The sequence below is a fragment of the Nocardia sp. NPDC050412 genome (genome assembly GCF_044458825.1).
In the GTDB taxonomy this organism is placed as follows: Bacteria; Actinomycetota; Actinomycetes; order Mycobacteriales; family Mycobacteriaceae; genus Nocardia.
On record NZ_JBITIJ010000002.1, the window covers coordinates 268,532 to 324,632 of the forward strand.

The window sequence follows — 56,101 nt, forward strand, 5'->3', positions numbered from 1 at the left end:
TCATCGAAGCCTGCGGCCGCCCAGCAGCGGATACCGTCGGCCACCAGCGTCTGCGCGATGCGGGCCGTGCGCACGACATCGACCTCGGCGGGGATGCGGCCGTCGCGGTGGGCTTGCCGGAAGGGTTCGAGAAAAAGGTAGGCGATGTCGGCCTGGGTGGCGCCCTCGGCGAGGGCCTGTCGTTCGAGCCGGTAGGTTTCCAAGACCGCTTCGAAGACCAGCTCTGGAGGGTAGTGGCGGGCACGCTGTTCGAGGGTGCCGATGACCGCGGTGATCACGTCGACCAGTTCGTAAGGGCCCGAGAAGACGGCTTCGGCGGCCAGATGCGCGTCGCGCATGGTGAACACCTCCACTGCGAGGAGTACGTCCTCTCGCCGTGAAAAGTACACGTAAAACAGCGCTTTCGACACACCAGCGGCTTTGCAGATGTCGGTGACCGTGGTCTCGGCGAAACCCTTGGTGCGCCACAACGCCATGGCCGCCTGCATGATCGCTTCCCGGCTGGCATGGGATCGAGCCCGTAGCGGCGTCGCCCTTTTCTGACGATCGTCACCTCTTGGCCTGTGTGAATCTATCGCCATAGCAGGGATTTTAGCGCACCACAATTATTGACCATAGTCAGAAAACTTGCGATGCTGCTCCCCATGAGCCCCAGCGGCGCAATCATCGGCCAGCGCCGCCGCACGGTGGCCGGTCCGACCTCGACAACCCATTCATCCGACGGGAGTCAACGACATGCAGACACTCACCGAGGACGAGGAGCAATCGACTGCCACGAATCTGAGAGCCCACCAGGTGATCCTGTGGTCGACCCCGGTGGTCGCCCTGGTGCTGCTCGCGCTGTTCGTTGCGTTTCCCGGCTTTTTCCCACCGATGTCGCCGAACATGACAGCGACGGAGGTAGCGCAGTTCTACGCCGACAACACACCGCTGATCCGATTCAGCATGGTCGGTTTCAACCTGTGCGGGGTCATGATCGTGCCGTTCTTCGTGCTGATAATGGGTCAGATGCTGCGCATGAGGGGCCAGAGCCACATCTTCGCCTTCTCCTACCTCACCGCGATCGTCGCCGGAGTGACCTTGTTCGCTTTGTCGAACATCTTCTTCGCCGTCGCCGCTTTCCGCGCCGACCGGGGTGTGGAACTGGTTCAGGTACTCAACGACCTCGCCTGGATCGTCTTTATCGCGCCGATCGGCATGCTGGTCGCCCAGTTCGTATTGCTCGCTCTGGCAGTGTATTTCGATGAACAACCGCAACCCATCTTTCCGAAATGGGTCTCGCCCTACGCACTTCTGACGGCGCTGGCCATGGCCCCCTCGGCCGGTGCCGCGGTGTTCCGGGACGGGCCGCTGGCGTGGGACGGCTTCGTCTCGTTCTGGCTCCGCAACGGCGCCTTCGCGCTGTTCGTCGCGGTGATGTTCTTCCTCGTGCGATCCGCGCTCCGACGCCAGATCCAGCAGGAGGGGATCGCGTCGTGACCGCCGTGACCAACACCTCTGGTACAGCAAGAAGCGCCACCCCGAAAAGTGGAGCGGGGCTCGATGTCTGGATCATCTACTGGCTGTTCGCCGCCTTCTACACCGCCCTGTCGGTAGGGGTCGTATTCTTCGGCAGGGCAACACCACCACCGCGCCCGGACGTGACTGATCTGCAAGTGGCGCAGTGGTTCGACAAGCATCAGTGGGGAATCCAGGCCGGTTTCGCGGTGCTACTGGTCCTCGCGGGCGGAGCGGCAGTCTCCAACGGCATCATCGGCTACTTCATGAAACGCATGTCCTCGGGATCGCTGCTGGCCTACGCCTACATCGCTGGAATGGGAGTCGGCGCAATCCCCGGGTTCCACGTGCTGCTCATCTGCTGGCTCACCGCGACTTTCCGCCCCGACCGCGATCCCGGGATCCAACACCTGCTCTACGACCTGGGCATGTTGTCCTACAACGGATCCCTGGGCTGCTTCACCGCTGCCTACACTGTGCTGGCGATCGCGATCCTCTACGACCGTAACCACATCTTCCCCAAATGGTTCGCCTACATCTCCATCTGGCAGATCGTCACCGAAGTCCTTGCCACCCAGATGTGGGTCTTCCGCTCCGGGGCGTTCTCCTGGAACGGAATGATCACCTTCTACATCGCGGTAGTCGTCTTCGGACTGTGGGTCGTGTGCCTGCTACCAATCCTGCGCAACGCCACAAAAGCCGAGAGCACACATACCCCACCCCTCTACCCCGCCGAGGCCACGCGATGACCATCTCCGATCAAGGCATCTCCCCGGAGACCGAACCACTCTCGGCCGAAGCTGAACGGGCACGACACATGCCGGGCGATATCGACATGTGGGTGATGATCCTGGGCGACCTGTTCTTCTTCGGCTGCTACTTCGTCGTCTACATGGTCTTCCGCGCGAGATCGGCCCAAGAGTTCTCCACCGCCCAGCAACACCTCGACATCGGCATCGGTGTCACCAACACCGTCGTGCTGCTCAGCAGCTCCATGTTCGTCGCCCTGGCCGTCATCTCGACCCGACAGGGAGCAATCCGGACAGCGCGACGACTTGTATTCGCCGCAGGCGCATGCGGACTGGTATTCATCGCCCTGAAAATCTATGAATGGCACCACGAGCTAACCAACGGCTACACCGTCGCCAACGAATTCTTCAGCTTCTACTACGCCCTCACCGGCATCCACCTCGCACACCTACTACTCGGCATGCTCATCCTCGGAATCGTCGTCCAAGAGCTACGCAACCCCCGCAGGCAACGGGTGAGCATCGTCGAACAAGGCGCCCTGTTCTGGCACATGATCGATCTGCTCTGGGTCGTCATCTTCGCCATCATCTACCTCATGAGGTAACCCAATGACGACCCGAACCGCCACCGACAAAACACGAATCCGAGACAACAAACGCATCATCTACGCATGGATCGCACTCACGGCGATCACCCTGCTCGCCTGGCAACTCGCCCCCGGCCACGCCGACAGCACCAGGCTCGATACCGGACTCATCATCGCCGTGGTTGTCCTCGGACTGATCAAATGCCGCCTGATCATCCGCTACTTCATGGAAATCCGACACGCCCCGACCTGGCTGAAAATCACCACCGACACTTGGCTAGCTGTTATCTGGACAACCATGCTCGCCATCTACCTTTACTGAATTGTGGCTGCCCGTCTCGGCGATTCCACGGAACAGCCCACAGCCACCCCTGGATGAATCGACAACGCGCCGCACGCGGTCGGTCAAGGGGGCCTCGCCGTTTGGCTATGCTGTCGGCTCGACCAGTACGCCCATGGCTTGGTCGAGGAGTTCGGACAACGGAGTGGTCCCGTCGGCTGCCCTCCAGGCGTCGGTTGCGGCGTCGAGGCAGGAAATCGCCGACGCCACAAGGGCCTGGGCGCGGAGGTTGGTCGTGGACTCCGGGTCACCGCCGAGCCGGCGGGAGATCTCTGGCACCAGGAGGCTCTGCCAGCCCTGCGTCTTCTCCCACTGACGGGTCATCAGGGCGCAGGCGTCGTCGAGCAACCGCATCAGGTTCAGAAATGGCTGAGGCTCGTCGGTATTCGACTCGGTGATCACGTCGAACGAGCGGCGCAATGCTTCCCAGGACCGCTCGTCGGCGGGCCGGGCGGCGAGCGCGGCGGCCATCTTATGGCCGAACTCACCCATCCTGCCGAGGACGAGCTCCTCCTTGGTGCCGAAGTACCGGAAGAAGGTGGTGCGCGACAAGCCCGCCTCGGCGGCGATCTGTTCGACCGTCGTGTTGTCGAAGCCCTGCTCGGAGAACAGCCGGAACGCGACCTCGCTGACCTCATCGCGCATCGCGGCTCGTGTCCGCTCCCGCAGCGTGGAGGCCATGGTCCTGGATGTCTCAGCCATGCCATGAGTGTAGTACACAGACCCTATGTGGTACTCCATCCCATATTGGTATATGGTCTCATAAGTTGTCTTCGTATCCCTTTTGAGGAGTGCTTCCCATGAGCAAGATTTGGTTCATCACTGGTTCCTCGCGCGGCCTGGGCCGCCGGTTCACCGAGGCCGCGCTATCGCGTGGCGACAAGGTCGCAGCGACCGCCCGCAACACCGACGCACTGGCCGACCTGGTCGCCGCCCATGGCGACGCGATACTGCCGCTGCCCCTCGACGTCACGGACAAAACCGCCGTGACGGAGTCCGTCCAGCATGCCCACGAGCACTTCGGACGCCTGGACGTCGTCGTCAACAACGCCGGCTACGGCCTGTTCGGCATGGTCGAAGAGCTGACCGAAGACGATGTCCGCGCCCAGTTCGAGACGAATATGTTCGGCACCCTGTGGGTCATCCAGGCGGCACTGCCCTACCTCCGCGCTCAGGGCAGCGGCCACATCATCAACGTGTCCAGCCTGCTCGGCCTCGCCGCTTTCCCCACAACGGGCGGCTACACCGCCACCAAGGCAGCCGTCGAGGGACTCTCGGACTCCTTGGCCCAGGAAGTAGCGGCCTTCGGCATCAAGGTCACTGTCGTCGAGCCCGGCCCCTTCGGCACCGAGTTCAACACGTCCTCCGCCTATTCCGCACCGCTGTCCGCCTACGACAGCTTCCGGGAGGCAGTCAACGCCAGCTTCGCCACCCTCCCGAATCCCGACCCGGCGGGCGTCGGCCCCGCGCTGCTGAAGGTCGTCGACGCCGACACCCCACCGTCCCGGATCTTCTTCGGCACCTTTCCCCTCCAGGTCGTCCCGCAGATCTACGCCGACCGGCTCGAGGGCTGGCAGGAGTGGGCCGAGGTATCCGCCGCGGCCGAGGCCAGCCCGGCCTGACCGGCCCCCGTCCGGCGCTTCCGGCACTGGGGGCCGTCCACCTCGAGCATTGCCCGCCAGGCTTGCAAGTCGACCGGCAGCAAGGACAAAAGGATCATGAAACTCTCAGGCGGTCGACGAGTTCGTCTGCCTTGGCGCACCTCACGCGTCGACGACTTGCCCCTGACACCTGACGTCACGTCTTAGCCATCTGCCCGGTGGCCTATCCGCCCACGGGCGTATGGCTCTGGGCGACCCGCAACAAGGAACAAGGAAGAGGAAATACGATGCCGACACTGGGAATCATCGGAAGCGGAAATATTGGGTCCGCGGTCGCGCGGCTGGCGGTCGCGGCGGACATCGATGTCGTGATCGCCAACTCGCGGGGGCCGCAGAGCCTGGCCGATCTCGTCGAGGAACTGGGTTCGCGAGCCACGGCAGGCACCGTGGAGCAGGCTGCCAGCGCCGGGGAGACAATCCTGCTCAGCATCCCGCTGACCGCGTACAGCTCTCTGCCTGCTGAACTACTGCGGGGCCGGACCGTGCTGGATACCGGCAACTACTATCCTCACCGCGACGGTCGGATCGGCGAACTCGACGCCGAAAAGATGACCACGGCTGAATTGGCCCAGCAGCTCTTGCCGGGCGCCCTGCTGGTCAAGGCATTCAACAACATCCTGGCCCACCATATCCCGCAGCTCGCCCGCCCAGCCGGGGCGCCGGACCGCAGCGCTCTACCCATCGCGGGCGCGGACCAAGGGGCGAAGACTCGGGTGGCAGAGCTGATCGACCGGCTCGGATTCGATACCGTCGACGCCGGAACGCCAGGTGAGACTTGGCGTTTCGAGCCCGAGGCCGGTGCATACACCCGGATCTACCTTGCCGACCCCAGCGTGCCGGTCGAGCGCATGCTCGAAGCTCCGGCCGCGCCGCTGTCGGCCGACGAACTGCGCGCCGCGTTGCAGGCGAGCGAACGGGTAAAGGTAGCCGAGCGCACCTTCTGAAGTTCGCAACGAGCCGTCAGCCGGAGAACCCGACGATAGAGGCCATTCACCCGAAACGCGCGATGACCCTCATACGGACCGGTAGCCGAACCCTCGCACTCGTAGGCTCACGGTGCAATGACGACCCCGCTACTCATGATGAGTTGCGTAAGGGTTGTGTGTCTGGTCACGATGGGTACTATATCGAATACGCTGGTACCCAGTTAAGTTTCTTTCGGGCCGTCGTGATGGAGTGTCCGAGTGATCAGTGAGGATCCAATGAGTCAAGTGGCTATCGAGTTCGACGTGTCCGTACCCATGCGTGACGGGGTGATTCTGCGGGCCGACGTCTACCGGCCCGTCGGTGCGGGGCCGTGGCCGGTTCTCGTGCAGCGCACCCCCTACGACAAGGCTTCGCCGCAGGGGACCGCCCAGCTCGACACGCTCAAAGCTGTTCGGCGCGGTTACATCGTGGTGCAGCAGGACACGCGAGGAAGGTTCACATCCGACGGCGAGTGGCTGCCGTGGGCGTATGAGCAGCAAGACGGTTACGACACCATCGAGTGGGCCGCTGCGCTGCCCGGTAGCAACGGCAATGTGGGAATGTTCGGTGCAAGCTACACCGGCAACACCCAATGGGCTGCGGCCATCGCGGGGGCGCCGCACCTGCGCGCCATCGCGCCGCAGGTCACCTGGTGCGAGCCCGCCGACGGAATCTTCTTCCGTGGCGGAGCGATCGAACACGGATTGAATCTGTGGTGGTCGCTGATGGTCTCGGCGGGCCAGTATGCGAAGGTGGCGGCGGATACCGAGGAGCTGTTCGCCAAGCTGGGTACCACGATTCGCGACTTCGACCGGCTCGCCGAGGTGACATATAGGGAGTTGCCCTCAGGCGCGTCGCCGGCATTGGTGCGCACGAACCTGCCGGATATCGGCGTGCAGCGCGGCTTGCGTGATCCCGCCTCGATGGCCCAGGCCCGGGTCGCGGGCAGGCACGGTGAGGTCACTGTCCCGTCCTTGAACGTCGCGGGCTGGTACGACGTGTTCTCGCAGGGCTCGATCGACAACTACATCGCCGCACGCGAACAGGGCCACACGACTCGACTGATCGTCGGGCCATGGGAACATCTGAGTCTCCTCAGCCCCAGGCCAGAGCATGTCGGTGCGGTGAACTACGGGCTGGCCTCGGTGGCGCCACCGAGTTGTGACGGGACCATGACCGGTATTCAGCTGGACTGGTTCGACCAGTTCCTGCCCAGCGAACCGGTCGACGCGGAACCAGACCCGGGCGTGGACATCTTCGTCATGGGTCTGAATCAGTGGCGACACGAGCCGCAATGGCCCCTCGCCCGCGCCCGCGACACCGAGTTCTTCCTCCATCCCGACGGTCATCTGTCGACTTGTGCCCCGGCAGAGAACGAGGCGCCTTCGTCCTACGTCTACGATCCCGCCGACCCTGTGCCGACCACGGGCGGCGCGCTCATCATGGCGAGTGATTTCCGCCCCGGAGCCCTCGACCAGCAGGCAGTGGAGTCCCGTGTGGATGTGCTGGTGTTCACCAGCGACCCGCTCCCTGAGGACCTCGAGATCACCGGCCGGGTCACCGCGACCCTGTTCGCCGCCACCGACGGGCCCGCTACGGACTGGGTCGTGCGGCTGTGCGCTGTCGACGAACGAGGAACCTCGCTCAACATCGTCGACGGCATCACCCGCGTCATCACAGAGCCCGGACGCATCGATGAACACGAGATCGACCTGTGGTCGACCAGCATCGTGATCAAGGCAGGGCATCGGCTCCGGGTCCAGGTCACCTCCAGCAACTTCCCGCGCTGGGACCGCAACCTCAACACCGGAGAGGATCCGACCGTGGCCATCGAGCACCGTGTCGCCCACCAGAAGATCTTCCACGACTCCACGCGGCCCTCCCGGCTGATCCTGCCGGTGATCCCCGCCACCTAGAATGCCGCCGCGAAGGTCAGCGGTCAGCCCCAGACCTTCGCGGCATACGGGACCGAGTCGGCGTGGCTAGGGGGCTCGTGTTGCGACTCGGCCGCCCTCGCGCCCGCTATCGCGCCGCTCACGACCCCGCCAGCGCCGAGGTTGCTCGGCGAGAGCGCCCACGCCGGCAGATTGTGCACGGCAACGGGTCAGTCAGGGCTGTGGAGTAACCCGTTCAACAGTAGGGCCGCCAGTTCGTTGAAGGCGTCTGCCGCCGACAGGCCGGTGCGCTCGAGCAGGACGCCGGACTGGACTCCCTCGATGGCGAGTGCGACGAGTTGGGAGGCGAACCTGCCGTCGGTGGCACGGAAACGACCTGTCCGTATCCCATCATCGATCAGTTCATGGACACGTTCGGCCGCGCGGGCGGTGTTGCGCGCGTAGATCTCGGCGGTGGGAGCGAAAGCGACCATGTCCTGGTAGAAGGCATTCGAGTTGCGCCGCATGGCATTCGCGATACCGCCGAGGTACGCGAGGATCTTGGCCTGCGGGTCGGTCTGGGTGGCCACATCGGCTTCGATGAGTTCGGCCGATTCGCCGAAGAACTGTTTGGTCGCCAGTACCACCAGCTGTTCCTTGGTCGCGGCGACGCTGTAGAGGGTGGCCTTGGAGCAATGCAGGCGCTCGGTGAGCTCGCCGATGGTGATGGTGGTGAAACCCTCGCTGAGAAAGATCTCCTGGACCTGACGCAGCAGGTCGTCACGCCGCGCCACATCAACGCGTCGCTTACGGGGGGTGTTGACCGTCGTTTGACGCGCCGAGGCCGTACGAGGCATGAGATCGAGTGTTTCACACCCCTCCTCGGGCAGCTGCGAGCAACGGGGTTTATTCGTCACCGTTCCTGCGGTACCCTTTTGGGTACCAATGAACTGTTTAACGTACCCAATTGGAGCGGTAGTGAGTCCTGACTATGCAATACGTGTCGGTGAGTTCCTCGAACAATTCGGGACGCCGGATGCGGATGTGGCCTGGTTGCTATGCGACCGTCATCCGGCATCGGCTCGAGCGCTGATGATCGTCGACGAGCACTTGGCCGCGATCGAATACACCTACGGCGAGCTCGCCGAAGCGTCACGACGAGCGGCCGCGGTTCTATCCGCGGCCGGTGTGGGGCGCGGGGATCGGGTCGCGACCGTGATGGGCAAGAGCGCCGAATTGGTCGCGGTCGTGCTCGGTATTTGGCGCTTGGGCGCGGTCTACGTGCCGTTGTTCACCGCGTTCGCCGAGGATGCGATCCGATCCCGCCTCGCCCACGCAGAGGTCGGGCTCGTCGTGGCCGATGAGGATCAGCGGGCGAAAGTGCCCGCAGGTGACTGGACGCTGATCGTCGCTGGTACCGATTCCCCCGACGGGTTGAGCGCCCGCCTTGTCGCGGCCTCGTGGCAAGACATCGGCTCGACACCGGTCGGTGGAGACGGGGCGCTGGTGCACATGTTCACCTCCGGTACCACCGGCAAACCCAAGGGTGTGGTGCATCCGGTGCGCTATGCCGCCGGGTGGCAAAGCTACCTGGAGTTCGGTCTGGGCGTCGGGCCCGACAGCGTTTTCTGGTGCGGCGCCGACCCGGGATGGGCTTACGGGCTCTACACCGCGATCGTGGCTCCCCTGGCGGCCGGTGTGCCGACGCTGCTGCTGCGCGGCGGATTCTCGGCCGCCGACACCTGGACGGTGTTGAAGGATCGCGCGGTTACCGATTACACCGCTGCGCCCACGGTCTACCGCGGCCTGCGCGCCTCCGGCCTGCCAGTTCCCCAGGGGCTCGCGCTGCGCCGGCTGTCGAGCGCGGGGGAGCCGCTGACCCCGGAGGTCAACGACTGGGCCCGCGACGCGCTCGGGCTCGAGGTGCACGACCACTACGGCCAGACCGAACTCGGCATGCCGATTGGTTTCCCACACCACTCCAGCCTGCAACGGCCGGTGCTGGCCGGTGCGATGGGAACTTCGCTGCCGGGCTGGGAGATCACCGTCCTGGGCGAGGACGACGACGCACCGGTCGAGTCCGGTCAGACCGGGCGGCTGGCGATCGTGGTCGCGGGCAGTCCGTTGATGACCTTCCGCGGCTATGTCGGAGGGCGCGGCGGCGACCGATTCCGCGCCGGGGGCGCCTATTTCCTGACCGGTGACATCGCATCGATCGACGCCGACGGGATCGTGCGGTTCTCCGCGCGCGACGACGACGTCATCATTATGGCCGGCTACCGCATCGGCCCGTTCGACATCGAATCCACGCTCCTGCAGCACCCCGCTATCAGCGAAGCCGCAGTGGTCGCTGGTCCCGATGAGGTGCGCGGCGAGGTCGTGGAGGCGTTCGTGGTCCTCGCGCCCGGCGCCGCCGTCTCCGACGATCTCGTCCAGCAGCTACAGCAATGGGTCAAGAAGAACTACGCCGCGCATGCCTACCCGCGGCGTATCCATTTTGTGCAGAGCCTGCCCAAGACGCCGAGCGGCAAGATCCAGCGCGCACAGCTGCGGCAGCGGCGCCGCGAGGACGCCGGCCTGGGCGCGGGTGCCCGATGAACCTGCCCGCACCGGTCCTGGTTACCCGTACCGGTCCGATCCGCACCCTGACACTCAACCGCCCCCACCGCCGCAACGCATTGGACCCCGAGTTGATCGATGCTCTGGCTGCCGCGGTGACCGAGGCGGAACAAGATCCGCACACCCGGTGCCTTGTCCTCGCCGGAGCGGGCAAGAGCTTCTGCGCCGGCGCCGACCTGCGGTACTTTCTGAGCCTGGCCGACACCCCGGGTGGGCCGACGCAGTTTCTGCGCCGGGTTTCGGCCGTGGTCACTCGGCTCGAGACCAGCCGCCTGCCGGTGGTGGCCGCCTTGCACGGCCACGCTGTGGCCGGTGGTCTGGAGCTTGCACTGGCCTGTGACGTGGTGGTCGCCGCCGACACGACACTGATCGGCGACGGGCACATCCGCAACAACCTGCTCCCGGCCGCGGGCTCGAGCGTGCGACTGCCACGCAAAATCGGCGACTCCGCGGCACGGTGGCTGGCCCTGACCGGACAACTGGTCCCCGCCCAGCGGCTCGCCACCACCGGCTGGCTGCACGCGGTGGTGCCGGCCGAGGAAGTGCACGCCTGCGCACGAGCCGCCGCGATCGAACTGGCCGAAGCCGGCGGTCCGGCCCAAACCGCGTTCAAAGCCCTCCTGCACACCCTGACCACTATGGACGAAAACCAAGGACTGGCCCGAGAACTCGCCGACTTCGAACAGCACTGGAACACCAATGACGTACCGGCCTCGCTGACCGCATTCCTGCAACGCCGATCGGCCTGAAGGCATGCCGAGCCGCTATCACATTCCTGGAGTGCAATGAACCGCTACACCGATCAAGTCGTCCTCGTGACCGGCGGAGCCCAAGGGCTCGGCGCGGGTATGGCCGAGCGATTCGCGGCCGAAGGAGCAATCGTAGCCATCGGCGACGTCAACGACGTCGCCGCCCGAGACCTCGCTGACCGCCTGGAAAAGGAATTCGGGCGCACCTGCCTGGCCCATCCGGTCGATGTCACCTCCTCGGACGATGTCAACGCCTGGATCGAAGCCGTCGTCGGTGCGCACGGCCGTATCGATGCCCTGGTCAACAACGCCGGAATCATCCGCGACAACCGGATCGAGGACATCGACGACACCGACTGGCACTCGGTATTGGATGTCTCCCTCTCGGGGGCCTTCTTCTGCGCCCGAGCGGTGTTGCCGCACATGCGATCACGCAACTACGGCCGGATCGTCTCGTTCTCCTCGATGAGCTGGCGCGGCAACTTCGGCCAAGCCAACTACGTCGCCGCCAAAGCGGGCATCGTCGGACTCACCCGCACCCTCGCACTCGAAACCGCCCGCCAGGGCATTACCGCCAATGCCATCGCCCCCGGCCTCATCGAAACACCCATGCTCGCTTCGATGAACACCGCGGCCCGCGAAAAGCTGATCGCCAAAGTGCCCCAACGCAAGACCGGACAGCCCCAAGACATCGCCGAGGCCGCCGCCTACCTGTGCTCCCCGGCCGCCGGATACGTCAGCGGAGTCGTACTCGACGTCGACGGAGGCTTGGGTATCGGCTCATCGATCCGGTAGCGGAAACCGACCGCAGCGGCGGTTCACACTCCGATGGCCTGGCCGATGATGACCTTCACGACCCGGCTGCTGGCAGACCGGTGGAGCTGCCGCGGTTTCGGCCGGAACCGGTATCTCGCGAGACCATCACGCGGGTTCTCGATCTGGCCCGTCGGTCGCCGTCATGGTGTACGTCGGAGATGAACCGGCGTCAGGGCAGTTTGATTGCCGACATGTACATTTCGAGGGTTGGTCTGTAGAGGTCGACGTCATCGAGTTGGGTTCCCAGCGCGACCGAGTCGGTGGTGGCGATGAGCACGCGGGCGAACGTCAGTGGGGGAATCAGCAGGGTCGCGCCGATTCGATCGAGGCCTTCGACGATGAATCGTGCCAGGGCTTCGGCGACCTCGACTCGTTTGGTTGCGACTCGTTCCCGGGCCTCGGGGTTGCGCAACAGGTACAGAGTGAATTCGTAGCCCAGCGCGGCGGACTCGGCGCCGCGGTCTTCAGCGAGTTGGCGCCACCGCTGGGCAACTTGGTCGAGTTCGTACGCTCCCACCTGGCTCGCTGCCGATAGCAGCTCGGAGAACGTATCGAAGTAGCGCTGCCAGTACCGGTCGCTCACAGCCAGGAAGAGTTCTTCCTTCGTGGGGAAGTGCTTGTATATGGCGCCCTTGGTATATCCCGCCGCATGAGCGATGTCATCGAGGGTTGCCGCTGTGAACCCCTTTTCGGCAAACACCTCTTGCGCGGCATCCAGCAGGAGCGACCGGGTGCGCTCGAGACGTCGCTCCCTCGTCCATCGCTCGGCCATGTCAGCGAGTATGCCATGAATCTGAGAAACTATGCCGAAGGTTAGATTCTTACTGGTATATTTTCGGACGACAGGCTACTGAAAGAGGGTGACGATGACTGCCCCATCGACGACAGACCGATACGCCGACACCGAGGTGACAGCTGAAAGGTGTCCGCTCTTCGAGCGGATCCGCGTGGGTTGGACCACGACGATCCCGAAGGAGGCTGTGCGATGAGCGGGCCGTTGGACAGGAAGAAGGCGGCCACCGTCACCGAGGAGATCGGCGGAGTCGCCTCATTGGGTGCCAAAGCTCAGTCCACGAGCAAGCCCGTCCGGATCTGGGCGATCGTCGGGGGCTTGATCCTGGCGTTCCAGGTGTACGTGTGGATCCGCTGGGTGTCGGGACCATTTTTCGTCCGGGTGCCCACGGGGCCCAGTGACCCGCCGACGTGGATGAAGACGATCCTCATCACGTGGACGGCTGTGATCTTGGTTGGCTGGCCGATCGGCGTCTACTACTTCATCATCAGGCCCTGGCGGCGTGAGCGGCGGATCACGCTCGACGGCATGCTCCTGGTCGCCTGCGGCCTGCTGTTCTTCCAGGATCCGCTCCTGAACTACTTCAACACGTGGAGTACCTACAACACCTGGATGTTCAATCGGGGATCATGGGTGGCCCACATTCCGGGTTGGCGCTCGTATGCCGAACCGGGCCAGATGATGGCCGAACCGTTGTTGATGAATGCGGCGGGTTATTCCTACGGAGTTCTGCTGTGCACGATCCTCGGATGTTGGATCATGCGCCGTGCGAAGTCGAAGTGGCCGGATATCAGCAACTTCGGATTGATCGGCGTTCTGATCGTGTGGACGTTCTTCTTCGATCTCGTCATCGAGGGCCTCTTCCTGATGCCGATGGGACTTTTCACCTACCCCGGCGCAATTCGATCCCTGTCGATCAATGCCGGCACCTACTACCAATGGCCGATCTATGAAGGACTCATGTGGGGAGGTGTCCAGGCAGGTCTGTGCGCGCTGCGTTATTACACCGACGATCGGGGCCGGACCTTTGTCGAACGAGGACTGGAACGGATCCAGGGCGGGGCCGTGAAGCAGCAGGCTACGCGTTTCCTGGCCATTTTCGCGGCGTGCAGTCTGTTCTTCTTCGTGTTCTACAACCTGCCCGCGCAGTGGTTCGCCATGCACGCCGATCCCTGGCCTGAGGACGTCCAGAAGCGTTCGTACTTCGACATGGGCATCTGTGGTGAAGGGACAGGGCGGCTCTGTCCTGATCCTGTTCTGCCGATCCCCGGCAAGAACACCGGCTACATCAATCCGGAAGGCCGGCTCGTTCTCCCTGAGGGCGCAGAGCTTCCGGAAGTCGTTCCATTCGAGCGAGGAAATTAGTATGTCGACCAGTCAATCCACCGCTGTACTCCCGGTTTTGGAAGCACCGTTCTACCGGCCGGTCGGCGACGAGGTAGCAGTCTTTCGGGCCGCGGCCCGACGCGGTTCGCCAGTACTGTTGAAGGGCCCCACGGGATGCGGGAAGACGCGTTTCGTGGAGGCCATGGCCCACGAACTCGGGCGCGAGCTGATTACCGCTGCGGGCCACGAGGACATGACCTCGGCGGACCTGGTTGGCCGTTTCCTGCTAAAGGGTGGGGAGACGGTCTGGGTGGACGGGCCCTTGACCCGGGCCGTGCGCGAGGGCGCCATCTTCTATCTGGACGAGGTGGTCGAGGCGCGCCAGGACACCACCGTGGTCATTCATCCGCTCGCCGATCACCGCCGTGAACTGCCGATCGATCGACTCGGCACGACACTGCGGGCGGCCCCCGACTTCCAGCTGGTCATCTCCTACAATCCCGGCTACCAGAGCGTACTGAAGAGCCTCAAAGAGTCGACCCGCCAGCGTTTCGTTGCCATCGAACTCGACTTCCCGCCCGCCGAGGTCGAGACCGAAGTGGTCGCCTTCGAAGCCGGGATCGGATCGGAGACCGCGACAGCGCTGGTCGAACTCGGTCACGCCATTCGAAACTTGGATGGCTCACCGCTGCGTGAAGTGGCCTCCACCCGGTTGTTGATCCTCGCGGGCGGTCTGGTCGCTGAAGGGCTGAGCCTGCGCAGTGCGGTGCGGTCGGCCGTTGTCCAAGTGCTCTCGGACGATCAGGATGTCGTCCGTGCCCTCGGCGAACTCATCGACGCCGTCCTGCCGCGACCATGAACGTTTCCAATCCGAACAGCCACGACCGGTTTCGCCTCCTCGCCACCTTCATCGCCGGCCGGGCTGTCGAAGTTGCGGAGGCACCGGCTGGTCAGCCTGCTCACACCAACGGCCAGATCATCTTCGTCTCAGCGGGCCGCTCGGTCGCCGAGCAGCGCCGCGAGATGCTGCTCCAGACCGCGCTGCTCGGTGCGGGGAGTCTGGATCAGCGATTGGTGAAGGCGCTTCGGGCTCGTCCGGTGGTGGCGCGGCGCTACCTGGCGCTGGAAGGTCGACGGGTAATCGTCGACCTCGCCGAGCGGATTCCACTCGCAGCTGGGCTCGGTCCGCACGAGCCTCCGGCCACCTCGAGCGCCGAGGAGTCGCTCGAGGTGGCCGCAGGCCGAGTACCGGTGGCCGACCCACCGGAGTGGTTCGGTGCCATCAAGCCCTCCCGATTGCTGGCACGCAGTGCCGCACCGGGCGCGCGGGCCACGAACAAAGAGCTGCGCTTGGAATTCGATCCGATCGACTTACCCGAGGCCGACGACGACGATGACGATGGCAGTGAGCAGTCCGGGAGGAGCAAGATTCTCGCACTGTTCGAAAATCCGCTGTTCAACTCGCGGGCGCTGTCGGACAAACTCCGCAAGCTGTTCGGCAACTCCCGGGCACCCGGGGATGGCTCCGCTGGTGCGGAGATGCAGGTTCGTGCCGTTCGACGGGTGTACCAGGTGGGAGTCGATGCCCGGCCGCTGCCAACACGGATCCAGTTCACCGATGACGGCAAGCCCGGCGCCACGCTGGGCGTAGGTGGAGCGCTTTATCCGGAGTGGGATGTCCACAACCATCGGTATCGGCCCGAGTGGTGTCGGGTCATCGACTTCCCGCTGACAGTCGCCGCCGATATCTCCGCGGCCGGTGTTCCGCTCGACGACGTGCTCCGGCGACGCTTGTCGCGAATCGGCCTGGGCCCCAAGGTTCTGCGCGGCCGTCCCGATGGCGACGAGCTCGACATCGAGGCGCTCATCGATATGTTCGTCGACTTGCGTTCGGGCTACTCGTCGCCGGAAAACATCTACCTGGAACGCCGCAAACTCGAGCGTAATCTCGGCGTCCTCATCCTGCTCGATGCCTCCGGGTCTGCCACCGATACCGATACCGAAGGCCTCGCTGTACACGACCACCAGCGGCGGGCAGCCGCGACGTTGGCCGTTACGCTCGAAGAGCTCGGCGACCGCGTCGCGGTCTACGCGTTTCGCTCACAGGGGCGCCACGCTGTTCATCTACCGGCGATCAAGACGTTCGGACAGCGTTTCGGCGCGGTCGGGCGAGCCCGGCTCAACCAGCTCCAACCATCGAACTACACGCGCCTGGGTGCAGGCATCCGCGGTGCGGGCGAAATCCTCAAAACTGAAGCAGGCACTGAAAACCGGCTGCTGGTGGTCCTTTCGGACGGCTTTCCCTATGACGATGGCTACGAGGGTCGCTACGCCGAAGCCGATGCCCACAAGGCACTCGAAGAACTCCGCGCCGACGGTGTCGGCTGCCTGTGCCTTTCGATCGGCGCCACCACCGGTACCGATGCCCTCGAACGCGTCTTCGGTTCCGTCAGCTATGCCAGCGCCGCGACCCTGAGCGAGCTGAGCCCGCGGATGGATGAGTTCTTTTTGTCTTCCCTTCGGGAACTCGCCGCACCGAAACCGCGGTAGCGATGAGAGGAGTTCGAGTCACGGTTGGCGTCGTTCGCCTTCGACATCACGCAGGAAGGATTCGATCAGCTCGATTGCCTCGTCGTGTGCGGTATCGACGTCGAAAGCTTCCTCCATACGCAGGAAGCGCGACACGCTGGACATGAGCAGGACCAGTGCTCCCGGGGTGTAGGTTTCGGCGGCGGGGCCGTAGTCGCCGAGAACCTTGGTGACGGCGTCGAGTTGCATGGCGCGGAAGCGTCGGGAGGAGTTGGCGATCTCGGTGCGGATGGCCTTGCGGTGGTTGGCCAGCGCGACGAATTCCATGGTCAACGCGGTGTGGGATTGGTCGTGGATGGCTTCCCACAAGGCCCACAGTGGCTGAGGTGAGGCCAGTGCCTCGAGTTGGCGTTGGTAGCTGCGGTCGGCTCCGCGGCGGAACAGTTCGATGAACAGATTGTCCATATTGCCGAAGTAGTAGTGATACAGGGCGGAATTCGCTTCGGCGCGTGCGGCCACGCGCCGGGTGCTGACCGCGGCGTAGCCCTCTTCCCGCATGATTTGCTCGGCGGCGTCGAGCAGGGCGCTTCGGGTCGGTGAGTCCTCGGCGTCGGATGCGCGAGCGGGCTTCATGGTGTTGGCCTCCCAGGTGTGTGAGGCACGAAGCCTTCGGTGTCGTTGCGATCGTGTGGTTCGTGGTTGCGCGAATAGAAGGTAACCCGTGCTCTTGCCTGTTCGGTCTCCGGCCGCGATCGAGTCGGCCGATGGGTCGGTGACCGGGCTTTCGCAAGTCGCTTGACAGCGGTGAACCAGGTCACGTATATCTTAATCACCTGATTGAATTAATCAGTCGCTTAAGGCCCCTGATGTGGGTCTTCGCGGTCATTCGATGTCCCCGGCGCAACCTCGATCGCTGTCGGGCCGAACGAAGAATGTGGTGTCGCGCGTGGCATATCTCCCTACTCTCATCTCGGCGGTACGACGGCCGCCGCTGTGGATCTGCACCGCCCGCGCTGGCGCGGGAGATGTTCGTGGCGTGGCAGCCGGTGTTGCAATAATCGACCGCCGCGATGCTGGCGTTCTTGCTGATCGTCGTATCCACGGTGATGCCCGATGACGGGCACTGTCGCGGTTAGCGACCGCGAGGGTGTCGACCGGCGTCCGGCGAAGCGCCCCCGGGTCGCGGTGGTGACCGGCGGAGCCTCGGGGATGGGGTTATCGATCTGTGCGGCGTTCGCTGCCAGCGGGTATCGGGTCGCGGTTCTCGACATCGATGATGGCGCCGCTCAGCGGGCCGCCGAACAGTTGCGTGCCGCCGATGGCGCGGCGATCGCCTGTGCGGTCGATGTCACCGATCGCGAGGCGGTCGGTGCGGCGATGCGCAAGGTGCGCGCCGAATTCGGTGCGATCGAAATCCTGGTCACCAGTGCGGGGCTGGTCGGTTTCTCGCCGTTCACCGAGATTTCGCCCGAGGCATGGAACCGGGTCGTCGACGTGAATCTCAACGGCGTCTTCCACTGCGCGCAAGCCGTCATCCCGGATATGGTCGCCGCGGGGTGGGGCAGGATCGTGACCATTTCCTCGTCGAGTGCGCAACGCGGATCGCCAGGGATGGTGCACTACACCGCAGCCAAGGGTGGTGTGGTGGCGATGACCAAGGGCCTTGCGCGCGAGTACGCCGCGAGTGGGATCACCGTCAACACCATCCCGCCGTCGGGAATCGACACGCCCATGCAACGGCAGTCGCAGGCAGCCGGAAACCTGCCGGATAACTCCGTGATGGCAAAAGCAATCCCAGTCGGACATCTGGGCACCGGAGACGATATCGCCGCCGCCTGCTTGTTCTTGTGCTCCGACCAGGCCGGCTACATCACCGGCCAGATACTCGGCGTGAACGGCGGGTCGGTGATATGACCGAAGCCACGGCCCCGCGTCTGGTGCCGCTACCGGTGCACGAATGGGACGAACGCACGATCGCGATGCTGTGCGGGCATGTCGGAGCGGCGGACCGGTATCTGTCGGGCGAACCGGACGCGCCACGAATGCCCAATATTCTGGGGGTTTTCGCACATCACGCCGAATTGGCTTCGGCGTGGCTGGCCTTCAACGGTCTGCTGCTCGAGCGTCCCGCGCTGGATCCGTTGGACCGGGAACTGGTGATCCTGCGTGTGGCGTGGCGCAGCGGCTCGGGCTACGAGTGGAGCCAGCACGCTCGGATGGCCGCCGGTCTGGGGCTCGACGAGCACCAGATCAGGGCAGTGCGTCACGGCCCGGCCGCACCGGGGTGGTCACCTGTGCAACGGCTGCTGCTGACCACGACCGACGAGCTGTTGGAACGCCACTGCGTCACCGACCGCACCTGGACCGAGCTGGCGCGCCATTTCGATGAACGCCAGCTGATCGAATTGCTGTTCGTCGCCGGCTCGTACCTGTGCCTGGCGATGGTGTTCAACAGCGTTGCCCTGCAACCGGACCCGGAAATCGACCGGCCACGACCGTCCGAACTCCCGGAAATGGAGGAACAACCGTGAGCGAGCGTCAGCGAGCGAACCATCAACACAGCGCGCTTTCGCGCACGACGGAGCCGAGCGCCAGCGAGGTGCAGTCGTGAGTGAACTCGTCAGCGAACCGGCGCCCCAGCGCCTTTGGCCCAAGCCTGCCGAAGGCAGCTGGACCCAGCACTATCCGGAGCTGGGGACCGGCATGATGTCGTTCGAGGACTCGGTCTCGCCCGAATTCTTCGAACTCGAGCGCGAGGCGATCTTCAAACGTGCCTGGCTCAATGTCGGCCGGATCGAGCAGTTGCCCCGCACCGGTAGCTATTTCACCAAGGAACTCGATGTTGCCCGCACGTCGATCATCGTTGTGCGTGACCGCGACGGGAGTATCCGTGCGCTGCACAATGTGTGCCGACATCGCGGCAACAAACTCGTGTGGAACGAATTCCCCTGGGAAGAAACGTCGGGCACGTGTCGGCAGTTCACCTGTAAATATCACGGCTGGCGCTACGGACTCGACGGGTCGCTCGCCTTCGTGCAGCAGGAGGGTGAGTTCTTCGACCTGGACAAGAAGGATCTCGGGCTCGCGTCGGTGCATTGCGAGGTGTGGGCGGGGTTCATCTTCGTCAACCTCGATGCCGAGCCGCGACAGACGCTGCGGGAATTCCTCGGCCCGATGATCACCGATCTGGATGGTTACCCGTTCGACAAGATGACCGAATGGTACGAATTCAAGGCGGACAATCAGAGTAACTGGAAACTGTTCGCCGACGCGTTCCAGGAGTACTACCACGTTCCCGGCCTGCACTCCCAGCAGGTGCCCAGTGCGGTGCGAACCCCGGGAAAGGGTTTCGAGTGCGCGCATTTCCAGGTCGACGGCCCGCACCGGATGGTGTCGACCGGCGGCGCGCGACGCTGGACGATGCCCGCGGAGTTCATGTATCCGATCGAGCGGGTCACTCGAAGCGGCCTGGTGGGGCCGTGGGAATCCCCCGATCTGGGTCCGATGCCGAAGGGATTGAATCCCGGCCGGATCGATCCGTGGGGTATCGATAACTTCCAGATCTTCCCCAATATCGAGATTCTCATCTACCGCGGCTGGTATCTGCTGTACCGGTATTGGCCGACCTCCTACAACAGCCACCGCTTCGAGGGCGTGCTCTGCTTCCAGCCTGCGCGCACGGTTCGCGAGCGGGTCGAGCACGAGGTCGCCTCGGTGGTGTTCAAGGAATTCGCGCTCCAGGATGCGGGCATGCTCACCGGCACGCAGACAGCTTTGGAATCGGCCTACCGGACCGTGGGGATGACGCATTTCCCCGTCAACGACCAGGAGATTCTCGTGCGCCATTTCCACAAGGCCGTCGCGGACTGGGTCGACGAGTACCGCACCGACTCGGCGCAGGTGAGTGCGCGATGACAACCACACTGCTGCCACCGGCCTTCGCCGATCTCGAGCCCTTCGCGCGAATCTGGTGTCTGCCAGTCGAGTCCGAACGATACAAGCAGCGTCTGAACAAGTCGATGGCCGAGATGCAGGCCTTCTACGACGCGTGTTTTCCCCGGGTGGACGACGCGATCACCTATTGCGACAAATTTCCGCTCGACGACCTGCCCGACGATGCGATCCAACTACTGCGGATGGTGTATTCGCTGGTGACCGTCGCGATGGCGATCGAGATCTTCAAGCAGCCCAAACCCGTCGACAGCGCTGACGCCGAACTCGAACGCGTTGCCGAACCCTGGCCCTGACTTGTTTCTCCAACTCGGCCACACCGCCGTGAGCGGGCAATGGCCGGAAGGACCACACCCTCATGACGATCACTATCGACGAACTCAGCCACGATGTCGGCGCGGAAGTCCACGGCGTCGATCCGCGGACGTTACTCACCGACCCGTCCCTGCCTGACACAATCCTCAATATCCTGGAGCAGCACGGTGTCCTGGTATTCCGCGACCTGCATCTGGATCCCGAGACGCAGGTGGCGTTCTGCCGCAAACTGGGTGAGGTCGATACCTCACCCGGGCATCATCCGGTCGAGGGTATATACCGGGTCAGCCTCGACACGACAAAGAATTCCTCGGCGAGCTATCTGCGTGCGACCTTCGACTGGCATATCGACGGTTGCACTCCAGAGGACGATGCCTACCCCCAGATGGCGACCATGCTCACCGCCAAGGCCGTCGCGGCCAGCGGCGGAGAAACCGAGTTCGCCAGCACCTACAAGGCTTTCGACAATCTGAGTGCCGCGGAACAGACGTTTCTCGCGCCGTTGCGGGTTGTGCATTCGCTCGAGGCGTCGCAGCGGGGTGTGACCGCGGATCCGACACCGGAACAACTCGCCGTGTGGCGTCGCCGTCCGAGCAAGCAACATCCGTTGATCTGGACCCACAAATCCGGGCGTCGCTCACTGGTACTCGGGGCGTCGACCGACCACGTCATAGGCTTGCCCCCGAGCGAGAGCCGCGCGTTGCTGGACGGTCTGCTGCGTCGCTGCACCGCACCCGAGCGCGTCTACCGGCACGAGTGGTCGGTCGGTGACACCGTGATCTGGGACAACCGGGGCGTCATCCACCGTGCGGCCCCGTATCCGCAGGACTCACCGCGAGAGATGCTGCGCACCACCGTACTCGGTGAAGAACCGATCGAATAACCCCCTACCGCAGACCATTCAGGAGTCAACCCAATGCCTCGTTGGCCCAAGCCCGCCGAGGGCAGCTGGACGCAGCACTATCCCGAGCTCGGCATCGAACCGATGTCGTACGAGGACTCGATCTCGCCGGAGTTCTTCGAACTCGAACGCGAGGCGATCTTCAAACGCGCCTGGCTCAATGTCGGCCGCGTAGAACAACTTCCGCGCACCGGAAGCTACTTCACCAAGGAGATCCATGCCGCGCACACCTCGGTGATCATCGTGCGCGACCGTGACGGCGGTATCAACGCCTTCCACAACATCTGCCGCCACCGCGGCAACAAACTCGTGTGGAACGAAATCCCGCGCGAGGAAACCTCCGGTACCTGTCGCCAGTTCACCTGCAAATACCACGGCTGGCGCTACGGACTCGACGGTGCACTGGCCTTCGTGCAGCAGGAAGAGGAGTTTTTCGACCTCGACAAGGCAAATCTGGGCCTAGCGAAAGTGCACTGCGAGGTCTGGTCGGGATTCATCTTCGTCAACCTCGCCGCCGAGCCGCGTCAGAGTTTGCGAGAATTCCTGGGCCCGATGGTGGCCGGTCTGGAGGGCTACCCGTTCGATCGACTCACCGAGCGCTATTCGTACCGGTCCGAGGTCGGAGCGAACTGGAAGCTGTACATGGACGCTTTCCAGGAGTTCTATCACGCACCCGTTCTGCACGGAAAGCAGACTCCGGACAACTTCTCCGTCGCCGCGCAGCGGGCCGGTTTCGAGGCGCCGCACTACCAACTCGACGGACCGCACCGGCTCGTCAGCACCTCCGGTGTGGTCACCTGGGAACTCGATCCGACCATGCGTAAACCCATGGAGGACATCACCCGCAGCGGTCTGTTCGGGCCGTGGGACGTCCCGGATCTGGGCCCGATGCCCGAAGGGCTCAATCCGGCGGGCTGCGACCCGTGGGGCCTGGACTCCTTCCAGCTGTGGCCGAACTTCGTCATTCTCATCTGGTCCGGCGGCTGGTATCTGACCTATCACTACTGGCCGACGTCCTACAACTCCCACATTTTCGAAGGCAACCTGTACTTCCCGCCCGCCCGCACCCCACGCGATCGGGTCGCGCACGAAATGGCCGCAGTCACCTTCAAAGAGTATGGGCTGCAGGACTCTTCGACGCTGGAGGCGACGCAGCTCATGCTCGAATCCCGTGCGGTCACGACATTCCAACTCAACGATCAGGAGATCCTGTTGCGGCACCTGCACAAGGTCGCCGCCGACTGGGTCGGCGATTACGAACGCGAGCGTGCGGAGGCCCTGCGATGAGCGAAACCCTGTTGCCCGGCGAATTCGCCGACCTGGAACCGTATGCGGCACTGTGGTGCCTGCCCACCGAAACCGAACGCTACCGCCGCCGCCTGGACAGTTCGATGGACGATATGCAGCGGTTCTACGACGCCATCACCCCGCGCGCCGAGGACGCGCTCGCCTACTGCGACAAATTCACGATCGACGATATACCCGAAGACGCCAAAAATCTGATGTACCTGCTGTATTCGATGATCCAGGTGTCCTTCCCGGTCGAAGTGTGGAGGCAACCACGCATACCCGACACCGGGTCGGCATCGCTGACCTGCGTGATCGAGCCCGGCCTGTGAACGATCAGGTGATCGTGCTGCGGGCCGCGGCCTGGGTCGACGTCGAGACCGGGCAGCGGCATACCTCGGCGGTGATCGTCGTCGAGGGCAACCGCATCGCCGCGATCGACCCGCCCGAGCTGCCCGCCGGCGCGCAGGTCATCGACCTGGGTGAGCTCACGCTGCTGCCCGGGTTGATGGATATGGAGGTCAACCTGCTCATCGGCGGCCCGGACAACCCCGCGGGGCTGCCGAACCCGATGCACGGCGTGCAGGACGATCCGGTGTATCGCACCTTGCGGGCCACGGTGAACGCAGGCACCACCTTGCACGCCGGATTCACCACGGTCCGCAACCTCGGTCTGATGGTAAAGACCGGTGGCTACCTGCTCGATGTGGACCTCGGCCGCGCCATCGAACAGGGCTGGATCGCGGGGCCACGCATCGTCGCCGCAGGACACGCGATCACCCCCACCGGAGGTCATCTCGACCCGACCATGTTCCAACGCCTCGCCCCGCACATCATGCCGCTCAGTGTCGAGGAGGGTCGTGCCAACGGGGTTCCGCAGGTCCGCGAATCGGTCCGGTACCAGATCAAATACGGCGCGGAGGTCATCAAGATCTCCGCATCCGGCGGGGTGATGTCGCACGGCACAGTGGCGGGGGCTCAGCAGTACTCGGATGAGGAACTGGTCGCGATCGTCGACGAAGCCCACCGTGCCGGGGTTCGGGTCGCCGCGCACGCGCACGGTGATGCCGGAATTCGTGCCTGCATCCGCGCCGGAGTCGACTGCATCGAACACGGCTCACTTGCCACCGACGACACCATCGCCATGATGGTCGAACACGGTACGTACCTCGTACCGACGAGCTACCTGTCCGAAGGCCTCGATGTCTCCAAAGCTGCACCGGCACTGCAGAAGAAAGCCGCCGAGGTCTTCCCCCGCGCTCGCGAAACCCTACGCAGGGCTATCCACGCCGGGGTCAAGATCGCCTGCGGCACGGACGCACCCGCTATCCCGCACGGCCACAACGCCAAAGAACTGTGGGCGCTGGTCGACCGCGGCATGACACCGGCGCAGGCATTGCGCGCGGCGACGGTCACCAGCGCCGAACTCATCGGCGTCGAGGACCGTGGGCGTCTGGCACCGGGGCTGCTGGCCGACATCATCGCGGTACCCGGCGACCCGACCGCCGACATCTCCGTCATCGAAGACGTGCGGTTCGTCATGAAGGACGGCCACATCCACAAGAACAGCTGAGCGCTACACCTACCAGGAGGCAACACATGGTCAAGGGAATCCTCTACGTCGAATCCCGGCCCAACTCCCCCGAAGACGCTGCGGCATTCAACCGTTGGTATGACGAGACCCACATGAAGGAAATGCTGGGACTCGATGGGATCGTCTCCGCTCGACGGTTCGCCCCCATCACCGAGGGCCCGTTCGTAGCGGTCTACGAGATCGAAGCCGACGACATCGCGGCCGTGCAGGAACGACTTGCCGAGACCACTAAAGCAGGAGGGTTCTCGCCGCCCGTTGGTCTATGTGTCGACCCGCCGCCGATTGTCCGCTTCTACCGCGACATCACCGCACCAACACTGTGAGTAGCCGAGACGATCCAGCACGAGGCATACGCATGGCCACACACGAGCATTTGTTCATCGGCGGGCGGTGGGTGAGGCCGGCCACCGCCGACACGATAGAGGTGATCTCGCCGCATTCGGAGCGGGTGGTCGCCCGTGTCCCCGCCACGACGCCGACGGATGTCGATCGGGCTGTGTCCGCGGCCCGCACGGCCTTCGGCGAGGGCCCCTGGCCGCGCACTGATCCGAGCGAGCGGATCGCGCTGGTTCGGCGGCTGGCCGAGCGCTACACCACGCGTGAAGATGAACTCGCCCAGCTGATCACCATCGAGATGGGTGCGCCGATCACCTTCGCCCGATCGGCGCACGCCCGGCTTCCCGGCGTCATGATGCGCGCCTTCGCGGATATCGCCGAGAACTATCCGTGGCAGCAGACGCGATCCGGATTCATCGGTGGCGATGTCCTCGTCGTCCACGAACCCGTCGGTGTGGTGGCCGCGATCATCCCCTGGAATATGCCGATGTTCCTCATCGTCGCCAAGTTGATTCCCGCCCTCCTGGCAGGCTGCACGATCGTGCTCAAACCCTCGCCGGAGACACCGCTGGACGCCTACCTCATGGCCGAATTACTCGACGAACTCGGCCTGCCACCGGGTGTCGTCAGCATTCTGCCCGGCGACCGGGACACCGGCCGTCACCTCGTCGCGCACCCGGGTGTGGACAAGGTGTCCTTCACCGGCTCCACCGCCGCCGGACGACAGGTGGCCGAAACATGCGGGGCCGCGCTGCGCAGGGTCAGCCTCGAACTCGGCGGCAAATCCGCCGCCGTGGTACTCGACGACGCCGATCCCGACGATGTCGCCGAAGGCATGCTCGTCGCCGGACTGATGAACAGCGGCCAGGCCTGCGTGGCCCAGACCCGGATACTGCTGCCACGGCACCGCAGCTCCGCATTTCTCGACGCCCTGGTCGACAAGGTCGAAAACCTCACCGTCGGTGACCCTTTCGATCCCGCGACCCGGGTGGGCCCGATGGTCTCGCAACGGCAGCAACACCGTGTCCGCGGCTATATCGAAAACGCACAGCACCAGGGCGCGCGCCTGCTCACCGGCGGCACCGCGCTGCCGGATACGGTCGATCGCGGCTGGTATATCCGGCCGACCGTCTTCGCCGATGTCGATAGTTCGATGCGGATCGCCAGGGAGGAAGTCTTCGGACCGGTTCTGAGTGTGCTGACCTACACCGACGACGACCACGCCGTGGAGATCGCCGATGCCACCGAGTACGGGCTGTCCGGCTCCGTGTGGACCGCCGATATCGATCGCGGTTCGGCCGTCGCCCTGCGCATCCGTTCCGGCACCCTCGGCATCAACCAGCCCTACACCATGGACCCTGCCGCGCCCTTCGGCGGTGTGAAGAACAGCGGCATCGGCCGCGAATTCGGGCCGGAGGGTATCGGCGCCTACCTCGATACGAAGTCCATTTCCGTGCGGGCCTGAACCACAGACCGAAGCCTATTACGAGCGAGAGCAGCGCGGATAGGGCCAAGATCGGGCGGTCGAACCGCGGATCCTCTTGCCGCTTCGCCGCCGCAACTGTCCCGGCGATAGCCGGTGCGCCATGCGGCGATGAGCGCCGCCCAATCGTCATGACATTTGGCATCTATGTTGCGTGAGGCGGGCATCACCAGCATGTCCGAACAGATCCTCCAGGCGAGCGCGGTGTGCGGCGTCCACCCCGGACGCGACATCACATCCTGCACCGAGACCCGGCCGTTGACGTCGACCCGGCGGATGCCGCACCGCCACTGCAGCTTCGGCACCGAGGCCACGCGGAACAGTTCGGTGACCGGACGGTCCTGGCCGTCACCATGCGGCGCGCTCGTCTCAGCCTTGCCCGGTAGAACCGGTGTCAGAAATCGGGTGTCATCGCTACCGTTCGCTTCCCGTGCCGTCACTCCGCAACAGCACAACTTATGGAGCGAATTCGCTGGGATACAGTGTTCTGATGCCCGAAGAAGCGCATCCCACACCAGTGGTGCGTGTCGGAGCGGAAGCGGGGTCCGATGGTGCTACCGCAGCCGTGGGGGGATCCGATGCCGACCTGCTCTCGCTCGCATCACAGCTGTGCTTTGCTCTGTATTCCACATCCCGATCGATGACCGCGGCATACCGGCCGTTTCTCGAGGGGATGGGTGTTACCTATCCGCAGTACCTGGCCCTGCTGGCGTTGTGGGGGCGGCCCGCGATGACCATGAAGGAACTCGGCGAACAGCTGCAGCTGGACTACGGCACGGTCTCACCGCTCATCCAGCGACTTCAGGCACATGGTTTGGTCGAGAGCGTCCGGAGTGCCAACGACCGCCGTGCCGTCGAACTACGCGCCACCGAAGCCGGACGCGCACTGCAACCACAGGCCCGGCAGATGATCGAGGCGGTCATGGCGGAGGTCGGCTATCCGATCGAGCATCTCATCCGGCTGCGCGACCAGGTCAACGCGCTCGGCGCCCGCCTCGACGCCGCCGTTGCCGAGCGATCCGGCCGGTAAGCGCCGTCCGCCCTGAGTCGCGCGCCGAGTTCAGGCGTCGAGTAACTCGGGCCTGCCGACCGCGCGGACACAGAAGGTCGGCGCGAGTCTACAGTCGGCGGAGGGTCGTGAAAATCTTCTTGGCCGACTCGATATCGATGGCACCCGGCACGCCGCGATCGGAGACGATCACCGCGACCAATGTCTCGTTGCCACTGGTGAACCCGAACGTGTACACCGAATATCGCGAGCCGCCGCAGGGCTCGAGTGGGCGGGTCGTGCCGGTGGTCTCGACCATCCACCCGGCGATACCGCCACCCGCAGTGGTCAACGGCACGGCGGGGCCGGGCCTGGCGTCTTTGGTATCGTCCCACCCACCTTGGGCACCCGAACGACCGAAATCGACGGCAGCAGCGGCCGGATCCGAGATGTCTTTGGAGCGCGAAATCCACGATGCGGGCCCTCCCGAGGTCTCGCAGGTGGCCCGCTTGAAGTGGGCATATCCCTTGCCGGTGAGCCGTCCCCGAGAGCTCTCCACGCCGCCGATGACGGATGTGGACTCAACCGTCCAGTCAGCCGGAACTTCGTACGCCACACCGCGTTCGGGTGCCGACACCGTCTGGTTGATGTTCGCGGGGGGCGTCTCGATGCGAGGTGCCGATGGCGTACTCGTCGTGGATGTCGTCGACCGCGCGTTCTTCTTGGACGAGACCGGGGCCGACTGCCCGGGCATCCTCAGCACGGAAGTCGTTGCGCCGCTCGCGCCGAGCACGTACACATCGCCGGACCTCGTCACCTCCACAGCCTCGGGCGAAAGCGGCGTGGAAAGCGCCTCGGGAGCGCCGGACCCCGACGGAAAACGAAGAATCTGCGGTTTCACGCTGGACTCGGGAACAACGTAGAGATCGCCGCTGTCGCTGATGGCGATGTCGGCGACCTTTCCGGGGACCGCGTCGATCCGCACCGGCACGGACGTGCCGGCGGCAAGTTTCCATGTGGTGTTCGCGTTCCAGTTCTTTTTGTCGACGACGACGATGTCTCCGACATTGTTGACCGCAACCTCGCTGATCTCCTCGGGGCCCGGAAACGGCTGCACGATAACAGAATTCGACCCTGCGGGCAGCTTCTTCAGCGATCGTCCACCGCCTGCGATGTAGATGTCACCCGTGTTGCTCACCGCTATCGAACGGGGATACACGTCGTGGCCGGTAGGAACCGGGATCGGTGTGGCGGAGGCGGCCGATACCTTCAGGATTCCGTCGAACGTCGACGGCTGCGGGCCCAAGAACAACTCGTTACTGCTCGCGCCGACATAAAGATCACCGGCGTCCGTGGCCGTGAGCGAGAGGAGGCCGGACGGCCCGATGCCGGGGACCGTGGCCGCGGCGCCGGTGGCCGCGGACCTTTTCCAGACTCCCGATCCAACACCTTGGGAAAAGCTGCGTGAGTCGAAGAACCACATATCACCGGCACCGTCGACCGCCATATTGTCGACAGATTGCAGCTGCGCCGGAAGCGCGATCGTCGTCGGCGTTCCGGGCCGTGCCCTGCCCGCAGGAGCATCGCTGCGGCTGGACCCTAGGGAGGTAAGGATCGCTGCCACGATCACGGCGACCACGATGACCAACGCGAGGACGATCACGACTATCGCGCCCGCGTCGAGCTTGTCATGCCCCGGCCGCTCGACGACGTTCGCCGACCGTGTCGGTATCTGCTGTGCGAGCGGCGGTGACACGGTGGCGCCGCTCGCCGAGGGATCCTCATCACGCGGCGACATTGTGGGCGCAGCCGCGGACGACGTCAACGCACCCGGCGGCGGTGCGGGAACGGGTGTCCGTGCGGACGGTGCCGGATGCGGTGGCGCTACGGGTTCGAGGTGCGCGAGTACCTGCGCCGTGGTGAGGCGGGCAGCGGGTTGTTCGGCGAGGCAGCCGGTGATGACGAAGCGCAGTCGGGTTTCGGGTATGCCGGTGAGGTCTGGTCGCAGCGTGGCGATGCGGTGCAGCAGCGTCGCGGCATCCGCGTCTCCGAACGGCGCGCGGCCGGTCAGCGCGAATGCCAGCACGCCGCCCAGGGAGAACATGTCCGATGCTGGCCCCGTCGGTACAGCGGCGAGTTGTTCCGGTGCTGTGAATACCGACGGCTCGGGCTGCGTGGGGACACCGAAATCGACGACACGGAGCCCGGCTTCGGTGATGATGACCGACGATGGGGTGAGAGCACCGTGCACGAGACCTGCGTCGTGGAGGGCGGACAAGGCGTGCGCGACACCTGCGGCGATGCCCTCGACAGCCAGTGGCGGTAGCGGCCCGCGTTCGGCGATCAGGTCGCGCAGCGAGGGTCCGGCAACGTATTCGGTCGCAATCCATGGCCGCGGCGCATCGGCGTCGGCGGCCGACACGACCGGTGTGAAGTCGCTGTGCACGGTCCGGGCCGCGGCGAACGCGCGAGCAAGCTCCATGCGGTCGGCGGCGTGGTGGGGGTGCATGGCCCGGATGACGACCTCGGTCGCGTCGGCTGCGCGACCCAGGTAGATATCGCCGACGGAGTCGGAGCCGAGTCGGCCGAAGAGTGTGTACGGGCCGATCGTCGAGGGATCGGTGTCGCGCATAGGCAGGGTGTGCGGGCCGGGTTGCACGGACGGCTCGGTGAAGGATGTGCTCGATTCGGCTGGCGGCACTGGGTCAGGAGTTGGTCGGGGTTCCTCGGTGGCCGCCGTCGAGGCAGATGCGGCAGCGGTGCCCGCCGGGCGGGTCCACGGCGTCGGTGATGACGGGGTGCGTGGTGTCGGCGCCGACCCGGTGCCGGGTCGACCGTCCAGGTAACTCGCGCGGATCTCCTGCCAGCGCTGGATTTGGATGATTATGGTCCCCAGGCAGATTGCCGCGACCGCCAGCACACCGGTTTGGATCAGCTCCACCGCGATCAGGCCCCATCCGCCCGCGGGGCCGACCCCGTACACGAAGTACTCGCCGGTTGTTTTTCCTCTCGGCTCCGGTGCGCTCAATCGGATCGTCACGACCGTGAGTGCCCAGCCGACCAGGAAGGACAGCCACCACGCGGTGACCAACGGCCCTGCCGGACGGCCACGCAGTACCGGTGCGTCGGCGGGGGTTCGTGGGTCGCTCGCGCGCAATACATCGGCGATGACCATGTGTGGGAACCAGAGGTTGACCACGGGACAGAACCAGCCGCCGATCACCCAGCCGATCGACAGTCGATGCCGTGCGGCGCACAGCATCTCGACATTGCGACGCGCGCGCCATAGCCACACGATGACAACGATTCCCGCGCACAGCAGCAACCACGACGCGATGCTGCCGGCCCAGGTGCTGGACTGCCATTCCTTGCGCATGTGTTGCGGTTGGTCCCAGCTTCTCTCGAAGTCCGCGAGGGTTACCCAGTCGATGATCGCGCTGACGAACAACATGACGACCGCCCCTGCGATCAGGGTGATCGCCGCGGCCCCGAACGGCCCGAGCGGACGGATGCGCCCACCGTCGCGCGCAATCGCGACTTGCCGTTGCACTGACATGCCTTAATCCCTTCTGCACCAGCAAATGACAGCTGCCCCGGTTCCCCTGGCCAACTGTCCCACGACATCACTTCGCCCGAGGTGACGCTGACATCAACTGGTCGATCCGGGAAAACGTTGGGTCGCAACCCGATCGCCATCCAGCCCCGGCCCGCCACGCATCATTCAGCCGATCCCTCAGCACGTTCGATCGGACGTGAGATAGTGACCGCAGTATCTGAACATCTCGCGCCGCGGCGCACGCTCCGAACCACACGGCCACTTGGCCGTTGGTGAGTACGACATGCAGATTGCCGCTGTCGGCACCGATCGAATAGACAGTGTTTTCCGCGGAGCCGGGTCGGCCCGCGCTGCCGTCGCTGACCGGCGTCCGGTGGTGGGCGGCGTTCGCGGTATTCGTGTTGCACGCCTTGGTGTTCCTGCCGGTCTACCCGTTCCAGAAGTCCGAGCTATTCGCGCAGATCCACTGGTGGGTACCCATGCAGCTGGGGCGGCGGGGGTCACCTTCTTCTTCGTGCTATCCGGATTCATCATCTACTGGTCGTTCCGGCCCGGAATGTCGGTGCGCGGCTTCTATCGGCGGCGAGTGCTCAAGATCTATCCCATGCATCTGCTGGCCGCGCTGGCCTTTGTGGTGGTGGCGAGTGTGCCGCTGTCACGGCTGGTCGTGTGGATGCCGAATCTGCTGCTCGTGCACACCTGGGTACCGAAGTGGACCACCGTGGGCGGACTGAATGTGCCCGCCTGGTCACTGGCCTCGGAAATACTGTTCTACCTCAGCTTTCCACTGCTGCTTCCGCTGATCATGCGTATCCCCACCCGGCGGCTGCTGCTGGCCGTGGGGCTGCTGCTGTTGGGCATCCTCGCCCTGCATACCGCCTACTACCTGTGGGTGCCCGGCCCGAAGGGGATCGCCAATACCTTTGCGCCACGGCTGCTTCCGGGTGAGGCCTCCCCGTTCTTCGAACTACACGCCGATCCGCGCTGGTTCGCCCAACCCGATATCCCGGTTTCGCTGTCGTACTGGTTGAGCTACAACTTTCCGCTGTCCCGGCTGCCGGAGTTCTTCCTCGGCGTCCTGGCGCCCCGCATGGTGCTCGAAGAACGTTGGCGCGACACACGTCTCACGCCGCCCCTGCTGGCGCTGGTCGGTGCGTACGCGGCGACCTGGCTGGTACCGGTCAACTACAAGATGTCGGTGCTGATGCTCGCACCGATGACAGCGGTGGTGGCCACCCTCGCCGCACGCGATCTGCACGGAATTCGCGGTCTCAACGCCCATCCGCGCATGATATGGCTGGGCAACGTCTCCTACGCCTTCTACCTGATCCAATTCCCAGTAATGGTGCTGATCACCCGGAATCTCATCGGCGGCAAACAGTTCGGCATCCTCGGCTGGGCCGGATTCGCAATATTGAGCCTGATCGTCTCGACCACCATCGCTGCGGTGCTGTACCACTGGGTGGATCTGCCCATCATGCGCCGCTTCGCTCGCGCGAAACGAACCACCGAACCGCAGCCGACACCGACCTGAACCGCCGTGCCTCAATGGCTCCGCCTCCGGGTGGCCGTCCTCAACGGTCACTCGATCTCGACATCGACTTCTGCGATCCGGCCGGCCGGTAATCACCGTCCGCCTGAGCCGCGCGCCGAGTCGTGCGGTTCAGGCGTCGAGTACCTGGGCCTGCCGATCGACCACCGGCGGTTCGGTGGACCAGGGGAAGTTGATCCAGCGGTCGGTGCGCCGCCAGACGTATTCGCAATCGACCTCGGAATGCGGTTTCTGGTACACGACCGCGCAGCGCACCTCGGCGACATGATCGATGCAGAAGTCGCGCACGAGTTTGAGGGTGGCGCCGGTATCGGCCACATCGTCGGCGATCAGGACCGTCGCGCCGGCCAGATCGACCGCCTGCGGGACCGGCGGCAGCATGACCGGGAGATCGAGGCGCTGATCGATACCGGTGTAGAACTCGACATTCATCACGTGCAGGTTCTTCACGTCCAGTGCGTAACCGAGCGCCCCGGCGACGAATAGGCCACCACGCGCGATCGAGAGGATCAGATCCGGTTCGAACCCGTCTTTGGCGATTTCGGTGGCGAGCTCGCGGCTCGCCGTCCCGAATAGTTCCCAGGTCAGCACTTCCCGATCCGCCATGGATCCTCCATCTCCCTCGATGCCGCTGGGCAAGAGCATACGACCAGCAACGACGCGGCGTTCCCCACTTCGGTCCGGGGAATTAGGGTGGGTCGGGTGCGGATCTATCTGGCCGGCGCGACCGGCGTCATCGGAACGCGGTTATTGCCCTTGCTGCTCGAGGCCGGACACGAGGTTGCGGGAATGACCCGGTCTGCGGCCAAGGCCGATCAGGTGCGTGCCGCCGGTGCGGAACCGGTGGTCTGCGATGTGTACGACCTCGACGCGCTCATCGCCGCGGTCGTAGCCTTCGGGCCCGATCTGTTGATGCATCAGCTCACCGATCTCCCCGACGATGCCGCGCTGCTCCCGGAACTCGCCGGTGCGAATGCGCGCATCCGTTCCGAGGGCACTCGCAATCTGATCGCCGCCGCGCAGGCTGCGGGCTCGAAACGCTTTGTCGCCCAGAGCATTGCGTGGGAGCCGCCAGCCGGTCGCGGTGCCGTCATCCAGGAACATGAGGCCGCGGTACTCGATATCGGCGGTGTGGTCGTCAAGTACGGCCAATTCTATGGTCCGGGTACGTACTACGAATCCGAGCTGCCCGATCATCCGCGCGTGCACGTGGATGATGCTGCCGCGCGGACGGTTTCGCTGGTCGATGCGCCGAGTGGCGTGGTGGTTATCGCGGATCCCGCCTGATCCTCGGCGCGACTGGCTGCTTCGGGTCGTGGCCGTGCCGGTCGGTTTGGAATACGGTGGCGGGGGTGATCGCCCGGATCCGCTCACATCCGCCGAAGGAGACCCGCTTGCGCAACACGCTGCTTGTCACGTCCGTACTCGGTGCCGCACTGGTGGCGATGCTGCTGCCCGCTGGCGCTGCCGGTGCTCAGGCGCCGAGCGACGGTCCGCTGAAGGTGCAGGCGAGCACCGGCACCGATCAACTGCCGGTGACGGGTGTCGGGGTCGGCATCACCACATGCGCCGCCGGCCCGGTGCTTGCCACCTTGACAACCGGTGGCGATGGAACCGCGACGCAGGCCTTCCCGAACGGCTGCTACCAGGCGCAGGTTACCTCCGTGCCCTCCGGTTGTGAGCTGGCGAGCATCGCCTACGTCCAGGTCGACGTGGCACCCGGCGCGACGCCGCTCGCAAGCTTCCAATTCCGCTGCGCATAAATCGATTTCGACTCAGCAAGGCGGGTGTGGTCGACCGCTGCGGCAGACCGGAATCCGCGGTGATGCGGCCTGAGTAGGACGCTGCCGCGCAGTTCCGTCGGGCAGCGGCGCAGTGTCGCACCCCGGTTGCGATGACGCATAGCGCACAAGCGATATGCGGCTACGACAGAGGGTGTGCACTGTCCAACGCACGGCGTGCATAGGCGCGCACATCCGCATCGGTGTCATCGATCGCGAGCTTCAGCGCATCATGCGCCGCCCCGCTGTGCGGCCAAGTGGCAAGCGACAACACTGCCGCCTTGCGCACGTCGAGGTGCGGATCATGCAACGCTTCGGAAAGCGGGATGACGCCGAGATCGGGGGCCGCGCCCGCGAGACCCCGCGCCGCACCCACCCGGACCTGCCAGGCCGAGTGTGCGAGCGCGCCGACAAGTAGCGTGGTGTCATCTTGTGTCACACCGAGACTCGCGAAGGCGGCCAATGCGGCGGCACGCACGAGCGGATCTGGATCCTCGGCCAAGGCGTGCGCGGTTTCGGTGCCCTGACCGCCGATCGCCGACAACCCGTGCGCGACGGCAATGCGTACTTCGCGGTTTTCATCGGTCGCCGCGGCGGAAACGGCCCGCCAGTCATCGAGCGACACCAGCGCCCGCACGGCCTCGATGCGCACCCGATAATCCGAATCAGTCAGCGCCGCAACGAATTGCGCTGCGGATCCGGCTCGCAGCGCGCGCAGCAGATCCACGACGGTCGCCCGGACGACGGGATCGGGGGAGTGGAGTCGATCGGCGAGACCGGTCGAATCGGGAAGCACCTCAACGAGTTCGCGCAGGCTGGCCGCGGCCGCCGCGCGAACGGATGCCGCGTCATCGTCGAGCGCGCCGATCAATACCGACGTGAATCCCTCGGGGGTGTTCTCGGTCAGGACCGACAGTGCCGCCACCCGAACACCGGCGTCGGCATCGGACAGATAGGTCGAAAGGTCCGGCACTGTAGGAGAATCCAGGGCGAGCAGGCTGACCAGTCGCGGTGACGGTGGTGTGGTCGATGTGCGGACGGTGCGCGGTGCGTCGGCGGGTGCGCGCCCACCGATGAGTTCCGGCTGCGCGACCGGGACCGCGGTGGTGTCGGTCGAGGGCAGGTCATCGAGACCGGGCACCGGTACCAGATATGGCGCCACCGGCCGCTTCAGGAATTCCATCGCGCCATCGGAGTTCTTGCGCAGGTTCAGGTGATAACGCCACTCGGTATCGTCGCGCTGCGGCAGATCGGCACGTTCGTGATAGAGACCCCACCGTGACTCGGTGCGGGTCAGTGAACTGCGCGCCGCCATTTCGGCGCAATCGCGGATGAAGGAAACCTCGACCGCGCGCATGAGCTCATGCGGTGTGCGGGCACCGATTTCGGCGATCTCACCGCGCATCCGCTCGAAGGTCTCGACCGCGATCGACAGTTTCGCGGCCGTCTTCGGCGGCGCGACATAGTCGTTCACGAATCGTCGCAGCTTGTACTCGACCTGGGGCTGCGGCGGGCCGTCGGGCTGATGTAGCGGTCGATAGATCAGTTCGTGGGCCTCCGCCAGCTGGTCTTCCGGAAGTTCAACGGGCGCAGCGATTTCGGGTAGTGTGGTCGCGGCGTGGCCGCCCGCTAGATCGCCGAATACGAAAGCGCCGATCATGTAGTTGTGCGGCACGCACGCCAGATCACCGGCCGCATAGAGGCCGGGCACGGTGGTGCGGGCATGTTCGTCGACCCACACGCCGGACGCGGAATGTCCACCGCACAAACCGATTTCGGAAATGTGCATCTCGATATCGTGGGTGCGGTAGTCATGGCCGCGGTTGGCGTGGAAGGTGCCGCGGGTCGGGCGTTCGGTGGTGTGCAGAATGCCTTCGAGGGTTGTGAGCGTCTCGTCGGGCAGATGCGACACCTTGAGATAGATGGGGCCGCGCGCGGATTCGATCTCGCGCTTGACCTCCGACATCATCTGGCCGGACCAATAATCGGAGTCGACGAAGCGTTCGCCCTTGGCGTTCACCTGGTACCCGCCGAACGGATTGGCGACATAGGCGCAGGCCGGACCGTTGTAATCCTTGATGAGCGGATTGATCTGGAAGCATTCGATACCGCTGAGTTCCGCGCCGGCGTGATAGGCCATCGAATACCCGTCGCCCGCATTGGTCGGATTCTCATAGGTGCCATACAGATAACCCGATGCGGGCAATCCCAAGCGGCCGGACGGGCCGGTCGCCAGGATAACTGCCTTTGCGCCCACCGCCACGAATTCGCCGGTGCGCGTATTCAATGCGGCCGCACCGACCGCGCGACCAGCATCGGTGAGCACCCGCACCGGCATGAGCCGGTTCTCGATGCGGATCTTCTCGCGCATCTTGCGTTGGCGCAGTACGCGATACAGTGCTTTCTTGACATCCTTGCCCTCGGGCATGGGCAGCACATACGACCCGGAGCGGTGCACCCGGCGCACCGCGTACTCGCCGTACTCGTCCTTCTCGAACTTCACGCCGTAGCGTTCCAGTCGCTGCACCATGGCGAAGCCGCGGGTGGCGGTCTGATAGACGGTGCGCTGGTTGACGATTCCGTCGTTGGCTCTGGTGATTTCGGCGACGTAGTCCTCGGGCTCGGCCTTGCCCGGAATCACCGCATTGTTGACCCCGTCCATGCCCATGGCCAACGCACCGGAGTGCCGCACATGCGCCTTCTCCAGCAGCAGCACATCGGCGCCTGCTTCGGCGGCGGTCAGTGCGGCCATGGTCCCGGCGGTGCCGCCGCCGATGACGAGCACATCGCAGTCGAGCCGGATCCGGTCGGATAGCTCGGGAATATTCACAACTTCTCCAGGATTTCGGCCTTCACCGACCGGCGGTCCGCGGGTGTGCGCGGTTCGGGCACATCGACCACGGTGTGCAATACGCCGCCGCCGAGTACCGCGATGCGGTCGCCGAGCAGTAGCGCCTCGTCCAGGTCATGGGTGACGAATACGACGGTGGTGGGGTGAGCGCGCCAGGTATCGATCAGCAGGCGCTGCATGGTTGTTCGGGTTTGGGTGTCGAGTGCGCCGAACGGTTCGTCCATCAGCATCGCGCGCGGCGATCCGGCGAGACTACGTGCCAGTTGAACTCGCTGACGCATGCCGCCGGAGAGGTCGCGCGGAAGGTAGTCGCCGTAGCCGGTGAGCCCGACCTCCTCCACCCAATGCCGGGCACTCGCCTTGCGTTCGGTGCGCGGTACCTTGCGCAACTGCAGTGCGAGCTCGATGTTCTGGCGCACGGTGCGCCACGGCAGCAGCGCATCATCCTGGAAGACCAGGGCCCGATCGGCGGACGGTCCGGTCACCGCGATGCTGTCGGCGCGGATCACGCCCTGGTCCGGCTTGCGCAGTCCGGCGATGGCCCGCAGCAGCGTCGACTTACCGCAGCCGGATTTGCCGACCACGACCAGGATTTCGCCGGGCGTGATGGCCAGCTCGAGGTTTTCGAGCACCGTTTTGCCGCCGTAGGCGATGCGAATTCCGTCCAGGCTCAACCGCATCCCGGTCGTCGTCGGGGTAGCGGGTGCGGTTGTCGTGGTCATTCGGCGACCTCCCTCGGCAGCCAGCGGGTGATTCGACGTCCGGCCAATTCCACGATTCCGGAGGTGCCGAAGCCGAGGATGCCGATGGTGATCATGCCGACGAATACCGCCGGATAATCGACGATGGTGTAGGCCTGCCAGGTCCGGTAGCCGATGCCGAGTCGCCCGGAGATCATCTCGGCCGAGATGAGGCAGATCCATGCCACGCCCATGCCCACCGACAGACCGCTGAAGACGCCGGGCAGGATGCCCGGGAATACCACTCGCACAAGGACATCGGTGCGCGATGCGCCCAGTGTGCGCAGTGCGTCCTCCCAGATGGTCGGCAGTGCGCGCACCGCGTGCCGGGTGCTGACCAGCACCGGGAACAGCGATGCCATGAAGGTGATGAAGACGATGCCGGATTCGTCGCTCGGGAACAGCAGGATCGCCACCGGCACCAACGCGATGGCCGGAATCGGCCGGGCCAATTCGGTGAGTGGTCCGAACACCGCGGCGAAGAGCCCGGAGCGGCCGAGACCGATGCCCGCGACCACACCGACCACGGCCGCAAGCCCGAATCCGGTGAGAATGCGGATCAGCGATTGCGCGACATCGACATAGAACTGGTCCGACTGCAGCTGCTTGCCGAATTCGCGGATGATCTCGTTGACCGTCGGCAGCGTGTCGAAGCGCAGCCACCACCGCACATTATTGGCGGTGAGCAGCTGCCACAGTCCGATCGCTGCCGCGACCGACGCCACCTGGAGCGCCCGGGTACGCCATGCGGAACTTCCACGTACTTCGGCGGTTTGATCACCATCGGTCGCGGTTGGGCCGACCGGGTCCGCGGTGCGCCCGCTCGTTGCCCGGCCATCGGTCAATATCGAGGCGCTGCGCGATGCGGTCATGGTCGCACTTCCGTGACGGCCTGGTCGTAGGAGATCGCCGTCGCGCCCGGGTGCGCCTGCCGATAGCGCTGCGCGGCCGCCGGTGTCGTGAACGGCAGGAAGCTGGCACCATCGCGCAGCCACACCGCCTTATCGGCGAACCAGCGCGTGCCGAGTTCGGCATCGGGCACATAGGCGGCGCGGATGGCCTTGCCCTGTGCCTTGGCCGCCTGGACCGCGCGCAGCAGGCAGGTCGGATCGGCGGCTGGCTGCGGTTGATCCGTGCCGTCGAGCCACAGCTCACCGGCCTGCGCGGCGTTGCTCACCGGACGCGCGCAAACCAGGTCGGTGCCGGCTATACGGCTCGGGTTGACAGTGGAGGCCACCGCTTGGTCGTAATCGCCCGCGCCGTTGTCGGCGAATGCTTTGCGCAGCGGCGTGGGATCGACGAACTTATCGATATCGAGTTCGGCGAAGTCGCCGATCGACTTCAGATACTGCACATCGCCTTTGAACGCGTCGATCAGACTGGGCTTGAGGGTGGTATCGAAAGACGTTCCGCCGGGCCCGTTGTAGAGGTACACGACCTCCTGCGGCAATCCGGAACCGTCCGCGACGATCTTGGCGGCTTCGAACGGCTTCTCGTTCAGGAACTTCGTGGCATCGAGTTGGGCGGCGAGGAAGGCTTGCAGCACCTCGGGGTGATCGGCGGTGTAGGAGCGCCGCGCGACCACGCCGTGGAAGGTGGGCACGCCCAGTTCCGCACCGTCGTAGAGCAATTTCGCCTTGTTCTGGAAGACCAGCAGCCCGGGCCAGGCCACGAACTGTGCCAGCGCGCCGACCTGGTGCGATTCCAGTGCGGTCGCCCCGATCTGCGGCTGCTGGTTGAGCACCTCGACGCCCTTGGCCGGATCGACGCCCGCCCGCGAGAGCGCCTGCACCAGGGTGCCGTGTCCGGCCGAGCCGACGCTGGCCGAAATCTTCTGCCCGGCCAAGTCGTCGACCCTGGTCGCCGCCGAATCTTGCGGGACCACAACCATATTGAGCGCACCTTTGGGGTTGTAGCCGGTCACTGACACGAACGCTGTCTTCGCGCGCTCATTGGACTGGGTGCGAGATCCGTTGATCAACAGCGGATAATCGCCCATCGATCCGATATCGATCTTCTCGGCCAGCATCTGCGCGGTGATGGGCGCACCGGTGTCGTAGTCCTGCCACTCCACCTGGTACTTGGCGCCGCCGCTGTCGGTGATCTTCTGTAGCCGCTGTTCCAGATAACCCTGGGCGCGCAGCAGAGTGCCCGCGGTGACGGTATTGATGGTCTTGGACTGGTAGCCGACGACGACCTTGACGGTTCCGGCGGGGGTGCTGTCGGAACTCTGCAGGGAGCAGCCCACCACGGCGAGTGCGACGGCGAGCAGCAGGGGAGCGAGGCGTTTCTTCATGGGACTTCCGGATCGTTCAGCGCAACAGATAGGGCATATTGACGGTGACGGCGCCCGTGGGACACCGGGCGGCGCATGGGCCGCAGTACCAGCACTCGTCCACGTGCATGAAGGCCTTACCGTTTTCCGGATTGATGGCCAGCGAGTCGAGCGGGCAGATCTCCACGCACAGCGTGCAACCTTGGATGCATAGTGATTCGTCGATGGTCACGGGAATGTCGGTGCGTTGGTTCGCCAGTGCCATCAGATGACCTTCCATTCGGATGTGCTGCGGATCAGGCTGCCGCGCATGGTGATTCGGTCCCCGCGCATGCGGATGTACTCCAGATCTACCGGTCTGCCGTCATCGAGCCGGGTCAGCCGTTCGAGCATCAGCAACGCGGCGCCCTCGGGTGCTTCCAAGGTGGCGGCGGTGTGCGCGTCGGCGGTAATCGCTTCCAGCGCCAGGTCGGCCGAGCCGAGCGGTCCGCCGCTGATCTGTTCGATGAGTACGAAGATGTCGTTGGTCTCGAGATCGTGGCCGAGGATCTCGGTGCCGATATCGGGTGCCAGGTAGGTCAGATCCAGGCTCAGCGGCAGGTCGGCGAGATAACGCAGTCGTTCGATATAGACCACGCGCTCACCGGGATTGAGGCCGAGTTTGCGCGCGACGGCGGGTGGTGCGGTGATATGCATGGCGGCGCGCACCTCGTTGCGCACGGTGCCGTGGCCCTTGAGAGTTTCCTGCAGCCCGAGCAGTGCGTCCAGCCCGTGATCGTATTTGCGCCGGGCGACCCGGGTGCCGACCTTCGGCACCCGATCGATCAACCCTTCGTCCTTGAGCAGCGCGAGCGCGTCGCGGACAGTGTTGCGCGACGCGTCGTATTCCGCGACCAACTGCTGTTCACTCGGCAGCACGTCATCGAACGCCCCCGCATGTATCTGATGACGCAGCACGTCGGCTATCCGGCGCGCCTGGTCGGCCCGCAACCGTCGCACGGGCGTCGCCTCGGCTCCCACCTCCGCCACCTTTCTCTCGCTGACCTGCATGGATAGCGACGATAGCTGCCGCTCGGACGCCCAAATGCGCGCTAGCGAGCGCCATAAATCAGCGGATGTTATTGCGCCGCTCCCTGCTGCCTCTGACCTGGGCGGATAGGTCTCGGAGTGGCCATTGCGCCACCCTGCTCGCGGCCGACGAGTTTCGATCACACAGATTCGAATGCCGGGCGATCTGGGTGATTCGGAACAACCGTGCGCGGGTGAGCCCGGGGCGTCGGTTCCGCAGCGCACAAAGCCCCATGATTGCTCTGACCAACACGCTGCCAGAGCAGCCACTTCTGGCTGGGTTCCCCCGTGGCGGTCCGCCGAGGGGGATCACTGCCCGCGACACCCCATTCGTTGTCGGGTCGACAGCACCGTCGTCCATGGGCAGCGGTCAGCGCTTGGGCTTGCGCCGCGCGGGCGCACCCCGATTCTGGTTATTGAATCAGCAGGTGACCCAGCGGTGGTTTCGGCGGTGAGTTGGGGGATTATCCGGATGCTGGTCCAGGGCGGCATCACTCCGGTGGGGGAGGCGAAATCCCCACTGGGGGTGATGTTCTGGCGGGCGCGCATCCCTACCATGACGGGCGTGGCTGTTGTCGGCGGTGTTGGTCGTACTTTGCTGGTCGCAGGGGTGTGCGCGTTGTTGGTGTCGATGGGGGTGGGTTCGGTATCGGCGGATTCGGCCGCCTCCGGTTCGGATATTTCGGTCGCGCAGTCGCTCGGTGATCGGGAGCTCACGATCATCTTGCGCCGGGTGACCAGCGTGCCGGGGCCGTTGCGGGTGGATGTGGTCACCCATGCCGGTACCGCGCCCGGGCAACTCACGCTGGCGGCGACTCCGACCGGGGTCTCGACGCGATCGACGCAGCCCGCACCGGGAGCGCCCACCGCCGAGGCGGTTGTCGAACTGGGCGGCACTCCGGGGATGTATTCGGCGACCGTCCGAATGGACCGCGCCGGGCCGTGGGAACTGGCCGTCGGCGACGGTATGCGGGTGGCGCGGATTCCATTCATCGTGCCCGCGCAGGTGACCTCGCCGCCCGAGCGCTTGGTGTATGGCGGGTTTCTGGTGGCGGGCGTACTGCTGCCGGTCGCTGTGGTGATCGCGATGCGTGCTCGGCGCAGCGTGTGGGCGCTGGTTCCGGCCGCCGGAATGGTGGCCGGGGTGGCGGTTTCGGTGACGGCCGCACTGCTTTCGGCATCGCTACCGTTGCCGCCGCAACCCGGCGCTCAGCTCGATCCCTCGCTCGACAATGTCACCGATCCCTATGCCGTGAATCAGCCGTTGATTTCGGACTTTTCGCGGCCGCCGGTACTGCTCACGGTCGCCGGTGGGACCGTGACCGCCGGACAGCCGGGCGATCTCGAGCTCGGTCTGATCGATGCCGCCACCGGTGCGCTCGTCGACGATCTGGTCGTGCACGACAGTGCGCTCATGCATCTGCTGCTGGTAGGCCCGACCGGTCGTCTGTCGCATCTGCACCCGATCCGGACCGGACCAGGTCGGTATCGAGTTCATCTCGCAGCGCCCGAGGCCGGGCGATACGCGCTGTCCGCGGAGTTGGCGCGGCGCGGCGGTGGTGTGCAAATGGTGCGCTCGGCAAGCGGATTCACGGTCTTGCCTGGTGCTGTGGCACCGGAATCTGCCAGTGCCACAATGCATCTCGGTGGCGGTGACAAGGCCGCGTCAGCCGTTGTCGACGGTAACCAGGTCACTGTCGGGACGACCACACCGGTCGCGGGGGTGCCGACCACCATTACCGCCGAATTCGGCGACGCCGCCGATCTGCAACCGTGGCTCGGCATGGTCGGCCATCTGATAATGGCGGGTCCGCTGCCCGACGATCCGAATATCGGTGCGGCCGTGCAGACTTCACCCATCTGGGGGCACGGCCACTCGATGGGCGTGATGTCGATGCGGGGTAAGTCCGAAATGCCGGGGATGGACATGGCGGGAATGGATATGACCGAGCCCGCCGCGAGCCACGGCACCATGCTCATGCCACCGGCCAACGGCGAAAGCGCTCCTGACGAGACGGTCGCCGCATACGGTCCCGATGTGCCGTTCACGTACACCTTTCCCCTCGCGGGACGCTATCGCCTCTGGATCCAGGTCGAACGGCGCTACACCGTGCTCACCGTCCCCGTCGTACTCGATGTCGCGGCGGGAGCACGGCCATGAGCGGGCAAGCGGAGAACACAGCGGCACCCCGGAAGGGTGTACTTCTCCCGGGGGGAGCGGTCGTCATCGTGCTGGCCGCCATCGCCTGGTTCGTCTGGCCGCGCCCGGCCGGTCCGCTCGTGTTGAAAGCCGGTTCCCCGCAACATCTCGTCACCATTTCCATCGACAGCGTCCGAATCGGCAGCACCGCAATCGATATCAGCGTCACCGACCGCACCGGCGCTACGAAAGACCATGCCGCAGTGAGTATTCAAGCGAACCAGCCACTCACGGGCCACGCCGGAGAGCCCGTCGCGGCGATGGCCACCGGTCCGGGACATTTCCACGTCGCAGCGGTACCACTGATGATGACCGGCCCGTGGGAGCTTCGATTATCGATCGACGAACACGACAGCGTCGACGAACTCGCGGTGCCGATCTGGGTCGGCGGCTGAAACCATGCACACATCAGGAGGAATGAGCACCATGAGCACCGCAGCACCGGTCGAAGCCGACACTGGACCGGAGATCTCGGATGACACCACCGCAGCGCGCATCGGCGCCTGGGGCGTACTACTCGGAACCGCAGTCACATTGATCGGACTCAGCTGGGATATCGAGTGGCACAACGAAGTCGGCCCCGATACCTTCTTCACCCTGCCGCATCTGTTCCTGTACTCCGGCAGTGCGATATCCGGATTCGTCAGCCTGGCCATGGTTCTCATCGCGACCTCGGCTCAACGTGCCGGTCGGCCCGTGCCTCGTCTCGGTGGCACCCCTATCCGTGTCTTCGGCAGCAACCTGACCGCACCGCTCGGCTATATGATCGCCGGAGCCGGTGCGGCACTATTCCTCCTCTACGGCCTACTCGATCTGGAGTGGCATTCGATCTACGGCTTCGACGCGGTGCTCAATACCCCGTCGCATGTAGCGCTGTTCCTGTCCAATGCGCTCACCATGATCGGCAGCATCATCGTTTTCGCCGCCCACCGTGATCACCGCTGGGGCCGCGGCGGCATCGTCGTCGCGATTCCGATCCTGATCACCTTCGCCCCGATTCCCACCAATGCATTGAACAACCTGCACCTGCCCGTCGATCCGACCATCCTGGGCATCGTCGCGTTCGGGCCGATGCTGCTCATCCTCGGCGCGGCACTGTTGGCCCGTGCGGGCGCGGCCATTGCCATCGCCGTTTCGCTCGGTGCGATGCAGGCGTTGCTCTGGTGGTTCTCGCCGTGGGCCGCGGAAACCTACGCGTCGGCGATCGGGCTGCCGCTGCGGGACGGTCTCACCGGACGACCGCCGGATCTGCCCGTCATGATGCCGATGTTCCTGATCGTCGCGGCGGTCGCGGTCGAGGGACTGTTCTGGCTGGCCCGTACCCGTGGTTTCGATGCGCGCAAAATCGTCTTGGTGGCCGGTGCCGTGACCGGCGTCATCATCGGCGCGACGTTCCCGCTGCAGTTGAATCTGGTCCGCGCTACCTCGCATATCGCCCTCGGTGACATCGTGACGATCACGCTGCTCGGCATTCCGCTCGGCCTGCTCGCCGGATTCCTCGGCGGCCGGTTCACCACCATGCTGCCCGCGACGAAGGAAGCGTGATGACCGTACTCCGCAGGCTCACCGTCACCGTACTGGCCGTGCTCACCCTGTCGCTGATCGCCGTCGCCCCCGCCTCCGCCTATGCGCCGGTCGAGATTGTGCACACCGAGCGTGTCCAGGTGGGGCCGTACGGCGTGACCGTCGGCTTCTCCACCTGGCCGATCCGCGCGATGAAATCGCTGGACTTCACCTTCATGCCCGATGGCGGCATCGCCGACAAATCCGGGACGCTGCGCTTGACCGGACCAGCGATCAGGCCCGGTCGCCGCGCCACGCCCCTTGTCCGCCATCCCCGCAAACGCGAGTCTTGGGGCTTGGACGTCAAGGCCTTCGACGCGCCCGGCACCTACACCTTCACCTTCGCGATCGATGGCCCGCTCGGACACGGCGAAGGGACCATCGGCGATGTCACCGTGCTCGACCAGCCCGGACCGCCGCTGCCGCTGAGCTGGACGATCGGCACCCTACCGCTGGTCGGCCTGCTGGTCTTCTTCGTGGTGGCCTGGCGTCGCACCCGCCCGGGACGGCAACCGCTGGTCGTCTGACGGGTCAGAACCAGGCGTCGCGCATCTCCAGTGTGGTGCGGTCCATCAGCTCCAGCAGATCCAATTGCGGTGTGGTCTTGGGCAATTCGTAGCGGAAGAAGTAGCGGGCGGCGGCGCGCTTGCCGTCGTAGAAGTCGCCTTGTTTGCCGTGCGCGGCCAGTGCCTGCTCCAGCCAGATCCAGGCGACCACGACGTGTCCGAAGGCCTCCAGGTAGGTGCTGGAATTGGCCATGGCGGCGGCGATATCGCCGGAGGCGAACATCCAGCCGGTGACGGTGAGCAGCCGCTGCCAGACCGCATCGAGCTGTCCGCCGAATTCGGTCCACTCGCCGCCGGCGTCGGTGGCCGCCAGTACGGTCCGCTCGATCTGTGCGGCCAGCAGCCGCAGGCTCGCGCCGTCGTGCTGGATCACCTTGCGGCCCAACAGATCCAGGCCCTGGATGCCGTGCGTGCCTTCGTGGATGGGATTGAGGCGGTTATCCCGGTAATGCTGCTCGACATCGTATTCGCGGGTGTAGCCGTAGCCGCCGTGCACCTGGATGGCGAGGCTATTTGCCTCCAGACACCATTGCGACGGCCAGCTCTTCGCCACGCCGGTGAGAATTTCCAGCAGCAGCGTGTGCTCGCGTTCGGCCGCCGGATCTGTGGCGGTGCGTTCCAGGTCGACGAGGCGGTTGCAGTAGAGCAGCAGAGCGAGCGCGCCCTCGACATAAGCCTTCTGCGCCAATAGCATTCGCCGTACATCGGCGTGTTCGATGATCGGCGTCTGCGGTGCGGACGGATCCTTGGCGGTGACGGCGCGGCCCTGCCGGCGTTCCCGGGCGTAATCGAGCGATTTCAAATATCCGGTGTAGCCCAACGCTGTTGCGCCCAGACCGACGCCGAGGCGTGCCTCGTTCATCATGTGGAACATGTAGGACAGGCCGCGATGCGGTTCGCCGACGAGGTAACCCACCGCGCCGGGCGCGCCATCCGGATTGTGCTTGCCCTCACCGAAATTCAGCACCGTATTGGTGGTGCCTCGATATCCCATCTTGTGGTTCAAACCGGCCAGCACCACGTCGTTGCGCGCGCCGAGCGAACCGTCGTCGGCCACCAGGTATTTCGGCACGATGAACAGCGAGATGCCCTTGGTTCCGGCAGGTCCGCCCGGAATCTTGGCCAGGACGAGGTGCACGATATTGTCGGTCAGCTCGTGATCGCCGCCGGAGATCCACATTTTCGAGCCGAACAGGCGGTAGGTGCCATCGGCCTGGGGTTCGGCGCGGGTGACGATATCGGCCAGCGACGAGCCCGCCTGCGGTTCGGACAGACACATCGTCCCGGTGAACCTGCCCTCGACCATGGGCTTGACGAAGCGGTCGATCTGCTCCGGAGTCCCATGCGCGGCAAGGAGATTGGCATTGCCGACGGTCAGGAACAGATAGCCGGCGGTGCCGACATTGGCGGCCTGGAACCAGCAGAATCCGGCGGCCTCCACGGTGGCGGGCAGCTGCAGCCCGCCGATCTCCTCATCCATCGCGGCGCCGATGAGATTGGCCTTGGCGAAGGTCTCGATCGCGGCCTTCACCTCCGGGATGATAGTGACCTTCTCGCCGTCGAAGGTCGGCTCATTGCTGTCGTTGCGCTTGTTGTGAGTGGCGAAGTGCTGGGTGGCCAGATCCTCGCAGAGGTCGAGAAAGCCGTCGAAGGTCTCTCTGGAGTGTTCGGTGAACCGGGGCAGCGCCGTGAGCTCCTCGACCCGCAGCCATTCGTAGAGCAGGAAGTCCAGGTCCCTACGGGAGATCAGGGTCGAGCGCACGGGCACATCCTCTCGCAGTGGCGGAGCACTGGCCCAGACGGGCGCGGTACTCGCTCGGGTCGGTTTGGTACATTACTACGCATGTGTCGCGAATCGATCCCAGGGCTGGGATGACCACAACCACCGGTGCCGCCCGACCCGTCGGTCGTCCCGCCGCCGCCTCCCAGGCCCAGGTGCTCGCCGCGGCCAGCGCCCAGTTCCTGGCCTGTGAGCGGGTCGATGTGCAGGCGATCGCGGCCGAACTCGGATTGTCGCGCGCGACCATCTACCGCTGGTTCGGTTCGCGAGACGGACTGCTCGGCGCGGTCATGGTGTCGGAATTCGAGCGGATGGTCGTCGCGGCGCAGACACGCGTCGACGGCACCGGCGCGCGGCGGGTACTCGCTCTGTTGGACCGGGCGGCGCAGTGGATGACGCGCAGCGAGGCATACCGGTATTTCATCGCGACCGAACAGGCCACCGCGGGCCGCATAATCACCACCAGCGATGGGCCGGTCCAGCCGAAGGTGGTAGGGGTGGTCGCCGAAATTCTGGATACCGCGATGGTGGAGGGCTACCAGAACCGGGTCGATACCCAGACCTTCGCCTATGCGCTGGTCCGGCTCATCGAGGCCTTCCTGTATCAGGATGCGGTGACCGGCCTTCGCGGCGATGTGGAGCGGTTGCGCGCGGTGCTGGCCGTCATTCTGGGACTGGACCCGGATCAGCGCGGCCCGTAGGTATCGAGGAACAGAACGGGTCCGTTGCCGAAGTCGCCACGGGTATCCATCGCCAGGAGTCCGGCCAAAGCCTTTGCGGTGTAGACGGTTTCCAATTCCAGCCCGTTGGTCGCGGCGAGCTTCTTCGCGGCAATGGCGACCGGGGTTTCATGGCCGTAGCCGGGACCGAGCCAGTCACGCACCATCGTCACGTCGTCCGGGCGCAGCTCGGGCGCGGTGAATTCCATGCCGCGTGCGCGCAGCACCCTCGCGGCGCGGTTCGCCAGCTCGATAATGTGTCGCTCGTCGAGGGGAAGCGAGTCGTTTACGACGACACCGACGACTCGCGTACGTAGCCCGGCAAGCCGTAGGCCGAGGGCCAAACCCGCTGCCGTGCCACCGGATCCGACGGCGGTCACCAGATGTGTCGGTTGCGGTAGTTCGCCCGCGGTGATCTGCGCCGCCAGTTCCAATGCGACCTCGACATAGCCGAGCGCGCCGATCGGCGACGATCCGCCTACTGGCAGCAGATACGGTGGGGTGCGCCCGTGCATATGCCGCAGCAGCAGCCACGGTGCGGCCAGGACGGTGCGCAACTTGCTGTGCGTGAAATATAGGGTGGCGCCGGAGTTTTCCAGTCGTCGCAGCTGCGCGCGGACGTGGTCGTCCACGGGTTGGTCGACCAGCGCCAGCGCGGTGTCGATGCCGAACTCCCGCGCGTAGAGCGCCGTCGCCAGACCCCAGTTGGTTCCGGTGCCGCCGAAGGTGAGAATGGTGCGGGCACCGCGCCGTCGGGCCTCGGGCAATAGCCACTCCAGCTTGCGGATCTTATTGCCACCCCAGCCGCCGGACCCGTACCCGCTTTCGTCCTTGCACCACACAGTGCTGTTGGTGCCGAGGTCCAGCGGGCGGACCGGCGTCGGCGCGATGCCGAGCCGGGCGAAGGGCAGTGTGCTGGCCAGTTCGGGGAAGCGCTGGTGGAGTAGGGATTCGGTCATAGTCCGACCATTATCGGGGTTCAGCTTTCTTTGGTGAGCAGTTGGTCCAGGCGGGCCGTGCAGGCCTGGGGCGGATCGCCCGTGCCGAGGTGGCTGGACATACGCAGCAGCGGAACGTAAAGCAGGACCGCGCAGGGGATTTCGTTGAAGCGCGGGTTGCGGACCGGACAGCAGTGCGGGCTTCGTAGTCGGCGATCGTTTCCTCGCGCATCGGTGTACCGGGCAGCAGTGCTTGCCGCGGCAGTTTATTGGGAGTTTCTAGCCGAAAGCTTGCTGGTACCCATCGCGGGTATCCAGGAGAGCGACAAACGAATTCCAGATCCTCAAACAGAGACGCCCAGCCAGCGCGCGAACTCTGCCGTGCTTCCTGTGCTGCGGCGCTCTGCGGCGGCGATTCCACCGAGTGTCTCTCGCACGCTCGGATGCAGCTTCGTCTGCTGGGGAGCCACCCTACGCGCAACGTTGAGTGCTTTGATCGCCTTATCCGGCTGTCCTGTCATCACCCAGGCGCGGGCGATGTCCTGCCACAAGTGGCCCGCGCGGGTCTTCGCGATCGACGGCGGAAGGATAAGGGCAGAACCCTCACGTGCCGCGCGTCCCGGGTCGCCCGCTTCGAGTTCGACACCGACCGAATGGATCTCGGTATTCGCCGGGCCGAACAGCGTCTCGTACGCGCGGGTCTCGAACCCCAACCGTGAACCGATCAGTCGCGCCTCGGCGATATGATCACGCGCCGTATCCAGCCGCAGCCCGCGAGCGGCGGCAACGGCACCCGCGAGGTGTGCCGCCCCCATAACCGAAAGCGCATCGTCACTGTCGCCTTGCGCCTCTACCAGCGCTTTGTCAACGAGCATCAACGCCAGGTCGGTGCTGTCTTGATAGACAAGCAACCGGGTACGCATCACCTTGCCGACGGCGACCGCGAGGCGGTCGCCAGAATGTGCTGCCGCCCAGTCATAGCGGTCGACCGCGGGAATAGTCAACGACATGAAGCCGAAGCGACGACACATCCGGTCGGCCGCATTGAATGCGTTGCACAGCAGGTCGTACACCTCGGGGCTTGGGTTGTCACGTAAAGCGCCATACGTCTGTCGGATCAACGCTGGCAGATTCGCCAGCGCGCGACGGCTCTTGCCCTTGCGGTCGTCGTCGTTGATCACCTTCATCGCTGCCTGCAACTCTGCGAGCGGCGGCGGCTCTACGGCGCGAACATATTCGCCTTCGCAGAGGATCGCGCGCAATTCGGCGATGCCCTCGAGCGGGCCATCTTCTTCGAGGGTGTCCCGGAATGGCGTGCCTCGCAGTACCTCCTGGTCGATGTCGCACACGCGAGCGACGGCAGCAATGAATCCCGGCGTCGGGATCTTCAGATCCTGCTCGACTTTGCGCACCATAGAGGGGCTGTAGTCAATAGCCCGAGCCAGCTGTAGCTGTGTCATTCCAGCAACGCGACGTTCGCGGGCGATTCGCTTGCCTATGCCGAGACCCATTGCCATGGCTCGAGTTCCTTGAAGTTGAAGGTTGCCCCCATGCCTCCATCAGGGTAGCGGCATCGCGGTGTCAACACCATTGACACTTCAGTGTCATGCGGTGGCACTTTGGTGATACTTCGACGGCGTCGAGGGGTGCGACCGTTCCAGTCAGCGCACGACGTCGACGCTGCGGCCCCGAGACCACAGCGATTCGAGATCCGCGATGCGTGCGCACTAAACCGCACAATGCACCCGAGGGGACCACTCGATGCCCGCTGAACTCGTCACAGTCATGGTTGTCGCCGCCACGGTCGTGTTCTTCCTGTGGCTAGTCTTCTATGGCCTGCCCTACCTGCTCGGCTCCGGTGCCACTCCGGATGAGGCGATCCCGGCCACTGACATCCTCGAGCGCGTCACCGGTGAAACCGCGCGTATTCACCCCGCACCACCCAGCGGATACACCGTCGAAGAAGCTGGTTACGTCCTGCAAGACCACCTCGAGTGCAGCCGCGACATCTGCGACGCCAAGAACACCGCCTTCTGGATCCGCGCTGAAGCGGGGAAGCTCCAGCCAACCCGGGAAGCCGTCCGATGAGCGGCCTGATCGAATTCAGTGACGGCACATTCGGTTTCGTCGGTGACGATGGATGGGTCGAGGAATTCGACGCCATCGAGATGCCTGCCTCCGGATTGGAAACCACTCCCGCTTTAGAAGCGGCGTTCATGGACGTCGACGCCACCTCTGTCGTCGATACCGAACTGCCGCAGCGGGTCCCGTTCGTTGGGCCGCCAGCTCCGGTGGATCTGCCGGTCGAACTACTCGAGCGCATCGCAGACGCTGTCCGGGAGTGGGCCGATCAGTGAGGATTCCCGCCAACCGGATGCCGACGGCAGCCGCGTACCGGCCGGACTCACGCGACGCCGGGATCCGTCGCTACTTCGGTCTGGTCCAGTTCGCGTTGATCGTTGGCGTGCCCGCGTCGAGGCTGTGCTCTTGGCGGCACGGCACCCACATCTGGGTGCCCTCACCCGACATTCAAGTCGGCGACCAGCCGGGCTGGTCGATGGCCTGCATCGACGGATGGGTTCCCGGTTCCCGGCGGCGACCCGTTCCTGCGGCCGCCAGTTGTGCAATTCGCAGACACCGCCGCCATCAGAGCCCGCTACCACGGGATGCCCGCCTCCACGTTGTGGGCGTGCATCGGCGACGGCACTATCCCCCGGCCGGTCGTGTGGGTCGACAACCGACCGGGCTGGCTGTTGTGACGTGTGCCCGTCACAACTCCCGTCCCCGGCCGTGCGTGGCCGGGGACGGTTCTGATCTCTCCCGTGCTGCTTCAGTCAGGCACGATGAGACCGTGTTTGCGGGCAACGGCGGCAGCTTCGGTTCGCGTCGCGGCACCGAGTTTGGTGAGGATGCGCGATACGTGCACGCCCGCGGTATTGCCGCTGATGAACAGCTCGGCTGCGATCTGGCGATTGCTCAACCCTTGTGCGACCAAACGTAATACGTCGATCTCGCGTGGTGTCAGGCCGAAGGTGCGCGGCGGTTCGTTCGCCGGTTCCGGCCGGGCTACCTGGAGCACCACCCTGGCGCGCTCGGCCACCTGCTCAACCGCGTTGGTCAATGGTGCCGCCCCCAAATCCGCCGCGAGTTCGGCGGCTTCGCGCAGGGGTTCTCGGGCGGCGGCGCGATTGCCGACCGCCAGTTCGGCTTCGGCGGCGCTGAGCAGGCTGCGAGCCAGGTCGTAGCGTTGATCGATGGCGCGCCATGCGGATACCGCCTGGTGCCAGGCGGCCGGATCGCTGTTTCTGCTGGCGGTGACGACGGCATGGTAGGCCGTATCGACCGCGGTGGTCACCGGCAACCGGTCGGCGGTGGACGCGAGTTCCGTTGGCACGTTCATGATCCGGGCCGCGGTGGCGAGCAATGGCCACACCTCGTGGTGGTGGGTGGCGAGGTCATCGGACGCCAGCGTCTCGGCGACGATCTCACCGGCATGTGGGAATTGTCCTTCCGCGATCGCGATCTCGGTTCGCACCGTGCGCAATTGGAGCTGGTACTGGCGCGCCCACGGTCCGTCGCTCAAGAGTGTCGCTGCGGTGTCGGCACTGCTGATTGCCGCGGCCGAAGAGCCCTGCGCCAGCACGATTCTCGCGTGACAGAGCAGCAGCGCGGCCGTGCTGAGCGGCGGTAGCTGCTCGGTTAGCGATTCGTCGATGAGGCCCAGCGCCTCCGGCCAGCGTCCGAGTCCGGCCAACGCCTGAGCCCATTTCACCAGCAGGATGGGTGCGGCATCGGCGAAACGAAAGGTTTCATGGGCGGCCCGCAAACCCTGTTCGATTGCCTCGATGGCTGCCTGGTATTCGCCCGCCGCGACCAGCGCCGCCGACTCCCACAGCACCACAGTCAACAATGTCTGCGAATCGTTCGCCGCAGCATGCGCCTGCTCGAAATACGCGACGGCGGAGCCATTTCCGGCGGCCGCCGCGAGCCCCTGGTAGGCATAGCCGCGTGCGGCGAGCGCCGGCGTGCCGGTCTGCTCGGCGACCTCCACCGCGGCGCGGGCATCGCGCGCGGCCCCGACGGCGTCACCGTTGAAGACGCGAGATGCGGCGAGCGTTGCGAGCACCTCACCACGCAGCACACTCGGCGGATGCGCGGGCAATAACTCCAATGCCCGGGTGAGATCATCGACGGAACCGCCGCTGCTCTGATTCTCCAGGCCCGCACGGTAGTAGTACAGGCGTGCAGCCCGCTCCGGTGCTTCCGAGTCATCCAGCAGTTTCAGCGCCTCATCGGCAGCCGCCACGCCGCGTTCGACGATGCCACCGTGAAAGCATGCCTCGACAATGCGTTCCAACACGATGAGCCGATCGGCCTCGACCAGCGTCGCCGCATCGGGCACGCGGTCCCACAGCTCCACTACGCGGTCCAGCTGGCGCACGCGTTCGCTTTGTGCCCCTTCGGATTCTGTTGCGGCACACCAGGATGCCACGAGTGCGTGTGGCAGATCGCCCGCAGCGTACGCGTGATAGGCCAGCTCACCCTGCCGCTGGTCACCGGCCTGCAGCGCCTCTTCTGCGAGCAGTACCTGAGAAAGCCTGGTGTGCAAGCGCTTTCGCTCGACCGGCAGCATATCGTCATAGACGGCATCGCGAATCAGACTGTGCCGGAACTCGTAGCCGCTATCAGTGGCGAGCAGCAACCGGTGGTCGGTGAGCTGGCGCAGTGCTAGATGCAGCGCGTCTTCGGACAGGTCTGTCGCGGATTCCAGTAACCCGGCCCGCACCGGCGAACCCGTGGTGGCGGCGAGTCGCAGGAGCGCCTTGGCATCCTCGGTCAGCCCGGCCTGATAGCCCAGCAGCAGGTCGGACAGGTCCGTCGGTACGCGGTCGGGATCCTCCTGCAGCGCTCGCCCCAGCGCCTCGACGAAGAGCGGAATTCCCTTGCTGCGCTGGAAGACTCGGGTGACAACCCCGGGTTCGGGTTCGCGGTTGAGCACCGCGGCGAGTTGACGCCCGACCTCGTGTTTGGTCAGCGGCTCCGGATTCAGTACGCGCACACCGGGATCACGGCGCAGCCCGGTGACGAGTCGACGCAGCGGCTCTGAATCGGTAGGCCGGTAGGTGCCGATCAGGAGCAGATCGCGCTGGGTGAGATTCGCGATGAGGAAGGCCAGCAGTTCGCGGCTCGAATCATCGGCCCAGTGCAGATCCTCCAGGACGAGCACCACCGGCTGCGAGATCGCCAGTTGCTCGAATACCGTGAGGATCTCGCCGAACAACCGGATCCGATCCGATTCGGGCTCGGCCGCGCCGGTGCGCATCGCAAGCTCGGGCAGCCAGCGTGAGAGCGCGGGGCGAGCGACTGGAAGTAGTGCGGTCAGCTCGTCGACGCCGATCCGCCGCACCAGAGCGCGCATGATCGTGACGAACGGCGCGAACGGCACTCCGCTCGCGCCGAACTCCGGACACCGGCCGGTCAGTACCAGCACATCCGAGCCGAGCCGCGAGGTGAATTCGCTGACCAGCCGCGACTTGCCGAGACCGGGCTCACCGGCGATCAGCACGGTATGCACCAACTCGTCCTGGTACGCACTCTGGAGCGCGGAGACCTCTGCTGCTCGCCCGACGAAGGCACCGCGGTCGGGAACGCTCAACACCACGCGATCATGCCCGGATCAAGAGCTCGGTGCCAATGTAAAGAGCCGTGGACCCGAAGATAACGAATTCTCGTGATCCGTCGGCACCCCCGTTACCAGCAGAGTCGATCACATGACGAACAACGAAATCCGCCCCTTCCGCATCGAGATCCCCCAGACCGATATCGACGATCTGCGCGAGCGGCTGACCCGCACCCGCTGGATCGACGACCTGCCCGGCACCGGCTGGGAGCGCGGCGTGCCCACCGCCTATCTGCGCGAGCTCGCCGGTTACTGGGCCGAGAAGTTCGACTGGCGCGCGGTCGAGGCGGAGCTCAACGAATACCCGCAGTTCAGTACCACTATTGACGGGCAGGATGTGCACTTCCTGCACGTGCGGTCCGCCGAAGCCGATGCCACCCCGCTGCTGTTGCTGCACGGCTGGCCCAGCTCGGTGATCGATTTCCTGGATCTGATCGGCCCGCTGACCGATCCGAAGGCGCACGGTCACGCCGACGTGCCCGCCTTCCACTTGGTCATTCCGTCGCTGCCGGGCCATGGCTTCTCCGGTCCGATCACCGAGGCGGGCTGGCATGACGGCCGGGTCGCGGCGGCCCTGGCGGAGCTGATGGCTCGCCTCGGCTACGACCGGTACGGGGTGCACGGTGGCGACCACGGCGCGTTTCTGGCCCCGCGGCTGGCCCGCCTCGATGGCGCGCATGTGCTCGGCGTGCACGTCAATGCGCTGGTCACCTTCCCGACCGGCGATCCGGCCGATATGGCCGCGCTCACCGAGGCCGAGCAGCAGCGGCTGGCACGCATGCAGAGTTTCCAGAAGGACGGCTCGGCCTATATGAATCTCAATGGTTCGCGCCCGAACACCATCGCGCAGTTGCTGGCCGATTCCCCGGCCGGGCAGCTCGGCTGGATCGTCGAGAAGTACAAGGAGTGGATCGACCAGTCGCACGATCTGCCCGAACAGGGCATCGACCGGGATCGAATGCTGGCGAATGTGAGCATCTACTGGTTCACTGATACCGCGCGCAGCGTGGCCAACTTCTACTACGAGCGGTTCCACGATGCCGCGATGTTCGCGCCCACGCCGAAGGGCACGGTGCCCACCGGTGTCGCGGTCTTCAACGACGGCGACTACGCGATCCGCCGCTTCGCGGAGAAGGCGCACAACATCACCCACTGGTCGGAGTTCTACTCCGGTGGCCATTTCCCGGCACTCGAGGTTCCCGACCTGCTGATCGGCGATATCCGCGAGTTCTTCCGCACCATCGGCTGAGGCCACCGACCGGGGGATTTGCGTCTCCACCAAGGGGAGACAAGAGGGTAGAGGTATGGACGGCGACACGCTTTATCCGATCGGCACGATGGCCGAACGGACCGGTCTCTCGGTCAAGACCATTCGGTTCTACGCCGACACCGGTGTCGTGCCGCCGACCACCCACAGCCCCGCCGGTTACCGGCTCTACGACGACGATGCGCTCGCCCGCCTGCAACTGGT

The 56,101-nt window shown here is 65.1% G+C and carries 53 protein-coding genes (2 of these 53 cut by a window edge); 36 read left to right on the top strand and 17 right to left on the bottom strand.

Annotation, left to right across the window (positions count from 1 at the left end):
* On the bottom strand, positions 1-488 hold the 5' portion of the coding sequence (locus tag ACIBI6_RS05295) for a helix-turn-helix domain-containing protein (RefSeq protein ID WP_364343692.1). 88 nt of this gene lie to the left of the window's left edge; the window shows 488 of its 576 coding nt (coding positions 1-488); the start codon lies at positions 486-488; its stop codon lies beyond the left edge, outside the window.
* A 247-nt stretch (positions 489-735) separates the two neighbouring features.
* On the opposite strand from ACIBI6_RS05295, the gene ACIBI6_RS05300 reads away from it, so the two are divergent.
* From ACIBI6_RS05300 to ACIBI6_RS05315, 4 genes are read left to right on the top strand one after another with little or no spacing between them, the layout of a single operon-like run.
* Positions 736-1,479 carry a hypothetical protein gene (locus ACIBI6_RS05300; RefSeq protein ID WP_364343689.1) on the top strand — a complete coding sequence of 248 codons (744 nt, stop codon included), beginning with the start codon at positions 736-738 and terminating at the stop codon, positions 1,477-1,479.
* A complete protein-coding gene (locus tag ACIBI6_RS05305) occupies positions 1,476-2,246 on the top strand; it encodes a hypothetical protein (RefSeq protein WP_396955385.1) in 771 nt (256 codons plus the stop codon). The genes ACIBI6_RS05300 and ACIBI6_RS05305 overlap by 4 nt, the downstream gene beginning before the upstream one ends.
* Positions 2,243-2,851, top strand: coding sequence for a cytochrome c oxidase subunit 3 (locus tag ACIBI6_RS05310; protein ID WP_396955386.1), 609 nt, complete (start codon positions 2,243-2,245; stop codon positions 2,849-2,851). Before ACIBI6_RS05305 ends, ACIBI6_RS05310 begins: the two co-directional genes overlap by 4 nt.
* Positions 2,852-2,855: 4 nt before the next feature.
* A complete protein-coding gene (locus ACIBI6_RS05315) occupies positions 2,856-3,155 on the top strand; it encodes a cytochrome C oxidase subunit IV family protein (RefSeq protein ID WP_364343683.1) in 300 nt (99 codons plus the stop codon).
* Positions 3,156-3,260: 105 nt separating this feature from the next.
* Here ACIBI6_RS05315 and ACIBI6_RS05320 read toward each other — a convergent pair whose 3' ends face one another.
* Complete coding sequence (locus tag ACIBI6_RS05320) at positions 3,261-3,875, bottom strand: TetR family transcriptional regulator (protein WP_364343680.1); 615 nt, start codon at positions 3,873-3,875, stop codon at positions 3,261-3,263.
* A gap of 98 nt (positions 3,876-3,973) precedes the next feature.
* On the opposite strand from ACIBI6_RS05320, the gene ACIBI6_RS05325 reads away from it, so the two are divergent.
* The 3 genes from ACIBI6_RS05325 to ACIBI6_RS05335 all read left to right on the top strand — a co-directional run bounded on the left by ACIBI6_RS05325 (position 3,974) and on the right by ACIBI6_RS05335 (position 7,716).
* Positions 3,974-4,795, top strand: coding sequence for an SDR family NAD(P)-dependent oxidoreductase (locus tag ACIBI6_RS05325; protein WP_364343677.1), 822 nt, complete (start codon positions 3,974-3,976; stop codon positions 4,793-4,795).
* A gap of 197 nt (positions 4,796-4,992) precedes the next feature.
* Positions 4,993-5,778, top strand: a complete 786-nt coding sequence (locus tag ACIBI6_RS05330; RefSeq protein WP_364343674.1) for an NADPH-dependent F420 reductase — start codon at positions 4,993-4,995, stop codon at positions 5,776-5,778.
* 258 nt (positions 5,779-6,036) lie between these two features.
* On the top strand, positions 6,037-7,716 hold the full coding sequence (locus ACIBI6_RS05335) for a CocE/NonD family hydrolase (RefSeq protein ID WP_364343671.1): 1,680 nt from the start codon (positions 6,037-6,039) through the stop codon (positions 7,714-7,716).
* A gap of 188 nt (positions 7,717-7,904) precedes the next feature.
* Here ACIBI6_RS05335 and ACIBI6_RS05340 read toward each other — a convergent pair whose 3' ends face one another.
* A complete protein-coding gene (locus ACIBI6_RS05340; RefSeq protein ID WP_396955387.1) occupies positions 7,905-8,531 on the bottom strand; it encodes a TetR/AcrR family transcriptional regulator in 627 nt (208 codons plus the stop codon).
* A 121-nt stretch (positions 8,532-8,652) separates the two neighbouring features.
* On the opposite strand from ACIBI6_RS05340, the gene ACIBI6_RS05345 reads away from it, so the two are divergent.
* From ACIBI6_RS05345 to ACIBI6_RS05355, 3 genes are read left to right on the top strand one after another with little or no spacing between them, the layout of a single operon-like run.
* A complete protein-coding gene (locus ACIBI6_RS05345) occupies positions 8,653-10,272 on the top strand; it encodes an AMP-binding protein (RefSeq protein ID WP_396955388.1) in 1,620 nt (539 codons plus the stop codon).
* Positions 10,269-11,042, top strand: coding sequence for an enoyl-CoA hydratase/isomerase family protein (locus ACIBI6_RS05350; RefSeq protein ID WP_364343662.1), 774 nt, complete (start codon positions 10,269-10,271; stop codon positions 11,040-11,042). The genes ACIBI6_RS05345 and ACIBI6_RS05350 overlap by 4 nt, the downstream gene beginning before the upstream one ends.
* A 36-nt stretch (positions 11,043-11,078) precedes the next feature.
* A complete protein-coding gene (locus ACIBI6_RS05355; protein WP_364343659.1) occupies positions 11,079-11,837 on the top strand; it encodes an SDR family NAD(P)-dependent oxidoreductase in 759 nt (252 codons plus the stop codon).
* A 190-nt stretch (positions 11,838-12,027) separates the two neighbouring features.
* Here the strand turns inward: ACIBI6_RS05355 and ACIBI6_RS05360 are convergent, their stop codons facing one another.
* Positions 12,028-12,630: a TetR/AcrR family transcriptional regulator gene (locus tag ACIBI6_RS05360; protein ID WP_396955389.1), complete on the bottom strand. Its 603-nt coding sequence runs from the start codon at positions 12,628-12,630 to the stop codon at positions 12,028-12,030.
* 213 nt (positions 12,631-12,843) lie between these two features.
* Between ACIBI6_RS05360 and ACIBI6_RS05365 the strand changes: the two genes are divergently transcribed.
* Genes ACIBI6_RS05365 through ACIBI6_RS05375 form a run of 3 tightly spaced genes read left to right on the top strand, consistent with a single transcriptional unit; the run spans position 12,844 to position 16,527 of the window.
* Positions 12,844-14,016 carry a spirocyclase AveC family protein gene (locus ACIBI6_RS05365; protein WP_396955391.1) on the top strand — a complete coding sequence of 391 codons (1,173 nt, stop codon included), beginning with the start codon at positions 12,844-12,846 and terminating at the stop codon, positions 14,014-14,016.
* A gap of 1 nt (position 14,017) precedes the next feature.
* A complete protein-coding gene (locus tag ACIBI6_RS05370) occupies positions 14,018-14,836 on the top strand; it encodes an AAA family ATPase (RefSeq protein ID WP_396955392.1) in 819 nt (272 codons plus the stop codon).
* Positions 14,833-16,527: a nitric oxide reductase activation protein NorD gene (locus tag ACIBI6_RS05375; RefSeq protein ID WP_396955394.1), complete on the top strand. Its 1,695-nt coding sequence runs from the start codon at positions 14,833-14,835 to the stop codon at positions 16,525-16,527. The genes ACIBI6_RS05370 and ACIBI6_RS05375 overlap by 4 nt, the downstream gene beginning before the upstream one ends.
* 18 nt (positions 16,528-16,545) lie before the next feature.
* Here the strand turns inward: ACIBI6_RS05375 and ACIBI6_RS05380 are convergent, their stop codons facing one another.
* The gene (locus tag ACIBI6_RS05380; RefSeq protein ID WP_364343643.1) at positions 16,546-17,139 is read right to left on the bottom strand and encodes a helix-turn-helix domain-containing protein; all 594 of its coding nucleotides are present in this window, start codon (positions 17,137-17,139) and stop codon (positions 16,546-16,548) included.
* A gap of 480 nt (positions 17,140-17,619) precedes the next feature.
* On the opposite strand from ACIBI6_RS05380, the gene ACIBI6_RS05385 reads away from it, so the two are divergent.
* The 11 genes from ACIBI6_RS05385 to ACIBI6_RS05435 all read left to right on the top strand — a co-directional run bounded on the left by ACIBI6_RS05385 (position 17,620) and on the right by ACIBI6_RS05435 (position 27,403).
* Entirely contained in the window at positions 17,620-18,420 is an 801-nt protein-coding gene (locus tag ACIBI6_RS05385) for an SDR family NAD(P)-dependent oxidoreductase (protein WP_396955395.1), read from the top strand.
* Positions 18,417-19,037 (top strand): carboxymuconolactone decarboxylase family protein, encoded by a 621-nt coding sequence (locus ACIBI6_RS05390; RefSeq protein ID WP_396955396.1) that lies wholly within the window; start codon positions 18,417-18,419, stop codon positions 19,035-19,037. Before ACIBI6_RS05385 ends, ACIBI6_RS05390 begins: the two co-directional genes overlap by 4 nt.
* Positions 19,038-19,113: 76 nt before the next feature.
* Entirely contained in the window at positions 19,114-20,421 is a 1,308-nt protein-coding gene (locus ACIBI6_RS05395) for an SRPBCC family protein (RefSeq protein ID WP_396955397.1), read from the top strand.
* Positions 20,418-20,753 (top strand): hypothetical protein, encoded by a 336-nt coding sequence (locus ACIBI6_RS05400; protein ID WP_364343632.1) that lies wholly within the window; start codon positions 20,418-20,420, stop codon positions 20,751-20,753. The genes ACIBI6_RS05395 and ACIBI6_RS05400 overlap by 4 nt, the downstream gene beginning before the upstream one ends.
* A 62-nt stretch (positions 20,754-20,815) precedes the next feature.
* On the top strand, positions 20,816-21,655 hold the full coding sequence (locus ACIBI6_RS05405; RefSeq protein WP_396955398.1) for a TauD/TfdA dioxygenase family protein: 840 nt from the start codon (positions 20,816-20,818) through the stop codon (positions 21,653-21,655).
* A 33-nt stretch (positions 21,656-21,688) separates the two neighbouring features.
* Positions 21,689-22,960 carry an aromatic ring-hydroxylating dioxygenase subunit alpha gene (locus ACIBI6_RS05410; RefSeq protein ID WP_396955399.1) on the top strand — a complete coding sequence of 424 codons (1,272 nt, stop codon included), beginning with the start codon at positions 21,689-21,691 and terminating at the stop codon, positions 22,958-22,960.
* Positions 22,957-23,292, top strand: coding sequence for a hypothetical protein (locus ACIBI6_RS05415; RefSeq protein WP_396955400.1), 336 nt, complete (start codon positions 22,957-22,959; stop codon positions 23,290-23,292). Before ACIBI6_RS05410 ends, ACIBI6_RS05415 begins: the two co-directional genes overlap by 4 nt.
* The gene (locus ACIBI6_RS05420) at positions 23,289-24,533 is read left to right on the top strand and encodes an amidohydrolase family protein (RefSeq protein WP_396955402.1); all 1,245 of its coding nucleotides are present in this window, start codon (positions 23,289-23,291) and stop codon (positions 24,531-24,533) included. Before ACIBI6_RS05415 ends, ACIBI6_RS05420 begins: the two co-directional genes overlap by 4 nt.
* A 26-nt stretch (positions 24,534-24,559) precedes the next feature.
* Entirely contained in the window at positions 24,560-24,877 is a 318-nt protein-coding gene (locus ACIBI6_RS05425) for a hypothetical protein (protein ID WP_364343617.1), read from the top strand.
* Between the two features lie 32 nt (positions 24,878-24,909).
* Complete coding sequence (locus ACIBI6_RS05430) at positions 24,910-26,355, top strand: aldehyde dehydrogenase (protein WP_396955403.1); 1,446 nt, start codon at positions 24,910-24,912, stop codon at positions 26,353-26,355.
* A 508-nt stretch (positions 26,356-26,863) separates the two neighbouring features.
* Positions 26,864-27,403 (top strand): MarR family winged helix-turn-helix transcriptional regulator, encoded by a 540-nt coding sequence (locus tag ACIBI6_RS05435; protein ID WP_396955404.1) that lies wholly within the window; start codon positions 26,864-26,866, stop codon positions 27,401-27,403.
* 88 nt (positions 27,404-27,491) lie between these two features.
* On the opposite strand, the gene ACIBI6_RS05440 is transcribed toward ACIBI6_RS05435, so the two are convergent.
* Positions 27,492-30,917 (bottom strand): DUF4328 domain-containing protein, encoded by a 3,426-nt coding sequence (locus ACIBI6_RS05440; RefSeq protein ID WP_396955405.1) that lies wholly within the window; start codon positions 30,915-30,917, stop codon positions 27,492-27,494.
* A 469-nt stretch (positions 30,918-31,386) separates the two neighbouring features.
* Here ACIBI6_RS05440 and ACIBI6_RS05445 point away from each other — a divergent pair, with 469 nt between their 5' ends.
* Entirely contained in the window at positions 31,387-32,451 is a 1,065-nt protein-coding gene (locus tag ACIBI6_RS05445; RefSeq protein ID WP_396955407.1) for an acyltransferase family protein, read from the top strand.
* 129 nt (positions 32,452-32,580) lie between these two features.
* Here ACIBI6_RS05445 and ACIBI6_RS05450 read toward each other — a convergent pair whose 3' ends face one another.
* The gene (locus ACIBI6_RS05450; RefSeq protein ID WP_364343602.1) at positions 32,581-33,075 is read right to left on the bottom strand and encodes a phosphoribosyltransferase; all 495 of its coding nucleotides are present in this window, start codon (positions 33,073-33,075) and stop codon (positions 32,581-32,583) included.
* A 96-nt stretch (positions 33,076-33,171) separates the two neighbouring features.
* Here ACIBI6_RS05450 and ACIBI6_RS05455 point away from each other — a divergent pair, with 96 nt between their 5' ends.
* Together ACIBI6_RS05455 and ACIBI6_RS05460 are read left to right on the top strand one after the other, a co-directional pair.
* The gene (locus ACIBI6_RS05455) at positions 33,172-33,756 is read left to right on the top strand and encodes an NAD(P)H-binding protein (protein WP_396955408.1); all 585 of its coding nucleotides are present in this window, start codon (positions 33,172-33,174) and stop codon (positions 33,754-33,756) included.
* Between the two features lie 65 nt (positions 33,757-33,821).
* Entirely contained in the window at positions 33,822-34,232 is a 411-nt protein-coding gene (locus ACIBI6_RS05460) for a hypothetical protein (RefSeq protein WP_364343596.1), read from the top strand.
* A 160-nt stretch (positions 34,233-34,392) separates the two neighbouring features.
* Here the strand turns inward: ACIBI6_RS05460 and ACIBI6_RS05465 are convergent, their stop codons facing one another.
* From ACIBI6_RS05465 to ACIBI6_RS05490, 6 genes are read right to left on the bottom strand one after another with little or no spacing between them, the layout of a single operon-like run.
* Positions 34,393-37,080: a fumarate reductase/succinate dehydrogenase flavoprotein subunit gene (locus ACIBI6_RS05465; protein ID WP_396955409.1), complete on the bottom strand. Its 2,688-nt coding sequence runs from the start codon at positions 37,078-37,080 to the stop codon at positions 34,393-34,395.
* Positions 37,077-37,823, bottom strand: a complete 747-nt coding sequence (locus ACIBI6_RS05470) for an ABC transporter ATP-binding protein (protein WP_396955410.1) — start codon at positions 37,821-37,823, stop codon at positions 37,077-37,079. The genes ACIBI6_RS05465 and ACIBI6_RS05470 overlap by 4 nt, the downstream gene beginning before the upstream one ends.
* Positions 37,820-38,713, bottom strand: coding sequence for an ABC transporter permease (locus ACIBI6_RS05475; protein WP_364343587.1), 894 nt, complete (start codon positions 38,711-38,713; stop codon positions 37,820-37,822). The genes ACIBI6_RS05470 and ACIBI6_RS05475 overlap by 4 nt, the downstream gene beginning before the upstream one ends.
* Positions 38,710-40,137 carry an ABC transporter substrate-binding protein gene (locus ACIBI6_RS05480; protein WP_396955411.1) on the bottom strand — a complete coding sequence of 476 codons (1,428 nt, stop codon included), beginning with the start codon at positions 40,135-40,137 and terminating at the stop codon, positions 38,710-38,712. Before ACIBI6_RS05480 ends, ACIBI6_RS05475 begins: the two co-directional genes overlap by 4 nt.
* Positions 40,138-40,153: 16 nt before the next feature.
* On the bottom strand, positions 40,154-40,381 hold the full coding sequence (locus ACIBI6_RS05485) for a ferredoxin family protein (RefSeq protein ID WP_040689749.1): 228 nt from the start codon (positions 40,379-40,381) through the stop codon (positions 40,154-40,156).
* The gene (locus ACIBI6_RS05490; RefSeq protein WP_364343579.1) at positions 40,381-41,166 is read right to left on the bottom strand and encodes a GntR family transcriptional regulator; all 786 of its coding nucleotides are present in this window, start codon (positions 41,164-41,166) and stop codon (positions 40,381-40,383) included. Before ACIBI6_RS05490 ends, ACIBI6_RS05485 begins: the two co-directional genes overlap by 1 nt.
* 469 nt (positions 41,167-41,635) lie before the next feature.
* On the opposite strand from ACIBI6_RS05490, the gene ACIBI6_RS05495 reads away from it, so the two are divergent.
* The 4 genes from ACIBI6_RS05495 to ACIBI6_RS05510 are packed head-to-tail and all read left to right on the top strand — an operon-like array spanning position 41,636 to position 45,474.
* The gene (locus ACIBI6_RS05495) at positions 41,636-43,345 is read left to right on the top strand and encodes a hypothetical protein (RefSeq protein ID WP_396955412.1); all 1,710 of its coding nucleotides are present in this window, start codon (positions 41,636-41,638) and stop codon (positions 43,343-43,345) included.
* Positions 43,342-43,779, top strand: a complete 438-nt coding sequence (locus ACIBI6_RS05500; RefSeq protein WP_396955413.1) for a FixH family protein — start codon at positions 43,342-43,344, stop codon at positions 43,777-43,779. The genes ACIBI6_RS05495 and ACIBI6_RS05500 overlap by 4 nt, the downstream gene beginning before the upstream one ends.
* A 31-nt stretch (positions 43,780-43,810) precedes the next feature.
* Positions 43,811-44,929, top strand: coding sequence for a hypothetical protein (locus ACIBI6_RS05505; protein ID WP_364343570.1), 1,119 nt, complete (start codon positions 43,811-43,813; stop codon positions 44,927-44,929).
* Positions 44,929-45,474, top strand: coding sequence for a hypothetical protein (locus ACIBI6_RS05510; protein ID WP_396955414.1), 546 nt, complete (start codon positions 44,929-44,931; stop codon positions 45,472-45,474). The genes ACIBI6_RS05505 and ACIBI6_RS05510 overlap by 1 nt, the downstream gene beginning before the upstream one ends.
* Before the next feature lie 4 nt (positions 45,475-45,478).
* On the opposite strand, the gene ACIBI6_RS05515 is transcribed toward ACIBI6_RS05510, so the two are convergent.
* Complete coding sequence (locus ACIBI6_RS05515) at positions 45,479-47,275, bottom strand: acyl-CoA dehydrogenase (protein WP_364343564.1); 1,797 nt, start codon at positions 47,273-47,275, stop codon at positions 45,479-45,481.
* 110 nt (positions 47,276-47,385) lie between these two features.
* Here ACIBI6_RS05515 and ACIBI6_RS05520 point away from each other — a divergent pair, with 110 nt between their 5' ends.
* A complete protein-coding gene (locus ACIBI6_RS05520; protein ID WP_364343561.1) occupies positions 47,386-47,994 on the top strand; it encodes a QsdR family transcriptional regulator in 609 nt (202 codons plus the stop codon).
* Here ACIBI6_RS05520 and ACIBI6_RS05525 read toward each other — a convergent pair.
* Positions 47,979-48,971, bottom strand: a complete 993-nt coding sequence (locus tag ACIBI6_RS05525) for a 1-aminocyclopropane-1-carboxylate deaminase/D-cysteine desulfhydrase (protein WP_396955415.1) — start codon at positions 48,969-48,971, stop codon at positions 47,979-47,981. The two genes, ACIBI6_RS05520 and ACIBI6_RS05525, sit on opposite strands and share 16 nt — an antisense overlap.
* A gap of 323 nt (positions 48,972-49,294) precedes the next feature.
* Positions 49,295-50,467 (bottom strand): multiprotein-bridging factor 1 family protein, encoded by a 1,173-nt coding sequence (locus ACIBI6_RS05530; protein WP_396955416.1) that lies wholly within the window; start codon positions 50,465-50,467, stop codon positions 49,295-49,297.
* A gap of 244 nt (positions 50,468-50,711) precedes the next feature.
* Between ACIBI6_RS05530 and ACIBI6_RS05535 the strand changes: the two genes are divergently transcribed.
* Together ACIBI6_RS05535 and ACIBI6_RS05540 are read left to right on the top strand one after the other, a co-directional pair.
* Positions 50,712-51,038 carry a hypothetical protein gene (locus tag ACIBI6_RS05535; RefSeq protein WP_364343552.1) on the top strand — a complete coding sequence of 109 codons (327 nt, stop codon included), beginning with the start codon at positions 50,712-50,714 and terminating at the stop codon, positions 51,036-51,038.
* Positions 51,035-51,307 (top strand): hypothetical protein, encoded by a 273-nt coding sequence (locus tag ACIBI6_RS05540; protein WP_364343549.1) that lies wholly within the window; start codon positions 51,035-51,037, stop codon positions 51,305-51,307. The genes ACIBI6_RS05535 and ACIBI6_RS05540 overlap by 4 nt, the downstream gene beginning before the upstream one ends.
* A 473-nt stretch (positions 51,308-51,780) precedes the next feature.
* On the opposite strand, the gene ACIBI6_RS05545 is transcribed toward ACIBI6_RS05540, so the two are convergent.
* Positions 51,781-54,609 carry an ATP-binding protein gene (locus tag ACIBI6_RS05545; protein ID WP_396955417.1) on the bottom strand — a complete coding sequence of 943 codons (2,829 nt, stop codon included), beginning with the start codon at positions 54,607-54,609 and terminating at the stop codon, positions 51,781-51,783.
* Between the two features lie 112 nt (positions 54,610-54,721).
* Here ACIBI6_RS05545 and ACIBI6_RS05550 point away from each other — a divergent pair, with 112 nt between their 5' ends.
* Positions 54,722-55,879 (top strand): epoxide hydrolase family protein, encoded by a 1,158-nt coding sequence (locus ACIBI6_RS05550; RefSeq protein ID WP_396955418.1) that lies wholly within the window; start codon positions 54,722-54,724, stop codon positions 55,877-55,879.
* Positions 55,880-55,934: 55 nt separating this feature from the next.
* A protein-coding gene (locus ACIBI6_RS05555) for a MerR family transcriptional regulator (RefSeq protein ID WP_396955419.1) crosses the window boundary here: on the top strand, positions 55,935-56,101 show its 5' portion. Its footprint extends 766 nt past the window's final position; the window shows 167 of its 933 coding nt (coding positions 1-167); the start codon lies at positions 55,935-55,937; its stop codon lies beyond the right edge, outside the window.

Excerpts from the sequence above, each read along its gene's own strand:
- ACIBI6_RS05315 (WP_364343683.1), top strand. The coding sequence starts at position 2,856 with ATGACGACCCGAACCGCCACCGACAAAACACGAATCCGAGACAACAAA.
- ACIBI6_RS05505 (WP_364343570.1), top strand. The coding sequence starts at position 43,811 with ATGAGCACCGCAGCACCGGTCGAAGCCGACACTGGACCGGAGATCTCG.
- ACIBI6_RS05425 (WP_364343617.1), top strand. The coding sequence starts at position 24,560 with ATGGTCAAGGGAATCCTCTACGTCGAATCCCGGCCCAACTCCCCCGAA.
- ACIBI6_RS05535 (WP_364343552.1), top strand. The coding sequence starts at position 50,712 with ATGCCCGCTGAACTCGTCACAGTCATGGTTGTCGCCGCCACGGTCGTG.
- ACIBI6_RS05435 (WP_396955404.1), top strand. The coding sequence starts at position 26,864 with ATGCCCGAAGAAGCGCATCCCACACCAGTGGTGCGTGTCGGAGCGGAA.
- ACIBI6_RS05550 (WP_396955418.1), top strand. The coding sequence starts at position 54,722 with ATGACGAACAACGAAATCCGCCCCTTCCGCATCGAGATCCCCCAGACC.
- ACIBI6_RS05415 (WP_396955400.1), top strand. The coding sequence starts at position 22,957 with ATGAGCGAAACCCTGTTGCCCGGCGAATTCGCCGACCTGGAACCGTAT.
- ACIBI6_RS05340 (WP_396955387.1), bottom strand. The coding sequence starts at position 8,531 with ATGCCTCGTACGGCCTCGGCGCGTCAAACGACGGTCAACACCCCCCGT.
- ACIBI6_RS05300 (WP_364343689.1), top strand. The coding sequence starts at position 736 with ATGCAGACACTCACCGAGGACGAGGAGCAATCGACTGCCACGAATCTG.
- ACIBI6_RS05440 (WP_396955405.1), bottom strand. The coding sequence starts at position 30,917 with ATGTCAGTGCAACGGCAAGTCGCGATTGCGCGCGACGGTGGGCGCATC.
- ACIBI6_RS05400 (WP_364343632.1), top strand. The coding sequence starts at position 20,418 with ATGACAACCACACTGCTGCCACCGGCCTTCGCCGATCTCGAGCCCTTC.
- ACIBI6_RS05310 (WP_396955386.1), top strand. The coding sequence starts at position 2,243 with ATGACCATCTCCGATCAAGGCATCTCCCCGGAGACCGAACCACTCTCG.
- ACIBI6_RS05410 (WP_396955399.1), top strand. The coding sequence starts at position 21,689 with ATGCCTCGTTGGCCCAAGCCCGCCGAGGGCAGCTGGACGCAGCACTAT.
- ACIBI6_RS05480 (WP_396955411.1), bottom strand. The coding sequence starts at position 40,137 with ATGAAGAAACGCCTCGCTCCCCTGCTGCTCGCCGTCGCACTCGCCGTG.
- ACIBI6_RS05530 (WP_396955416.1), bottom strand. The coding sequence starts at position 50,467 with ATGGCAATGGGTCTCGGCATAGGCAAGCGAATCGCCCGCGAACGTCGC.
- ACIBI6_RS05490 (WP_364343579.1), bottom strand. The coding sequence starts at position 41,166 with ATGCAGGTCAGCGAGAGAAAGGTGGCGGAGGTGGGAGCCGAGGCGACG.
- ACIBI6_RS05470 (WP_396955410.1), bottom strand. The coding sequence starts at position 37,823 with ATGACCACGACAACCGCACCCGCTACCCCGACGACGACCGGGATGCGG.
- ACIBI6_RS05380 (WP_364343643.1), bottom strand. The coding sequence starts at position 17,139 with ATGAAGCCCGCTCGCGCATCCGACGCCGAGGACTCACCGACCCGAAGC.
- ACIBI6_RS05325 (WP_364343677.1), top strand. The coding sequence starts at position 3,974 with ATGAGCAAGATTTGGTTCATCACTGGTTCCTCGCGCGGCCTGGGCCGC.
- ACIBI6_RS05510 (WP_396955414.1), top strand. The coding sequence starts at position 44,929 with ATGACCGTACTCCGCAGGCTCACCGTCACCGTACTGGCCGTGCTCACC.
- ACIBI6_RS05335 (WP_364343671.1), top strand. The coding sequence starts at position 6,037 with ATGAGTCAAGTGGCTATCGAGTTCGACGTGTCCGTACCCATGCGTGAC.
- ACIBI6_RS05390 (WP_396955396.1), top strand. The coding sequence starts at position 18,417 with ATGACCGAAGCCACGGCCCCGCGTCTGGTGCCGCTACCGGTGCACGAA.
- ACIBI6_RS05385 (WP_396955395.1), top strand. The coding sequence starts at position 17,620 with ATGACGGGCACTGTCGCGGTTAGCGACCGCGAGGGTGTCGACCGGCGT.
- ACIBI6_RS05450 (WP_364343602.1), bottom strand. The coding sequence starts at position 33,075 with ATGGCGGATCGGGAAGTGCTGACCTGGGAACTATTCGGGACGGCGAGC.
- ACIBI6_RS05320 (WP_364343680.1), bottom strand. The coding sequence starts at position 3,875 with ATGGCTGAGACATCCAGGACCATGGCCTCCACGCTGCGGGAGCGGACA.
- ACIBI6_RS05355 (WP_364343659.1), top strand. The coding sequence starts at position 11,079 with ATGAACCGCTACACCGATCAAGTCGTCCTCGTGACCGGCGGAGCCCAA.
- ACIBI6_RS05520 (WP_364343561.1), top strand. The coding sequence starts at position 47,386 with ATGACCACAACCACCGGTGCCGCCCGACCCGTCGGTCGTCCCGCCGCC.
- ACIBI6_RS05540 (WP_364343549.1), top strand. The coding sequence starts at position 51,035 with ATGAGCGGCCTGATCGAATTCAGTGACGGCACATTCGGTTTCGTCGGT.
- ACIBI6_RS05375 (WP_396955394.1), top strand. The coding sequence starts at position 14,833 with ATGAACGTTTCCAATCCGAACAGCCACGACCGGTTTCGCCTCCTCGCC.
- ACIBI6_RS05475 (WP_364343587.1), bottom strand. The coding sequence starts at position 38,713 with ATGACCGCATCGCGCAGCGCCTCGATATTGACCGATGGCCGGGCAACG.
- ACIBI6_RS05360 (WP_396955389.1), bottom strand. The coding sequence starts at position 12,630 with ATGGCCGAGCGATGGACGAGGGAGCGACGTCTCGAGCGCACCCGGTCG.
- ACIBI6_RS05405 (WP_396955398.1), top strand. The coding sequence starts at position 20,816 with ATGACGATCACTATCGACGAACTCAGCCACGATGTCGGCGCGGAAGTC.
- ACIBI6_RS05365 (WP_396955391.1), top strand. The coding sequence starts at position 12,844 with ATGAGCGGGCCGTTGGACAGGAAGAAGGCGGCCACCGTCACCGAGGAG.
- ACIBI6_RS05485 (WP_040689749.1), bottom strand. The coding sequence starts at position 40,381 with ATGGCACTGGCGAACCAACGCACCGACATTCCCGTGACCATCGACGAA.
- ACIBI6_RS05525 (WP_396955415.1), bottom strand. The coding sequence starts at position 48,971 with ATGACCGAATCCCTACTCCACCAGCGCTTCCCCGAACTGGCCAGCACA.
- ACIBI6_RS05350 (WP_364343662.1), top strand. The coding sequence starts at position 10,269 with ATGAACCTGCCCGCACCGGTCCTGGTTACCCGTACCGGTCCGATCCGC.
- ACIBI6_RS05370 (WP_396955392.1), top strand. The coding sequence starts at position 14,018 with ATGTCGACCAGTCAATCCACCGCTGTACTCCCGGTTTTGGAAGCACCG.
- ACIBI6_RS05430 (WP_396955403.1), top strand. The coding sequence starts at position 24,910 with ATGGCCACACACGAGCATTTGTTCATCGGCGGGCGGTGGGTGAGGCCG.
- ACIBI6_RS05500 (WP_396955413.1), top strand. The coding sequence starts at position 43,342 with ATGAGCGGGCAAGCGGAGAACACAGCGGCACCCCGGAAGGGTGTACTT.